The sequence below is a fragment of the Pseudomonas sp. Gutcm_11s genome, assembly GCF_028649395.1.
Taxonomy (GTDB): Bacteria; Pseudomonadota; Gammaproteobacteria; order Pseudomonadales; family Pseudomonadaceae; genus Aquipseudomonas.
In genome coordinates this window covers 1-54,894 of sequence record NZ_JAQSUW010000006.1, presented here as the reverse complement: position 1 = coordinate 54,894, position 54,894 = coordinate 1, and the positions used below count along the sequence as shown (strand labels likewise).

Here is a 54,894-nt window from a genome sequence, read left to right as displayed (position 1 = left end):
CTCGGGGTAGCCATCCAGCGAGTACTCGATGCTCTGCGCGCAGTGGTTGAACACCTCGGTCGGGGTCCAGCCCTTGATGCTGGCCAGGGCCTTGCCCTTGAAACCGTCCAGCACCATGCGCGCGCCATCCAGGCTCAGCGCTGCCGGCGCCGCGCCGCTGGGCAGCGCCCAGAAGCCGGCGCCCAAGGCCACGGCACCGCCTACGGCGGCACCTTTCAACAGAGTGCGTCTTTGCATGCCTTCGCCTCCCAGCGTTCACGGAATTCCAGATAGTGAGCGAGCACCTCTGCGGGTGCCTCGGTCTGCGGATAGTGGCCTATGGCCGGCAGCAAAACCGTGTCCGGGCTCTCGATCAGCTCACGATAGCGCTCGACCATGTGCGCCCCGGAAATCGGGTCGACGGCGCCGTCGATCACCCGCATGGGCACCGCAGTCTCCTGCATGGCCGCCACCCAGCGCTCGCGGTTGACCCGGCGATCGAGGATGTAGCGGATCAGCAGGTGCATCACCTTGGGTCCGTCGTTGTGCGCAATCAGCTCCCAGAAGGCATCCAGCTCACTCTCGCTGGGCGGCGTCTGCGCGCCGAACACCTTGTTCAGGTTGGCCTTGAGCTTGGCGCGCGAGAACAACCCGCCCAGCAGCGGCCCCAGTGGGCTGAGCAGCAATTTCTGCATCAGCACCGGGCGGTGCGTCTCGGGGAACAGGCCGCCGTTGAGGAACACGCAACTGGCCAGGCGGATACGCCCCTCCTGGTGCCGCGCCACCAACTCTTGGGCCACGCTGTCGCCGTAGTCATGCGCGAGCACATGCACCGGTTCGGCGATGCCCAGATGCGCCAGCAGCGCCTGCTGCAGATCGGCCTGTTCCAGCAGGCTGTAGCGATGGCCACGCGGCTTGGCCGAGTAGCCGAAGCCGAGCATGTCGCAGGCGATGACGCGGTACTTCTGCGCCAACGGCTGCCACAGGTAGTGCCAGTCCCAGCTGGCGGTGGGGAAACCGTGGATCAGCAGCAGCGGCTCGCCCTCGCCCGCCACCCAGTAACGGATGGCCTGGCCGTTGAAGCTGAAGCCGCGCCCCTGCGCCCGCCAGTCGGCCAGGGCAATGCCCGGCAGGGCCGTCACTGGTCGTAGCCCGGCATCTGTGCGTCGAGTTTGCGCAGCAGCGCCGGCCACGGCAGCGCGCCGCCCATGCCCTGCGGGCTCTTCATCACGCCGGCGATCATCGCTCGCGCGCCGTCGAGGATCTGCTGCGGAATGTGGATCAGCTCGCCACCGCCGCTCTGCGCCATCACCTGGATCTCGCAGGCGCGCTGCAGGGTGAACATGCCGAGGAAGGCATCGGCGATGCTGCCGAAGGCGGTGAGCAGGCCGTGGTTGGGCAGGATCATGAAGTTCTTGTCGCCCAGGTCGTGCTGCAGGCGCGACTTCTCGTCGTGGTTCAGCGCCACGCCTTCGTAGCCGTGGTAGGCCAGGCTGGCCAGGACGAACAGCGACTGCTGCGACAGCGGCAGCAGGCCGCCCTTCTGTGCCGATACGGCGATGCCGGCAGCGGTGTGGATGTGCAGCACGCAGCCGACGTCGTGGCGGACTTCATGCACCGCGCTGTGGATGGTGTAGCCGGCCGGGTTGATGTCGAACGGGCCGTCCATCAGCTTCTTGCCGGCCAGGTCGACCTTCACCAGGCTGGAGGCGGTGATCTCGTGGAACATCAACCCGTAGGGGTTGATCAGGAAGTCCTCGGTGCCCGGCACCTTGGCCGAGATGTGGGTGAAGATCAGGTCGTCCCAGCCGTACAGGGCGATCAGCCGGTAGCAGGCGGCAAGATCGACACGCGCCTGCCATTCGGCGGCGGAAACCTGGTCCTTCACATTGGGCAGCTTGAGTGGAGCGTTCATGGCAATCACCTCGGCACTTGTTGTTGTGCCGAGGAGTCTAGCGAGCGACGCCCGCCTCACCAGTCGCCTTGCGGGCCAGCGCAGTGGCCTTAGAGCCTGCTTACGATCTTCTGGATTAGAGCCAGACAAGGCAAAAGTGGCCGAAAAAGCGCAGTTTACGAGGTGTAAATGAGCATTTTGAGGCCACTTTTAACGCCGTATGGCCGACAGCCAGGAGATCGTAAGCAGGTTCTCACGGGTCACAACAGGATCAGCAGCAGCGGCGCGGCGAACAGGTTGAGCAACCCCATCAGCACCATCACCAGGCCAGCCACTGTGCCCTCCTCGCTCCCCACTTCCTGGGCCCGCGCCACTCCGGCGCCGTGGGCGCCGACGCCGAACAGCGCGCCACGCGCCAGTGCCGTGCGCAGGGGCAGCCACTTCAGCAGCAGGCCGCCAACCAGGGCGCCGAAGGTGCCGGTGAGCATGACGAAGATCGCCGCCAGCTCCGGCACGCCGCCCAGGCTCTGCGCCACCGGCATGGCAAACGGCGTGGTGATCGAACGCGGCACCAGCGAGCGGCTGACCTCGCCGTCCAGCGCCAGGGCATTGGTCAGCCACCAGGAACTGGCGATGGCCACCGCGCTGCCGGCCAGCATGCCCAGTAGCAGCGCCGGCCAGTGCCGGGCGAGCAGCGCGCGCTGCTGCCAGATCGGTACGGCGAAGGCCACGGTGGCCGGGCCGAGCAGCGACATCAGCAGGTGGGTGTTGCTGGAGTACTCGGCGTAATCGGTATGCAGCGGCACGGCCACCGCCAGCAACACTGCGGGCACCAGCAGCAGCGGCGACAGCAGGTAGCGCCCGCTGCGCCGGTAGGCCCAGCGGCTGAACAGGTAGGCGGCCAGGGTCAGACCCAGCCAGAACAGCGGCATGGGCTCAAGGTTCACGGCGCATCCTCCAGCGGCACATGGCCTCCACGGTCAGCGCCGTGGTCAGCATCACCAGCAAGGTGCTGCTGCCGATCACCAGCATGATCCGCCCGCCCTCCTCGCGCAGCAGTGCGCCATAGTCGAGCAGGCTCATCAGCGCCGGGATAAAGAACAGCAGCATCTCCGCCAGCAGCAGGCCGGCGCCTAACTGCAGGGCGGCCGGGTCCACTCGCCCGCTGGCGAAGGCGGCCAGCAACAGGCCCAGGCCGATGACCCCGCCGGGAATCGGCCAGCCCAGCCAGGCAGCCAACTGGCAGCCGAGCAGGTACAGGCCGAGCAGCACGGCCAGCTCGGCGCCCAGACGAAACAGATGACCCACACGCGCGCGATTCACGGCGAAAACCCTCTTGCACTGGCAAGCAGGTTAAGCGCGGGCCTATCATCCCAAAAGCGAATTGTTCGAATGAAAGGCATTCCAGAATGGAATTCAAACAGCTACGCGCCTTCGCCGAAGTGGTGCGCCAGGGCGGTTTCACCCAGGCCGCCGGCGTGCTGCATGCCAGCCAGTCGGCGATCAGCAAGCAGGTCGCCCAGCTGGAACAGCGCCTCGGCGTGCAGCTGCTCGAACGCAGCGGCCCGCACCTGCGCCTGACCGACGCCGGCCGCGTGGTGCAGCGCCGCGCCGAAGACTTCCTGCGCCTGCGCCAGGAGCTGCTGCGCGAGCTTGACGACCTCGGCCAGCTGGAACGCGGCGAGCTGCGCCTGGGCCTGCCGCTGCTGGGCAGCGATGCGCTGTTCGCCGGGCTGTTTGCCGAGTACCGGCGGCGCTACCCGAACATCGTCGTGCACCTGCAGGAAGGCGGCAGCAAGCTGGTCGAGCAGTTGGTGCTGAGCGGCGAGCTGGAGCTGGGCGCCGGCCTGCAGCCGGATGACCCGGCCTTCGCCAGCCAGCCGTTCTGCAACGAGCCGCTGGACGTGCTGCTGCCGGCCGCGCACGCACTGGCCGGGGCCAGCGGCGTGAGTCTGCAGGAGCTGGCCGACACGCCCTTCCTGCTCTACCAGCAGAGCTTCACCCTCAACGACCGCTTGCTGCGTGCCTGCCAGGAGGCCGGCTTCACTCCGCTGGAAGGCGGGCGCAGCGGCCAGGCGGACTTCCTCGTCGCGCTGGTGGCGGCCGGTCAGGGCGTGGTGCTGCTGCCGCGCATCGTGGCGCGCGAGCTGGAACGGCCGGGCGTGGTGCGCGTGGCGCTGCGCGAGTCGAACCTGCGCTGGGACATCGCCTTCATCTGGCGCCGCGGCGCTTACCTGTCACGCGCGGCACAGGCCTGGCTCGACCTCCTGGCGGAGCAGGATCAGAGCAGCTCGGAGTAGTCGCCACTCAGCAGCGGCCAGGCGGCCTGCGCGGCCGGATCGTCGGCGAGCAGGCGGAAGTTCTCGAAGCGGAACTCCGGCGCCACCGTGCAGCCGACCAGGGTGAAATCGCCCAGGCTGCGCGCGGCCTGCCAGGCCTGCGCCGGCACCACGCGTTGCGGCAGCTGCTGCGCCGCCACCGGGCCTAGCACCTCACGACGCACGGCATCCGGCGTCTCGCCGATCAGCAGTTCGAGCGGTGCGCCCTCATGGAAATGCCAGAGTTCGTCGGCATCGATGCGATGCCAACGGCTGACCGCGCAGCCCGGCAGCAGGAACAGGATGGCGCTGGACGCGGCGCGGCCATCGCCATCACGCAGCGCCGAGGTGAACAGCCGCCGGTAGTAGCCGCCCTCGGGATGGGCGGCCAGCTGCAGCTCGCGGATCAGCTCGGCGGCGCGCGGGTGCATCAGCCTTTCAGCGCTTGCGCCAGCTCAGCCAGCCAGGGCTTGGCATCGCTGTCCGGGGTGACGGTCTCGCTGGCATCCAGGCGCAGCATCGGCAGCGCCTCGCGTACGCCCAGCTCCAGCAGCAGCTCGCGCATCTGCTCACCGCCGCCACAGAACACGTCGTAGCTGGAGTCGCCCAGGGCGATCACCGCGCCGGGCAGGCCGCTCCAGGCCGGGAAACGGTCGCGCAGCGCGTAGTAGAGGTTCTGCAGATTGCCGGGCAGCTCGCCCATGCCAGTGGTGGAGGTCACCACCAGAATCGCCTCGGGGGCGAAGGCCAGCACCTCCTCGAGCGCCACGCCGGGCTTGTGCCAGGCCTCGTAGCCGGCGCCTTCCAGCGTCTGTACGGCAACTCGGGCAACGTCTTCGGCAGCCCCATAGACGGAACCAGAGAGGATGGCGACTTTCATGTGGCACTCCAGAGATCGGGAAAAAACGCCGCGCATTATGCCGTATGTCGCCCGACGGGGAACTCACCGCCCCGCCGGCCGTCCCACACTGGTGGTCGCCAGTGCTCAGGGACAGGCGCATTTCTTGCTTTCGGCCACAGTGCACAGCCCCTTGGAGGGCATCATGTCCGAGCAGCCGACCCTGTCCAGCGAGGAGCTGGACTTCATCCGTGAAGTATTCAGCAGCCAGCTGATCGGCAAGCCACTGTCGATCCCGGCATTCAAGGTAGATGGCGGCCCGTTGGCCAACGCCCTGCTCGCCCGCCTCGGCGGCCATGCCAAGTTGAGCCTGGAAGCGCAGGTGGACAACTGCAGGATGACCTTCCCCCTTCAGATGGTCGACGACGAGTTGCACGGGCTGCTGCTGGAAATGGGCGCACCGAGCATCTTCGAGGACGGCCAGGTGCGCCGCCCCTGGCGCCTCGAGCTGGACGAACCGCTGGTGCTGCGTGACAAGCACGGCGAAGACAGCGCCCTGCTGGTCTACGAGATCGCCCCGGACAGCCTGGTAGTCGGCTCGCCGATGCTCGAACCGCCGGAGCGCTTCAGCCTCTGGCTACCCCTGCCGGGCTTCGAGAGCCTGCCCATCAAGGGCCAGCGTATCCGCCGTATCGGACGCCACCGCGCGGCCTACGGCCTGCAGATGCAGCACAGCGAACACGCCGAGCGCATCCGCCAGTTCATCTTCGAGCAATACCGTCAGCAGCACCCACAACTACAAATCGCCCGCTGACTGTCATAGATAACTGCCACTTTTAAGATGACGGTACATAGACCGACTCAATCGTTTTGATGCCTTCATTCAATTTAGCGATTACAGCTGATGCGGTTAGTATGCGCAGCATCAAGTTTCCAAACCCCAACAGGAGTTCTCTCATGTCCCTGATCAACACCCAGGTTCAACCCTTTACCGCCAACGCCTTCCACAATGGCGAGTTCATCCAGGTCACCGAGCAGAGCCTGAAAGGCAAGTGGTCCGTGCTGATCTTCATGCCGGCTGCCTTCACCTTCAACTGCCCGACCGAAATCGAAGACGCCGCCAACAACTACGCCGAGTTCCAGAAGGCCGGTGCCGAGGTGTACATCGTCACCACCGACACCCACTTCTCGCACAAGGTATGGCACGAAACCTCCCCGGCCGTTGGCAAGGCTCAGTTCCCGCTGATCGGCGATCCGACCCACCAGCTGACCAACGCTTTCGGCGTGCACATCGCTGAAGAAGGTCTGGCGCTGCGTGGCACCTTCGTGATCAACCCGGAAGGCGTGATCAAGACCCTGGAAATCCACTCCAACGAAATCGCTCGCGACGTCTCCGAGACCCTGCGCAAGCTGAAAGCCGCTCAGTACACCGCCGCTAACCCGGGCCAGGTTTGCCCGGCCAAGTGGAAAGAAGGCGAGAAGACCCTGGCTCCGTCCCTGGACCTGGTCGGCAAGATCTAAGATCTGCCCGGGGCCGCATAGGCCCCACCCCGCCTTGCGCTTCGCCGGCTGAAACCCAGCCGCAAGTGCCCGAACGCCCGGGCGCGATCCGTCCGGGCGTTTGTTTGTCCGAAATTCGCTATTCGCTAGAGGATTCCCGTCATGTTGGACGCCAATCTGCAAACCCAGTTGAAGGCCTACCTCGAGAAGGTCACCCAGCCGTTCGAGATCGTCGCCAGCCTCGATGACGGCGAGAAGTCTCAGGAACTGCTCGGACTGCTCAAAGACATCGTCGGCCTGACCGACAAGATCACCCTCAAGACCGATGGCAACGACGCACGTCGTCCGTCGTTCTCGCTCAACCGCCCGGGTGCGGATATCGGCGTTACCTTCGCCGGCATCCCCATGGGCCACGAATTCACCTCGCTGGTACTGGCCCTGCTGCAGGTCGGCGGCCACCCGTCCAAGCTGGACGCGGAAACCATCGAGCAGATCAAGAGCATCGAAGGCCGTTTCGAGTTCGAAACCTACTTCTCGCTGTCCTGCCAGAACTGCCCGGACGTGGTCCAGGCGCTGAACCTGATGGCCGTGCTCAACCCCAACATCCGCAACGTGTCCATCGACGGCGCGCTGTTCCAGGAAGAAGTCGAGCGTCGCCAGATCATGGCGGTGCCGAGCATCTACCTGAACGGTGAAGTCTTCGCCTCGGGTCGCATGGAGGTGAAGGAAATCCTCGCCAAGATCGACACCCAGGCCGGCAACCGCGACGCCGAGAAGATGAACGCCAAGGACGCCTTCGACGTGCTGGTAGTGGGCGGTGGCCCGGCTGGCGCCGCAGCGGCCATCTACGCCGCGCGTAAAGGCATCCGCACTGGCGTGGCAGCCGAGCGCTTCGGCGGCCAGGTACTGGACACCATGGCCATCGAGAACTTCATCTCGGTGCAGGAGACCGAAGGCCCGAAACTGGCCCGCGCCCTGGAAGAGCACGTGCGCCAGTACGAAGTCGACATCATGAACCTGCAACGCGCCTCCGCCCTGGTTCCGGCCAGTGCCGAAGGTGGCCCGCACGAAGTGAAGTTCGAAAATGGCGCCTCGCTCAAGGCCAAGACCGTGATCCTCTCCACCGGCGCCCGCTGGAGAGAGATGGGCGTACCCGGCGAGCAGGAATACAAGGCCAAGGGCGTGTGCTTCTGCCCGCACTGCGACGGCCCGCTGTTCAAGGGCAAGCGTGTAGCGGTAATCGGCGGCGGTAACTCCGGCGTCGAGGCGGCCATCGACCTGGCCGGCATCGTCGCCCACGTCACCCTGCTCGAATTCGCCGACACCCTGCGTGCCGACGCCGTGCTGCAGAACAAGCTGTACAGCCTGCCGAACGTCACCGTGATCAAGAGCGCGCAGACCACCGCAGTGGTCGGCGACGGCCAGAAGGTCACCGGCCTGACCTACAAGGATCGCAGCAGCGACGCGGTACATACCGTCGAGCTGGAAGGCATCTTCGTGCAGATCGGCCTGCTGCCGAACAGCGACTGGCTCAAGGGCACCTTGGAGCTCAACCGCTTCGGCGAGATCATCGTCGACGCCAAGGGCGCCACCAACATCCCCGGCGTGTTCGCTGCCGGTGACGTGACCACCGTGCCGTACAAGCAGATCGTCATCGCCGTCGGCGAAGGCTCCAAGGCATCGCTGTCCGCCTTCGACCACCTGATCCGCACCAGCTGATCAGTACGTAGCAACGAAAAAGCCGGGCTCCCGCGAGGAAGCCCGGCTTTTTTATGCCGGCGATTACTGGGCGCTGAGCACTGCGAACTCGTCCTCGGCCAGCTGGTCGGTCAGGCCGCTGACGAAGTCCAGGAGCAGGCGCGTGCGGTGGTAGAACTCCCAGGCCGGCGCGTCCTCGCCGTCGTGCTCGGTCAGCGCCTGGCGATAGGCACTGAGCAGGTGGGTGGGCAGACGGCGCAGCAGCATGCGCTGGTCGGCGCGGCCCTTGCCGGACAGCAACGCCTGGAAGTCCGCGCCGCTCTGGCCCAGCAGCACACCGTAACCCTCCAGCAGCCCCTGCAGGATGCGCAGGCCGCGCAGCTGCAGGGTCTCCACTTCGCGATGGCAGAACACCTGTTCGGCGCCCACCGTCTTGAAGGTCTGCACCACAGCGCAGGCCGGGCTGTCGTCTTCCAGCAGCGCGCGGTCGAGGGTGCCGGCATGCACCGCATCGAACTGTTCGATGAACTGCCCGGCGGCGTGCTGCACCAGCGGGTGGATCAGGTTCACGCGCAGGCGGATGAAGAACTGCCCAACCTTGTCCACCGGCTCGGCATCGGCGCGCAGCCAGGCGTCGTCCAGCAATTCGGCGAAGCTGCGCCCGCGCGTGTCGATCGCCGTGTCCAGCGGTTTGAAGCGGGCGAAGGTGTCGCGCAGCAGCGTGCACAGGCGCGGCAGGTCGAGGATGCCCTTGACCACCGCGTCCTCCAGGTCGGCCAGGCAGTAGGAGATGTCGTCCGCCGCCTCCATCACGTAGACCAGCGGATAGCGGGTCTGCGGCGCCATGCCCAGCGTCTGCCACAGCAGGGTGACGAAGCCTTCCTCGCTCAGGTAGAAGCCGGGCTTCTTGCGCAGGTAGGCGCCGGCGCTGCCCTTCTCCGGCTTCGGCTGGTGCGCCGCACGCACGTACTTGAGCATGCACGCGGCCTGGCTGTAGGTCAGGTTCATGTCGTGCAGGCGATGCACCAGGCGAATGGCCTGGGCATTGCCCTCGAAGCTGTTGAGGTCACGCAGCATGCGCTGTCGCAGCTCGGCGTCGGCCTGCGGCACGGCAGTGGTAAACAATGTGTCGAGATGCCGCGCACACCAGTCGCCGATGGCGAATTCGCCGAAGTGGCCGAATGGCGGGTTGCCGATGTCGTGGCTCAGGCAGGCCATTTCCACCAGCGTCTCCAGCACCCGCTCCATGCCGTCCAGGCCATACTCGGCGGCGCGTGGACCGAGCTTGTGGAACAGCGTGCGAACGATGTGGCGACCGACCTGCTGCACTTCCAGCGAGTGGGTCAGGCGGCTGCGCACCGCGGCGTTGCGCTCCAGCGGGAACACCTGGGTCTTCTGCTGCAGGCGGCGCAGCGCCGCCGAGTTGAGGATGCGCCCGCGGTCGCTCTCCAGGCGCTCGGTGAGCTCAAACAGCCAGGCCTCGTCGCCTACCTCGGGCACCGTGCCGCCATCGCGGGCACGGCGCAGGGAAATCTTCGTCTTGAAATCCAACGCACTCGCTCCTTGCCGGTTGGCCCGCAGCCTAGCGCGTCGGCGAGTGCTTCGGCTAGGCGGCCTGTGCGCCCTGCAAGCGCTGCCAGAGCTTGCCGCCAAACACGTTGACCAGCAGGCCGAGCATCACCAGCCCGGCGCCAGCCCACTGCAGCGTGCTGAGGCGTTCGCCCAGTAGCACCGCCGAACTGCTCAGCCCGACCACCGGCACCAGCAGCGAGAACGGCGCCACCTGCCCGGCCGGGTAGCGCGACAGCAGGCGACTCCACAGGCCGTAGCCGAGCAGCGTGGCAACCAGCGCCAGGTACAGCAGGGCCAGCACCGAACTCATACCGATGTTGAGCAGTGCGTGTTCGATGCGCTGCGGTCCTTCCAGCCACAGCGACAGGAGGAAGAACGGAATCGGCGGAATCAGGCTGCCCCAGATCACCAGGCCCATCAGGTTGACCTTGCCGAACTTGCGGGTGAGCACGTTGCCCATTGCCCACATCGACGCGGCGATCAGGGTCAGCACGATGCCCAGCAGCGTGGTGGCGTGACCGGTCTGCAGGCCGATCAGCAGCAGGCCGCCGCCGGCGATCAGCAGGCCGAGCAGACTGGCGCCGCGCATGCGCTCACCGAGGAACAGCGCAGCGAAGGCCAGGGTGAAGAAGGCCTGCGACTGCAGTACCAGCGAGGCAAGGCCGGCCGGCATACCACTGGCCATGGCCTGGAAGAGGAACACGAACTGGCCAAGGGAAATGGTCGCGCCGTAGGCGATCAGCCAGCGCCACGGCAGGTTGGGCCGGCGCACGAAGAACACCGGCAGCGCCGCCAGGACGAAACGCAAGGCGCCGAGCAGCATCGGTGGCAAGCCGTCGAGGCCGACACGGATGACCACGAAGTTGAGGCCCCAGGCGACGATCACCACCAGCGCCAGTAACAGATCCTTGGGGGCCATCGGGGCAACTCCGCTTCACGAGTAAAGAGGACGATTAGAACGCGCCGTGCCCGCGGCACAGGGGTACAGCTGACCACAACAGTAGCCGTACAGTGCCGCCACCGGGTTATCCTGCCCGCCCCGTCGCCATCCCGTACGCCGCGCCATGAATCCCGACGACCTCCTCCTGCTGGTCACCCGCAGCATGCCCTACGGCAAGTATCAGGGCCGCCTGATCGCCGATCTGCCCGGCAACTACCTGGGCTGGTTCGCCCGCCAGGGCTTTCCCAAGGGCGAATTGGGCCGCCTGCTCGCACTGATGCACGAGATCGATCACAACGGTCTGAACGCCCTGTTGGTACCACTACGGCAACAAGCAAAGCGCTGATCGGCAACTCAGTGTTGCGCGAAACGCACCTTGTCCGAGCAGGGATCGAATGATTAGATAGCATGCTAATAGATAGCCTGCATTCTTTATCATGCCCATCGCAACTCTCCAGCAACAGGTCAGCAGCCGTCTGGTCAGCAGCGGTCGAATCTGGCGCCGTACCTGCCAGCAGGCGCTGGCGCATTTCGGCATCAGCGAAGCCTGCTGCATGCCACTGCTGCTCATCGGCCGCCTCGGCGACGGTGTGCGCCAGGTCCAGCTGGCCCAGGCCGTGGGCATCGAGGGGCCGTCGCTGGTGCGCCTGCTCGATCAGCTGTGCCAGGCCGGGCTGATCGAACGCGCCGAGGACCCGGCCGACCGCCGCGCCAAGCTGCTCAGCGTCACCCCCACCGGACGCACGCTCAGCACCCGGCTGGAAGTCGAGTTGCGCAGCCTGCGCAGTCGGGCCCTCGGCCATCTGCCCGAGGCCGACCTGCACGCGGCGCTGCGCGTGTTCAGCGCGCTCGAACAGTTCACCCCGCAGGCCTGACTGATGCTCAGCCTGCCTCCCGCTCGCGACTGGTTCTACTCGCTCAAGGTATTCGCCGCCTCGATGCTGGCGCTGTACATCGCCCTGTACATGCAGCTGCCGCGGCCCTACTGGGCGATGGCCACGGTGTACATCGTCGCCAACCCCTTCGTCGGCCCGACCAGTTCCAAGGCGCTGTACCGCGCACTGGGTACCCTGCTCGGCGCCAGCGCCGCAGTGTTCTTCGTGCCGCTGCTGGCCCAGGCGCCGCTGCTGCTGTGCCTGGTGGTGGCGCTATGGACCGGCAGCATGCTGTTGCTCTCCATGCACGTACGCACCGCCGACAACTACGCGCTGATGCTGGCCGGCTACACCATGCCGATGATCGCCCTGCCGGTAGTGGACAACCCGCAGGCGGTGTTCGACCTGGCCTACTCGCGCTTCCTCGAGATCAGCCTGGGCATCGTCTGCGCCGCCGTGGTCACCAGCCTGTTCTGGCCCAGCCGCCTGGCCCCGGTACTCGCCGACAGCGCCCGCCGCTGGTTCGGCGATGCCCGCGACTACTGCGCCCTGCAGCTGCAGCGCCAGCGCGAGCTGGGCGATCTGGCGCGCCTGCGCGCAGCCATGGTCACCACCTTCAACGGCCTGGAACTGATGATCGGCCAGCTGCCCCACGAGGGCGCCCACCCACGCGTGGTACGCAACGCCCGCGAGCTGCGCGAGCGCATGGCCCTGCTGCTGCCAGCGGTGGACAGCCTGCACGACGCCCTGGACGTGCTGCACCAACGCGCACCCCAGCAGGCCGCCCACCTGGCGCCACTGCTGCGCCGCGCCGAGGCCTGGCTGCGCGAGGGTGCCGACGAGGCCGGTCGCAGCGAACTGCAGCAAGCGCTGCAAACCCTGCAACCGGACCCGGTACTCCTGGTCGAAGCCGAGCAGAGCCTGCTGGCCAATGCCCTCTATCGCCTGCGCCAATGGCTCGACCTGTGGCAGGACTGCCGCAGCCTGCAGCAGCGTCTGAGCAGTGACGACCACAGCCCCTGGACCTCGGTGTACCGCCACTGGCATCTGGGCAACGGCGCGCGCTTCTATGACCGCGGGCTGATGCTGTATTCCACCGCCTACATCGTCCTCGGTATCTTCATCGCCGCGCAGCTGTGGATCTGGCTGGGCTGGACCGATGGCGCCAGCGCCGTGGTGCTCGCCGCCGTGGCCTGCTGCTTCTTCGCCACGCTCGACGAGCCGGCCGCGCAGATCAAGCGCTTCTTCATCTGGACCTGCTTCAGCGTGATGCTGGCCAGCCTCTACCTGTTCCTCGTGCTGCCCAACGTGCACGATTTCCCGCTGCTGGTGCTGGCCTTCGCCGGGCCGTTCATCTGCGTCGGCACCCTCACCGTGCAACCGCGCTTCTACCTGCCGACCCTGCTGATCGCGGTCAACACCGCCACCTTCATCAGCATCCAGGGCGCCTACCAGGCCGACTTCCTGGTGTTCCTCAACAGCAACCTGGCCGGGCCCATCGGCCTGCTCTTCGCTTTCCTCTGGACCCTGGTGTTCCGCCCATTCGGAGCCGAGCTGCTGGCGCGGCGCATGACCCGTTCCAGCTGGCAGGACCTCGGCGCGATGAGCCATGCCGACACCCTGGTCGAACAGCGCCGCCTGGCCGGGCGCCTGCTTGACCGCTTCGCCCAGCACCTGCCGCGCCTCAACCTCAGCGGCCAGGACAGCGGCGAGGCCGAGCGCGACCTGCGCATCGCCTACAACCTGCTCGACATCAAGGCCCACCAGGCGCGCCTGCCGAGCGAAGCGCAGCGCCCACTGCAACTGGTGGTGCGTGGCGTCGGCCGGCACTTCCGCCGCAACCTGCGTGCCGGCAGCGCGCAGCCGGTGGCGCCCTCGCTGCTGCAGCTGATCGAGCGTGCACGCCTGGCCACGACCGCCAGCGCGCCGCAGTGTGAGGAAGCCGCACTGGCCGTGCTGCACGCCCTCGGCGGCCTGGCCACCGCGCTGCAACCGCCGGCCCTCGCTGCGCCGGCCGTGTACCACGAACAACCTCTGCCCCAGGGCCTCGACGGAGCCGCACTGTGATCGGCGATATCAATGTCTTCGGCGTGTTCCTGCCCACCGCCCTGGTGCTGGCACTGCTCGCCTACCTGCTGTACCTGCCGCTGCAGCGGCTGCTCAACACCCTGCATGTCTACCGCCTGGTCTGGCACCGCGCGCTGTTCAACATCGCGCTGTACGCCGCCCTGCTGGGCCTCCTCGATCACCTCAGCCGAATCCTGATGCACTCATGAAAAGACTCGCGCTCTCCTCCGCCCGCCTGCTGGTCACCCTGGTCGCCGTTGCCGTCGCCGCCGTGCTGATCTGGCAGATGGTCAGCTACTACCTGTTCGCCCCCTGGACCCGCGACGGCCATATCCGCGTCGACGTGATCCAGGTGGCACCCGACGTCTCCGGGCTGATCGCCCGCGTCGAGGTCCACGACAACCAGCCGGTCAGCCGTGGCCAGGTGCTGTTCGTCATCGACCAGGCGCGTTTCCAGGTCGCCCTCAAGCAGGCCGAGGCGCTGCGCGACGACCGCCGCGAGACCCTGGCCCAGGCCAGGCGCGAGGCCGCGCGCAACCGTGCGCTAGGCAAGCTGGTGGCGCGCGAGATCGTCGAGGAAAGCGAATCCACCGTGCTGCGCGCCGGCGCGGCGCTGGCCGAGGCCGAGGCGGCGGTGGGCACCGCGCGCCTGAACCTGGAGCGCACGGTGATCAGCAGCCCGGTGGACGGCTACCTCAACGACCGCGCGCCGCGCGTGGGCGAGTTCGTCAGTGCCGGGCGCAACGTGCTCTCGGTGGTGGACAAGGACTCCTTCCACCTCGACGGCTATTTCGAGGAAACCAAGCTCGGCCACATCCATGTCGGCCAGGCCGTGGACATCCGCGTGATGGGCGACGAGCGCCGCCTGACCGGGCACGTGCAGAGCATCGCCGCCGCCATCGAGGACCGCGACCGCACCAGCGGCGCCAACCTGCTGCCCAACGTCAACCCGGCCTTCAGCTGGGTGCGCCTGGCCCAGCGCGTGCCGGTGCGCATCCTATTCGACGAGGTGCCGGAAGACTTCCGCATGGTCGCCGGGCGCACCGCCACCGTGTCCATCATCGAGGACGGACAGAAGCCATGACCCTGCGCCTGCTGCCCCTCGTCGCCGCCCTCGCCCTCGGCGCCTGCACCACGGTCGGCCCCGACTACCACCTGCCGCAGGACGCCGCCGCCAACCGCGCCGACCTGCACGGCGAGTTGAACGGCGGCGCCGAAGTGGTCTCCGCACCGGTCCCCGCCGACTGGTGGCGGCTGTACCACGAGCCAGCCCTGGAACGCCTGGTCGAGCAGGCGCTGGCAGCCAACACCGAGCTGCGCGTGGCCGCCGCCAACCTCGGCCGCGCCGCTGCGCGGGTCAGCGAGATCGAGGACCTCGGCAACGTCCACGAAGCCGTGGACGCCGACCTGCAGCGCGTGCAGGTGGCCGGCCAGCAGTTCCTGCTGATGCAGAAGGTGCCGGTGGTCAACTTCGCCAACCTCAACGTCGGCCTGTCCTACCAGCTCGACCTGTTCGGCAAGCTGCGCCGTGGCGTGGAAACCGCCCGCGCCGAGGCCGACGCCACCCAGGCCGCCGCTGACCTGGCACGGATCAACGTGGTCGCCCGGGTGGTCGGCGCCTATGCCCAGGTGTGCGCTGCCAACGAGGAGCGCGCCGTGGCCCTGCACTCGCTCGACCTGCAGCGCCAGAGCCTGGAGCTGACCGCCCAGCTGCACGCCGCCGGGCGTGGCAACGAGACCGAGGTGACCCGCTCGGAGACCCAGTTCAAGTCCCTGCGCGCCGTGCTGCCGCGCTATGAAGCCGCGCGCCAGGCAGGCGTCTACCAGTTGGCCATGCTCACCGCGCAGCCGGCCGAGGCACTGCCGAGCGACGTCACCGACTGTGCGCACCTGCCGACGCTGCTGCAGCCGCTGCCGGTCGGCGACGGCGCCGCCCTGCTCGCCCGCCGTCCGGACGTGCGCCAGGCCGAACGCCAGCTGGCCGCCGCCACCGCGCGCATCGGCGTGACCACCGCCGCGCTGTACCCGGACATCAGCCTCGGCGCCTCCACCGGGCTGATCGGTGTGCTCGACGACATGGGCGATGCCTCCACCCAGCACTGGGGCTTCGGCCCGCTGATCCACTGGAGCATCCCCAGCAACGGCGCCCGCGCTCGCGTACAGCAGGCTGAGGCCGGCAGCCAGGCGGCGCTGGCGCACTTCGACGGCGTGGTGCTGGGCGCCGTGCGCGAGACCCAGACCGCCCTCGCCCACTACCAGGCCGCACTGCAGCAGCGCGACGCCCTGGAAGACACCGCACGCTCGGCGCGCCGAGCCGCCGAACAGACCCACGTCTTCTACCAGGCTGGCCGCGAGAACTTCCTCGCCGAGCTGCAGGCCCAGCGCACCCTGGCCGGCGTCGACGAACAGCTGGCGGCCAGCGAGAGCCAGGTGACCCAGGCGCAGATCGGCCTGTTCATGGCCCTCGGTGGTGGCTGGCAACAGGCCGAGGCGGCGCCATAGGCCAGGGCTTGGCCGCACCATTTGCGCCCGCAATAACGGGCGCCAGGGGCGCCGTGGCGGATTAGGGTAGGTGCCCTATCCATCGGCCAAGGAGCCAGCCATGCATTCCTACTTCAGTCTCGCCGGACGCACCGCCCTGGTCACCGGCGGCAGCCGCGGCATCGGCCGGATGATCGCCCAAGGCCTGCTCGAGGCCGGCGCACGGGTCTTCATCTGCGGCCGCGACGGCGCCGCCTGCCTGCAGACGGCCGAAGAGCTGTCGGTCTACGGCGAGTGCATCGGCCTGGCTGCCGACCTCTCCGGCGAAGAAGGCGCGCGCGCCCTGGCAACCGAGCTGGGCCAGCGCATCGAGCACCTCGACATCCTGGTCAACAACGCCGGTACCAGCTGGGGCGCGCCGCTGGAGAGCTACCCGGTCAAGGGCTGGGAGAAGGTCATGCAGCTCAACGTCACCGCCGTGTTCAGCTGCATCCAGCAACTGCTGCCGCTGCTGCGCAAGGCCGGTAACGAGGCCAGCCCGGCACGCATCATCAACATCGGCTCGGTGGCCGGCATCAGCTCGATGAGCGAAGAAGCCTACGCCTACGGCCCGAGCAAGGCGGCGCTGCACCAGCTGTCGCGCAACCTGGCTCGCGAGCTGGTCAGCGAGCACATCAACGTCAACGTGATCGCCCCCGGCCGCTTCCCGAGCAAGATGACCCGTTTCATCTCCAACGACGAAGCCGCCCTGGCCGCAGACGTCGCACTGATCCCGATGAAGCGCTGGGGCCGCGAGGAAGAAATGTCGGCACTGGCCATCACCCTGTGCAGCACCGCCGGCGCCTACATGACCGGCGCGATCATCCCCATCGACGGCGGTTTCACCCTGTAACCCTGGGGCAATTTGCCACGCGGCCGCCGGGACGAACTCCGCCTAGATTCAGGGCAGAAGATTCGTCTCGGAGCCCTGCACATGGATAGCGATGGCTTAACCCTGGATCTGCAACATCGACACATTCACCAGGAGGCGACGCTACTGGCCGGCGCCCTCACCGACCTGGCCCAGCGCGCGTCGGTCTACCACCACCTCTACCAGGACTCCGGCGGGCGCAACGTCTTCCCGCTGATCGCCGCCCACGGCGCATTGTGGGGTGCCGGCTACTTCGCCCTGGGGATGAAGGTCGGCACGCTACTGTCCGCCCAGTTCCTCTTCTCGCCCGACCAGCGCCGCGCCAAGCTGCGCCAGCTGCATGCCTTCGCCGACGCCTTCCGCGAGATCAACCGGCAGGTCTGCGTCGAGGCCTATACCGCCTACCACTTCAGCAAACTGCACGGCGACCACCCCGGCGCCGAGCGCTACCTGCAGCCACGCCTGCTGGCCGCGCTGAACCGTTGCCACCACGCACAGGCGCGCGGCGAGCCGCTGGCACAGGCAGAGCGAAGCGAGCTGTTCGAGGCGTTCTTCCTCTGGGAGCAGGAATTCATCGTCGGCCCGGCCGTGGAGCGTGCGCTGGCGGCGCTGGACTGGCCACTGATCCGCCGGGTAGCGCTGCGCCCGCGCATCGACTTCGCCAGCACTGCCGAGCGCATCGAGAAAGGCATGCGCGCCTACGAGCTGGCCGAGCAAGCCGGGCTGGCACAAGTCGAGATTGATCTACGCCGCTATGGCGTGCTGCCGCAGGCGTTCTTCCGCGATTCGGCGGAGCATTTCGCCGCGCTACGCGGCCATCTGCTGCCAGGGCTGACGACCGGCGCCCAGCTACGCTGATCGGTCAGTCCTTGACCAGCTGGCAGATGCCATTGGCGCCGTGCTTGCCGGTGTAGGACAACGCCGGCGAGCCGTCCGGGTTGATGCTCAGGGAAAGGGTCACGCCCTCGCCCTTGGCCTCGTAGTAGTTGTCGTTGAACCTCTTCAGGCTGGCCTCCTTGCCGTTCAGGTAGATCGGGCCACCCTCGTCGGCATGCACCTCGATATTGCCCGGGCAGGTGGCATTGAGCTGCGGAATACCGGCCTGCGCAGCGCCGGACATGAGCAGAACGGCAGTGGCGATCAGTGAACGTTTCATCACGATGACTCCCTGTGGATAAATCTTGCTGCACACCCTGACAGGATGCTGCCGAGCAGTTACGGGCAGGTTCGACAAGTACGGCTAAACGCACCATGCTCGGAGCTGGTCATAGCTGTAGGTGACGCATCTCCAAGGACCCAGCATGTCGCATTTCGTATCGCTACGCTGCCTGCCCCTCGTGCTTGCACTCCTCGCCCCACCTTGCGCACAAGCCTCGCCAGAACCGGTTCAGGCCTTCAATACCTATGAGACCGCCCCCTTTCTGATCGACGCCAGGCGCGGCCTGGTACCGGAGATGGTCGGGCAGCTCAACCAGCTGCTGGCCGATCAATACCATATCGAGCTACGCAACCTGCCGCGCGCGCGTCTGCTGCAACAGTATCTGCACCAGCCGGCGCGCTTCGAAGGCCTGGTCATGTTGCTCAGCCCCAGCTTCGTCGACGATGCCGAGCAGCAGACCTACCTGTGGAGCAAGCCGCTGTTAGACGACTACAACGTGCTGGTGCTGCGGGCCGCCCAGGCTCCCGCGCAGCTGGATAACGACTGGCTGCAAGGCAGGCGCCTGCTCGCCGTACGCGGCCAGCGCCTGCCGCTGCTCGATGAGCTGGTGGCGAGCGGCCAAGTAAGCCGCGAAGACTTCAACAGCGAGCTGCAGACCCTGCAGATGGTGGCCGCGGGACGTGGCGACTTCACCCACATGAACCATCTGATGTACCGCCACCTGGTCCGCAAGACCGGGCTGGGCGAACGCCTCATTGGCATCCCGGTGCCCGGCGTCGCCCACTTTCAGCGACGTATCCTGGTCGGCAGGGGCGCCGCCGAGCTGCTGGCGCCGCTGAATGCCGCCATCGACGCCCTGCACTGCCAGCCCGAATGGCACAGGACCGCCACCAGGTATGGCTTCACCGCCCTACCCTGCGCGCAGCCCGACGCACTCACTCCTGCTCGGAACTAGCCTTTAGCGCCTCATAGGCCGGCGCGGCGTAGATGCCGACTTCCACCGCCAGTTCCAGCACTCGCGGCAGGTCGTTGGTGTAGACCAGCACGCACTGCAGTTCGTCATCCAGCGGCTCGCTGAGGTCCACCAGCACGTAGCCGCCCTTCTCCTTGTACAGCGCCGAGAGCTGCACCTGGATGCGGTTGAGCGCCTTGAGCGGCTCGACCTTCTGCAGCTGCTTGGGCTTGATGTTGAAGCTCACCTGCGGGCCGAAGGAATCGATGATCTGCTGCAGCAGATCTTCGTAACTGTCGGCCTGGAACAGCACGGTCTCCGGCAGGCTGCCAACCACCACCCACTCGCCCAGCGGGATGGGGAAATCGTCGTCGTAGTTGATGTCCGGATTGGCAGCGAGGAAGGCCGCCGGATCGGCATAGGCCTGGTCGGCCTCGTCGGCGATACGCGCGATCTCCTCGTCGGTCATGCAGCCGGAGCTGATCAGGGTGATGAGTTCGAGGAGCTGGGCTTTCATGGGGCGATCCTGGACGGTCGAAACGGGCGCATAGGATAGCCGCCGGGGTCCGCCACGGCTAATCGTGGCGTAAGCTGAGCTGCGCCTCGCCTGTTCGCACGTTCAACTGGGTGAATTGCACCTCGCCCTTCAGTCGTGGCGCACATTCAACTGAGTGAACTGCACCTCGCCGACATCCTCGTCCCCGTCTTCCTCGTCGTCCTGCACGTAGGCGCCGGCCTTGAAGTAGTAGGTCACGTCGCGCCAGGCCGGGTCCGCCTGGTAGAAGTCGTGCTCGATGCGCTCGCCGTTAACCTCCACCGCCAGCACGCCATCGCGCACCTCGATGCTGTAGGAGAACAGGTCGTTGCCCACCGGCGTGGCGAAGATGTGGCTGATGTCCTCGTTGCTGCCCTTGGGGTGGCGCTTGATCAGCGCCCGAAGCTTGCCTTTCTGCCACTGCAGCTTGATCAGCGGGCGCGCGTCGAAGCCGTGGATCTGCCCGACGATGATCTTCTGCGTGCTCGGTGCGCGCAGCACGCGGGCGCTGGCCTTGAGCTGGTGGAAGCCGGCGCCGCTCCAGTTGCGGTTGTCGTCACTGGGGTCGAGCAGCTCGCGCAGCTCCGCACGTGGATAGTCGGAGTTCTTGGTACTGCCGGCGCCGGCCGGCGCGACGAAGACCATGGCGCCGTTGTCGGCCAGGTGGAAGTAGCGCGAGGCGTAGCCGGCGCGCAGCTCGGCATTGTCCACCTCGCTGGCGTCGTCATCCGGCAGGGTCAGCTTCCAGTGCGACAGGTCGTAGTTGGCCCCCGGCGCCCGATAGGGGCCATCCTGATCGGTGCTGCAGCCGGCCAGCAGCAACAGGCCGCCCAGGCAAAGTAGTGATCGATGCATCGCGTCGCTCCCGGATCGCTGGCGCCCTCCACGCGGGCTCTCTGCAGACAGCACGACCGGGGCCAGGGTTTCACCCGACGGACGGTTTCCGGACCAACGTGAGGCAGGCACACCTAGCCTGGGCCAGATGCGCTCAGCACCTCGGCGATGCGCCTGCGCAACTCGCCATGCAGCTCCTCGACATAGGGCGGCGCAGCTTTCCAGTCGTAGAACCAGGCGGGCATCCTGCGCTTGTCGTCCGGCTCGCTGGCGTAGCGGGGGAAGATGTGACAGTGCAGCTCGGGCTCGGAGTTGCCGAGAATCTCGTAGTTCATGCGCAGGGCGCCGGTCACCTGCAGAACCGCGTCGCCGATGCGCGCCATATCGAGCAGATAGGTCGTCCTGGCCTCCGCACTCAGGTCGTTCAGGCTGGGTACGACCGGGTCCGGCAACAGCAGGCAGTACCCTTCCAGGAACTGCACGTCACCCATGACGGCCCACCCCGACGGCATCCGACAAATCACCTTGTCGTTGGCGCCGTTGCGCGCAAGCTCCACGCGTTGTGTGATCAGCGACATCAGTATCAATCCACGATAAGTAATCGCGCGCCGACAGCGGTCGGGAATGGCCGCCACGGGCAATCGAAGGAAGCCGGACCGTAGCAGTGCACATGCACTGACGGAAGACACAGACCGCTCTAGTTTGCGCCATACAGCGTACTGAAGGGCTACACCCCGAGTTCCCTTGTCTGGCAGCAGGCACAACAGCCAACGCCCCCAGCCAAGACTGAATACAATGTGCACACAATGATCTCGCGCCATGCACATGGCTGCACCGAACAAGGAACACGCCCCATGGCCTCCCCGGATAAACAGCACAAACGCGCCCAGCGGGCTAAAGCCAAGGCCAAACAGAATCGCTCGGGCAAGTCCAAGCCCAATGTCGTGCACCCGCTGCTGGCCAATCCGCTGGTCAACGAGCCGTTCGATGATGTGGAAATCGACCTGAGCACCTTCGACTTCAAGGACATCGAAGAGAACGGCTTCGACCCGGCGCACTTCGATGATCTGTTCCAGGCGATGAAGGTCGGCGAAGGCATCAGCCTGCTGGCGATGTGCCTGGTATTCCTGCAATACCCGGTGCTGGAACTGGTGGTCGCGGAGGAATCGCAAGAGTCGGCGATCGACTTCATGATGGGCCTGCTGATCGTCTATCGCGGCATCTTCCACGACGAAGACGAAGACGCGGCGGTGAACTGGGTCGGCAGCGACGCCTTCCAGCAGGCCTACAACGAAGCCTCGCTGATCCTGGAGAAGAAGAACGCGCGCGGTGCCCCACGGCAGCAAGGCTGAAACTCAGAGCTTCCGCTGCGCTAACCAAACAATTGCGAGCATTGTCTTGGCCACACCGATACTTGGTCACGCCGTTGCACAAGAGTCATGGGATAATCGCCCGCAACGAACCAACCACGAGTCTGCGAACTGAACGATGGGTTTTGAACAATTAGCTGATCTACGCGACCGCCTGCGAGCTGAAAAAGAGCAGGTAAAGGGAACAGAGCAGGTAAAGACTGACAAGCGCAAGCCGAAGTCTTCCCGCCCAGCGGCTCCTCGCGAGCAGGACCCGGCAGTGGAAGCGATCTGGCGTTTGCAGAAGCACTTCCCCCTGGCCTTCCCGGTCAATCCGGCACCCAAGGTTCCGCTCAAAGAAGGCATTCTCAAGGATGCCGAGCAGCACCTGGAGCTACTCGGCATCACCGCCGAGCAGCTCAAGCAGGGCCTCGCCACCTGGTGCCGAGGCAGCCGGTACTGGTCGAGCATGACGGAAAATGCCCCGCGTCTGGACTTGAACGGCCAGGCAGTTGGCACCGTGACGGCGGCCCAGGCGCTGCATGCCAAGCAGCAGGTCAAGCGCCAGCGCAGCCAGGCACGACGCGCTCAGGCAAAGCCGAAAGAGCAGACCCAGGCCCCCGCCGACGCTACCGCTGCCGAGCAGGCCTCGGACTAAAAAGCGCGGCCCTGGCATTGAATCGCCGAGGCAAGGCAGTCACTGGCAAGAAATGCGAGTGACTGCTGGCCAATAGCGATGAAGAGGCAATCGGCAGGATCGCTTTGGCCGCAGGTGAACGCCCGCGAAAGGCTCTCCCGCCGACCTACCTCAGCGCTTTGCACCAAGCAGTGCTAGCGCAATCCCTCCCAGCACAATCAGGGAAGCGGCCACCATTCGAGCAGAAAGGGGCTCGCTGAGCAGTACCACTCCCGCAATCGAGGCAAGCACCGGAACGCTCAGCTGCAGGGTTGCGGCTGTCTGCGCACGCAGCCGTTTCACGACCGCGTACCACACGACGTAACCTGCTCCGGAGGCAAGAACTCCTGACGCGATAGCGTAAATCGCCCCTGTCGGAGTGATGTGCAGACTTGCCTGGGAAAGCCCTATCACCGCAACGATTACCATCGGTGGCAGGCTGCGCAGGAAGTTTCCTGCGGTATCGCGAGCCGGGCTTTCCGAGCGCTTGCCCAGCACCGAGTAGCATCCCCAGGCAATGCCGGCGACCGCCATGAATAGCGCGCTGACGAGGGGCGGCGCACTGCCACCTGGAGCGAGCAGGACGATCAGGCCAGAGAACGCCATCAGCATTCCCAGCACTACCCACATCTGAAGCTTCTCCCCTCCTCTCATGCCCAGGGCGAACATCGTGATCTGCACGGCGCCAAACAAGATCAGTGCGCCAACGCCTGCGTCCAGCTGCACATAGGCTAGCGAGAAGAGGTAGGCATACACGAAGAGATAGAAACCACCACGCCAAGTGCCTCTGGATGCGCCAGACTTCAGCGGCTTCAGGCAGAGCGGCAGCAGAACAAGCGCACCTCCCAGCAAACGAATGGCTGTGAAGGAATCAGGGTCGATATCACCGCTTCTCAGCGCCAGACGACAAAAGACAGAGTTCGCTGCAAAAGCGATCAAGCTGAAGATCGTCGCCGCACACCACAGCCACGTCTGTTCGCCGGTCTGTTGCGCGCTATCTGCACTTCTCATTGAGGCGCCGCCCTTCGGTTTTGATCATGGCTATGTAACAGAGGTGGCTCAGAAAGCTCTATGCGCAATTAGCAGTACACCGGAGACCAGCCGCACGTTGCCGGTCGGAGGCAAGAGCAGGTTGTGAAAGTGTGTAGATCGTATCGATCAGCAGCGCGACGAGTACCTGGTTGGAACTCAGAGCTGACGACTGCTACCGGCCAGAAACGGCCGCTCGATTGAAGTTTGATTCGCCGCCTTAGGCTCTGTACGAAAAGTGCCTGCGCTCGGTGATGCTTCGTTAAAAACGGGTTCGGAATGCTCATTTACAGCTCGTAAACTCCGCTTCCTCGCCGGGGCTGTCACGGCCCTGGGCCAATGGATAGACTCCTCCACCATCGCGGCCCCATCACAAGGATGCTTGATGCGCTCCCCCTTCAGCTTCGCCTCTACCCTTCTCGCCTGCGCCCTGCTCCTCGCACCGCTGGCCCCGGCCTCCGCCGCCATCTTCAAATGCAAGGCCGCCAATGGCGCCACGCAGTTCTCCGACCGCCCCTGCGATACCCCGGAGAACCAGGAAGAGATCGCCCACGAGCCGCCCACCACGGCGCCCGCCCCTGCCAGCGAGCCACAAACAGGCAAGGCCTCGACCCCGGCTGACGACATCGAGGCGAGCTACGCAGACGCCGAGAAGGCCAACCCGCCCCTGCTAACCCTGGCCGACCTGCAAGGCACCTGGTCAGATTTGGACTTCGCCTCGCCCCTGCGTGGCTATTGGGTGTTCGGCGCCACCACCGTGCGCATGGACCGCAAGGGCATGGAGGTGCGCAACCGCGTCCAGGCCACCCTAAGCTTCAAGCTCAAGGGCAACCTGCTGACCATGACCCATGAGCCGGACGCGTTCAGCAAGAAGCGCTGGGATGAGAAGGTGGTGATCGAACGCTACGAGCCCGGCCGCCTGATCGACCTCGGCTCCCTGGTGCTCTACCGCGTCAAGTAACGTGCGCCCCGGCTACGCTAAAGCGGAGAGACCTACGTAAATCTGTCCCCTTTTGGCCGGTAGCGTGGCTCACGACAGGCTGCAATAGGCCTCATCTGAAAGGCAAGTCAGAGATCTAGAATCGCTGTCTGAGTGGAATTGGAATCGCCCCGCAGCGGAGCTTAGGGGCCACTCACGATTACGGCCTTAGCTGGGCAAGCTCAGGTGTAGCAGGGGGAAGGGGCGACCCTCGCCATCAAGCGGAGAGCGACCTGTTTGAACAAACCCGTAATGTAAATAGAACCCTACCGCTTCGGGGTTCTGCTCATTCACGTCAACACTCATCTGATTGCGCGAACCCCGAGCATGATCCAACAGTGCGCGGCCAATGCCGTTCCCTCGCAGGTCAGGCTCGATGAAGAGCATCTCTACGTGGTTTTCATTGAGCCCGATAAATCCTAGTGGCGAGTCCTCTGCATCTACCGCAACCCATAGCTCAACAGCGGGTAGGTAGTTATCGCGAAGCTGAGGAAGCAATGCCTCAATATCGGACTCTTGCAGGAAGTGGTGGGTGGCGCGAACGGAGCGCAGCCAAATGTTGAGCAGCAGCGGATGGTCGGCGTTAGTAGCCTGACGAATGATCATAGAATCATCCTTTACACTTGATATCGGAAAGGAGGCGCGCTGGTAGATAGCGACCGTATAAGTGTCGGCAACTTGTATGACCGCTTCGCGAGTTAACGCCAGGGCGGTTCACGGCAAAGGTGGCCGGAAAGGAAGGAGGGCGGACACTACTGAGAGGTTTTCGGGGTGTCAATCAGAAAGCGGATGGAGCGCTACCTAGAGCGTTGAATTGACCTTCCCGTCCTCTCAGGTTTGGGTACCGACGTCTGATCGGCAGCTTCCGGCCAGAAGCCGCCATTTGGTCTGGACGCCTGGTGATCAAGATTTAGCTGTTGCTGTTTGCTTAGCTCTGGCGGTGAGCAAAGCCGCCCCAGCAGACGCAATCAGAAGAATCGCTGCCGCCGTGAACGTGGTCTGGTAGCCGTGGCCACGTCTCCACACAAGCTTTGTTGACAGCTCTATCAAGCGCTGCGCACTATCGGCCTTAGGACTCACGCAACGGACACCCAATGTTCCCGACCTTCGACCACTCGCTGCCATTCCCGGGCTCTCTCGCCCTGGTTTGCGTGTGTGTCACCGTTGCCAATAAATCCAAGAAACAGTCGCTCATTTGACCGGGGCGCGCTGTCCCGTCAGATGGGCTGACAGGACACAATGCGCTAGGTCATACCTCCCTCACGCTTGATCCCACACCCTCCCTGACGGCGACTTTACGGTCAGCCACAAGGAGTTTTCGCATGTCTGATTTTCGTGGGATTTGGGTGGCCTTGATCACTCCCTTTCGGGCCGGAGAGATCGATCTTGCTTCCCTACAAGGCCTGGTGAGCAAGCTTTTGGAGGACGGGGTTTCGGGCTTCGTTGTCTGCGGCTCTACCGGTGAAGCGGCAGCGCTGAGCCAGGAAGAACAGCTCGTGGTGCTGGATGCTGTACTGCGGTGGGTACCGCCGCAGCAGGTCATCATGGGGTTGTCCGGCAACAACCTCCGCGAGCTGCTCGAATTTCAGCATGAGATCCAGCAGCGCCCGCTGGCTGGCCTGCTGGTACCAGCGCCTTACTACATTCGTCCATCTCAGCAAGGCCTGGAGGCTTTCTTCCAGACTGTGGCGGACGCCGCGACCGTGCCGTTAGTGCTTTACGACATCCCTTACCGTACCGGCGTGAGGATTGAGCGCGAGACCTTACGACGTATCGTTCGCCACCCTCGTATCAGGGCTATTAAGGACTGCGGTGGAGACCCGGAGGCCACCATGGCGCTGATCGCCGATGGCAATGTCGCAGTGCTGTCCGGTGAGGATCTACAGATGTTTGGTAGCCAATGCCTGGGGGCCGTCGGAGCGATATCCGCTTCCTCTCACATCCGCACCGACCTTCATGTGTTGATGCAACGCCAGGTGGCGCAGGGAGAACTTGGAGCTGCACGTCGCACCTTTTACCGCTTGCTGCCCTGGATGCAGGTGGCTTTCGCTGAGCCAAATCCAGCTGTCATCAAGAGCGCACTGGCCTTGCAGGGCTTGATTGCCGATGAGCTTCGCGAACCGATGCAATCATGCACAGTGGCAACACGGGAAAAGCTGAGCGCAGTGCTGGCTGCCATGGGGGAATAGGGCCGAAGCGAGGGCGTTCGTGACCGTGAGCTATCTGCTATCGGTTACGAGCGGCCGGCTTTTGGCCGACAGCAGGCTGTCACCGCCTGCTTCGACTCCTACAGATACTTCAACCACCGAATATCGCGTCGACGCGCCTTGAGCTGTGCGAACCAGCGTACTGGCGGGTACAGAGCAACGATCAGCAGCAGGGAACAGAGCCACAACGCCGGCACCGAGTCGAAACCGAAGTACTGCCCTTGGTTTTCTCCCCAGATCGCGACGCAGCCCAGGTAGAGCAGCTTCAGCACATACAGATGCAGCAGGTAGAAGAACATTGGGGCGGCCCCAAACACTGCCAGCGGGCGAGTCAGCAGCCCCTGCCCTCGGCGTTCGAAGAAGACCAGCAGCAATAGGCCGATGCCCAGGGTCAGCGCCAGAAAGAGGAGTGACGGCGGATACTTGGTGATATTCAGGAAGCTCATCGCTGTCTGCATTGCGCTATCGCCAGCAGCCCAGGGCTTCTCGCCGTAGCTATTGAGCAGACGCAGAAGCACGAAGCCACCTAACGCCGCGCCGGCAGCGATCAGCAGATTGCGCTGGCGGCGAGGCGCGTCTCCAGTCCGGCCGAACCAGGTTCCGGCGACATAGCCCAGCACGATCACGCCAATCCAGGGCAGCAGCGGGTATGAAGTGCGCAGGCGCATGCTGTCCGTGACCTCGATCCAGCCCCGGTCATGCAGGATCGACCAGGGGATGTAGGCCCAGTCTCCCGGCATGAAGTGCAGGTCATCGAGCAGGTTGTGCCCGGCCACCAGAACCACGCCAAGGACAATCAGCAATCCTCGCGGCAGCCATACCAGCAGCGACAAGGCCAGCATGCTCAGGCCAATAGCCCAGATGACCTGAAGGTAGATGACGCTGGGCATCAGCTGGAAGGTCCACGCGAAGTTCACCAGGGTGATCTCCAGCACGACCAGGAACAGTCCTCGCTTGAACAGGAAGCTGGAGACGCCTGCTCGGCCATCGTGCTTTTCTCCGTAGAGATATGCCGAGAGGCCAGTCAGGAAGACGAAGACCGGTGCACAGAGGTGGGCCAGCGTACGACTGAAGAACAGTGCTGGCTCGGTTTGGCCCACATCCATCGGGTCGCTCACCTGCATGTGCAGGTAGAAGGTTTCGCGGACGTGGTCGAGGAGCATGAAGAGGATGACCAGCCCTCGAAGGGTATCGATGGACTGCAGTCGGGAGGCGGTTTGCGAGGTCACGAGAATCTACTGCGAGGAATTCGGGGCAACCATATCACTCCCCCGCCCATCAGTGCCGACCGCTCTATAACAAGGCTTTGCGAGGAAGCAGCGCTTGAGCCAGCCGGCCCGTTTCACCAAGACAGGCTGCAGGCTGCCCTGCAATCACCTGGCGGCTGATGCCTGGAGAGCTGATAACCGCGCCAGCCACGCCAACGTGGCCGGCGCCTGCCTTCAAGAGCGCTGCAGCCAGCTGAGAAACTTGCCCTTCTTGATCGCCACTGGTTTCTGTTCCAGCAGCGAGGCGCTGGCCTGCTGGCGGAAGCTTTGCAGCTTGGCCAGCGAGCTGCCAACTTCGCTGCGTTGCTCCAGGCAGGCCTGCAGCGATTCCTTGTCGAGGCAGTAGAGCACCCCCGAGCTGAGCGCGGTGAAACGCGCCTCGGACGGCGTGCCGAAGGTTACGCCCTGCTCGCCCAGGACTTCGCCAGGGCCCATGCGCCCGGCCTCGATTATCTCGCTGCCATTGGGCACGGCTGCCGATATGACACCAGTACCGATTAGCAGCAACTGCTCGCTGACCTCGCCGACTTCCAGCACCACCTGACCGTTGCCAAAGGTCTGCGCTACCAGCAGTTCGGCCAGTCGGTCCTTTTCCTCGGCACTCAGCGCACGGAAGATCTTCACGTCGTCGAGCAGGGCGCGCTGGCGGCTGCGCGAGACATCGGGGAGCGCGGCGCCCCGCAGAATGCCGGCGGCCTGCAGGTGCCGGTGAGCCAGGTCGAAAAGCAGATTGCGCACCTCGTTCGAGCTGCTGCCGGCGGCCACGAAGGCACTCATCTCGTATTCCACCGTGCCGAGGTCGGAGCTCTTGATCGACACCTTCGGCTTGGGCGTGCGCAACAGCTCGCTGACACCTTGCAGGGTGCGGTTGAGGGCATCCAGCACCAGGCGTGGCCGTACCTGCGCCGGCACGCTGATGCTCAGTTTGAGGTTATCGATATCGGTGGAGCGATTGAGGTTGAGGACCTTGGTCTTGGCGGCCACCGAGTTGGGGATCACCACGGTACTGCCCTGGCTGGTGCGCAGGTGCGTGGCACGCCAGTCGATCTCGATCACCTTGCCTTCGACCCCGTCGATCGATACCCAGTCATCCAGGCGATAGGGTTTGGTGGTGTTCAGCACGATGCCGGAGAACACGTCGCCCAGGGTGTTCTGCAGGGCCAGGCCGATGACGATGGCGACCACCCCGGAGGTGGCCAGCAGGCCTTTGACCGGCAACTGCATGATGTAGGCCGCCGCCGCGACTATGGCGGCGAGGAAGATCACCGCCCCCAGCACGTCCTGCAGCAGGCGCCCGGTGTGGCCGCTGCGCGGCATCAGCAACACGCCGAGCACCACGGTCAGGGTGCGCGCGCAGAGCAGCCACCAGGCGATACCCAATACGGAGCCGAGCATGTTCTGCGCCGGCTCGCTCCACGGTGGTGGCTGCAGCGGGCTCATCCCGGCACTGATAATCGCCACGCTGTAGGCGATGAAGATCCCCAGGCGCAGCAGCACCCGCAAGACCTTGGCCTCGGCCGGCAACAGGCGCCAGCACGCGAGGTCGGCGAGCAGCAAAGCGACGCCGATGGTGAGTGGATGTTGGGCAATCAGAGCGAGCATGGAGGGCTCCGCGACAGGAGAATGCGGCAAGCATGACTGGATTGCCGGCAAAGATGAATGCACTGCCTTGCATCCCGCGCATGCCCCCGCGAAATCCGCCATTTCCCGTGCCGGCCATCCCCTGTAGTCCGCCGCCAGATACCCCGGAAGAGCGATAGCCCGGCGCCCCTCGCATCCCGGATATTGCCGCGTACCGCCTCGCTAACCGCGCATGCGTCAGGGCGGCCACCTCAACGACGCTGAGCCATAGGGACTTGCCATGAAGAAACTGACTTCGATCATCGCCGTGCTGGGCGCGGCCGCTGCGGCCGTCCTGTACTTTTCCCCCACCGCTCTGCTCGCCACCACGCAGTTGCTCGAACGCCGCCTGGCCGGGCTCTCGACCAAGGACATCCGGGTCGGCGAATTCGACATCCGCTACTACGAAGGGGGCCCGGCGGACGGCGAAACCCTGCTGATGCTGCACGGCTTCGGTGGCAATCGCGACACCTGGCTGCGCTTCTCCCGCCCGCTCACCGAGCGCTATCACGTCATCGCCCTGGACCTGCCGGGCTTCGGCGAAAGCAGCAAGCCGGAGGTCGGCTATGACGTTGCCAGCCAGGTCGAACGCCTGCATGCGCTGACCCAGGCGCTGGGCATCCGCAAGCTGCACCTGATCGGCAACTCCATGGGCGGCCATATCGCCGCGCTCTACAGCGCGCGTTATGGCGACGAGGTGCTCAGCCTGGCGCTGCTGAACAACGCCGGCGTGACGGCGCCGACCAAGAGCGAGATGTTCCAGCGCATCCAGCGCGGCGAGCCCAACCCGCTGGTGGTACGCAAGCCGGAGGATTTCGACACAGTGATGCAGTTCGTCTTCGCCAACCCGCCCAGCATGCCGGAATCGCTCAAGCGCCACTTCGCCGCACAGTCGATGGCCAATCGCGTGCACTACGACCAGATCTTCAGCCAGCTGCGTGAGAACTACGTGCCGCTGGAGCCGGAGCTGCCGAAGATCCAAGCGCCGACACTGCTGCTGTGGGGCGACCGGGATCGGGTGCTGGATATCTCCAGCATCGAGGTGATGAAGCCGCTGCTGCAGAAGCCCAGCGTGGTGATCATGAAGGACTGCGGCCACGTGCCGATGCTCGAGCGCCCGGAAGAAACCGCCCAGCACTACCAGGACTTCCTCGACGCCAATCGCGGCTGAGCCGGCCATCCACGCGCAGGGCTGCAGAGCGAATACGCAAGCTGACAGCCATCTGCCCTGGCCATTAGGCTACTGTCAGGCGCTGCACTGATAGCGGCCCAATCCCCTCGGCAAACTGGCGGTGATCGTGGACAGGTTTCAGGAAATGAAAGTGCTGCTGGCCGTCACGGAAGCGCAGAGCTTTGCCGGTGGCGCCAAGCTGCTGGGCATGTCGCCACCGAGCGTGACCCGGGCGATTGCCGCACTGGAGAACCGCCTCGGCACCCTGCTGCTGGCACGCAGCACGCGCAGCCTGCGCCTGACCGAAGCCGGCCGGCGCTATGTGGAAGACTGCCGGCGCATCCTGCTCGAACTGGAAGAGGCCGAAGACCTCGCCGCGGGTGCCAGCGTGCGGGTGCGCGGCACCCTGACGGTCACCGCACCGGTGATGTTCGGCGAGCTGCATGTCATCCCGCTGATCAGCAGCTTCCTCGCCGAGCACGCGGAGCTGAACATCAATGCGCTGCTGGTGGATCGCCCGGTCAACATGGCCGAGGAAGGCGTGGATGTGGCCATCCGCATCGGTCGTCTGCCGGAGGGTGACTACCACGCGCTGAAGGTGGGCGAGGTGCGCTCGGTAATCTGCGCATCGCCCCGTTACCTGGACCAGGTATCCAGGCCGCAAACCCCGGACGACCTGTTGACGGCGCAGATCATCATGACCTCCGCCAGTGCCGCGATGACCCAGTGGCAACTGATGGGCCCCAACGGCCCGATGACCCTGCCCCTGAAACCACGCCTGACCGTCAGTTCCAACCAGGCGGCGATCCGTGCCGCACGCCTGGGAGGCGGCTTCACCCGCGTGCTCTCGTACCAGGCGGCCGAAGCCCTGGGCAAGGGTGAACTGGAACTGGTGCTGGAAGACTTCGGCACGCCACCGCTGCCGATTCACGTGGTCTATCTCGGCTCGCGGCCATCGGCCAAGGTGCGCAGCTTCGTCGATTACTGTGTGGCGCGTTTCCAACAGAACCCTGCGCTGAACGCCGCCAGCGCCTCATGAATCGCTTTCGCGAAATGGAGGTGTTTCTCGCCGTGGCCCAGGCTGGCAGCCTGGCCGCGGCTGCGCGAGCCGTGGGCTTGTCTACCGCCACCGTCATGCGCACCCTCGCCACGCTGGAGGCACGCCTGAATGCCACCCTGCTGCTGCGCGGCGCACGGGGCACGGACCTGAGCCCGGCCGGAATGCTGTTCGCCGCCAGTTGCCGGCAGATCCTGGAAGGTGTGGAGCAGGCCGAACGTTCCGCGACTGGCCAGCACGCGCGCCCTGCCGGGCAACTGACGCTCTCGGCGCCACTGCTGATGAGCCATCAGGTGTTCACCCCTGTCGTGCTGGACTATCTGGCGGCGTATCCCGAGGTCAGCATCGCCACCGAAACCCGCGAAGACCTGCCGCGTCTGGTGGAGGACGGCATCGATGTGGCGCTGGTGGTCGGCCACCTGCCGGACTCCAGCGGCTTTGCCGTTGCCGTCGGCGCCGTGGCGCCTATCGTGTGCGCGGCACCGGCCTATCTGCAGCAGTGGGGCCGGCCACTGAGCCCGGACGATCTCGCCGCCCACCAGACCATCGCGACCAGCAGCACCGGCCATGTGGTCGAGTGGCGTTTTCGCGGTGAACACGGTGTGCGCCTGATCCGCCCGGCCCCGCGCCTGAACTGCACCACGCAGCAGGCGGCGATCCGCGCGGCCATCGCCGGCCTGGGCCTGGTGCGCTGCATGAGCCATGAGGTCCACCACGAGCTGCAGACCGGCCTGCTGGTACCGGTACTGAGCGACTTCGCCCTGCCCAGTCTTCCCGCTCACCTGATCTACCGTGAAGGCCGTCGCGCTGCTGCGCGCACGCGCACCTTCATCGACTTCAGCGCTCCGCTGCTGCGTGCCCACCCTGCCCTGCAGCAGGCCTGACGCCCTTCAGCAGCGCACTTGCTGCGCCCGAACAATTTCATAAATCGCAATTATCGATTGTATTTTTTGGCGATTCCGCCGCCGAGTGCATTGGCTCAATCTACAGCCATCGACGCGAACCCAACCACGCTTCGGTCTCGACCACTCTCACTCAAGGAATCACCGCCATGTCCCGCACCCCGATCAAGCTCTACCACTTCCCGCTGTCCGGCCACGCTCACCGCGTCCAGCTGATGCTGTCGCTGCTGCAACTGCCCACCGAGATCATCTTCGTCGACCTGGCCAAGGGCGAGCACAAGCAGGAGCGTTTCCTGGCCATCAACGCCTTCGGCCAGGTGCCGGTGATCGACGACAGCGGCGTGATCCTCAGCGACTCCAACGCCATCTTGGTGTACCTGGCCAAGCAATACGGCGCAGGCCGCTGGCTGTCCGAAGAGCCGGCTGCCGCAGCCCAGGTGCAGCGCTGGTTGTCGGTAGCTGCCGGGCAGCTCGCCTTCGGCCCGGCAGCAGCCCGCCTGATCACCGTGTTCGGCGCCAAGTTCAATGCCGAAGAAGTGATCAACCGCGCCCATGCCCTGCTCACCCTGATGGAAGGTGAACTCGATGCCGTGCCCTTCCTGACCGGCTCGACGCCAACCATCGCCGATGTCGCCAACTACAGTTACATCGCCCATGCCCCGGAAGGAAACGTGTCGCTGGAGGCCTACCCGAACGTACGGGCCTGGCTGCAGCGCATCGAGGCACTGCCCGGCTTCGTGGCCATGCCGCGCACCGCCGCGGGTCTGCAAGCCAACTGAGTGTCGACCAGGCTGCCGGGTTTCCCGGCAGTCCTCTCAAGGAGCACGTCATGGACCATCTGCCCAAGCACCGTAAATCGCCCTGGCACGCCGGCGAGCGCCAGCTGCAGGAAAGCGTGCACGCCATCGAGCGCATGGAAGTGATCGGGCAGAAGGTCATCCGCGACTACATGCCCGACCAGCACCGCGAGTTCTACCAGCAGCTGCCGTTCATGGTGGTCGGCGCGGTAGATGCAGACGGCCGCCCCTGGGCCACCCTGCTCGAAGGGCCGGAAGGCTTCGTCACCTCCGCCGACCCGCAGCACCTGTTCCTCGCCAGCCAGCTCGACACGCAGGACCCGGCCGCCGCCGGCCTGCAGGCGGGTAGCGCCATCGGCATGCTCGGCATCGAACTGCATACGCGCCGCCGCAACCGCATCAACGGCGTGATCCAACAGGCCTCGGCCGCAGGCTTCGCGGTGGAGGTCGAGCACTCCTACGGCAACTGCCCCAAGTACATCCAGGAACGCTCCTACACCCGCGTCACCGCACCGGCAGGCGGCAAGCCGCCGCGCCAGGACTTCGCCGGCCTGGACGACTACAGCAGCGCGCTGATCCGCGCCGCCGACACCTTCTTCATCGCCAGCTACGTCGAGCATGACGACCACAGCCGCTCGGTGGACGTCTCCCACCGTGGCGGCCGCGCCGGCTTCGTCAGGGTCGAGGGCAACCGCCTGACCATCCCCGACTACGCCGGCAACCTGTTCTTCAACACCCTGGGCAACCTGCAGGCCAACCCGATCGCCGGCCTGCTGTTCGTCGACTTCGCCAGCGGCGACATGCTGCAAGTCAGCGGGCGCACCGAGCTGCTACTCGACAGCCCGCTGACCAAGTCTTTCGAAGGCGCGGAGCGGCTGTGGACGGTCGAGGTCGAGCACGTGGTGCTGCGCCCGGCCGCCGTGGGCATTCGCTGGCAGTTCCACGACTACGCGCCGACCAGCCTGGCCACCGGCACCTGGGCGGAGACCGAGGAGCGCGTGCGGCAGTACGAGCAGCGCCGGCAATGGCAGCAATGGCGCGTAGCGCGGGTGCAGCAGGAGAGCAGCGACATCCGCTCGCTGTTCCTCGCCCCGCAGGACAACGCCAGCGTGACCTTCGCCGCCGGCCAGCACCTGCCGATGCGCCTGCAGGCCAGCGACGAGGCACTAGTGAGGACCTACAGCGTCTCCAGCGCGCCATCGGACGGGCATATCCGCATCAGCGTGAAGCTGCAGGGCAAGGCCTCGCGCCACCTGCATGAAAACGTCCAGGTGGGCGACCTGCTGGAGGTGCGCAGCCCACTGGGCAGCTTCACCCTGGTCGACGAAACCGACCGGCCGGTGGTGCTGATCGGTGCCGGCGTCGGCATCACCCCGATGGTCTCCATGGCCCGCGAACTGGTGGCGCAGAACCGCCAGCACCAGCGCGAGCGGCATATCCATCTGTTCCACAGTGCCCGCAGCCTCGCCGAGTTGCCCTTCCGCGAAGAACTGAGCGCGCTGCAACAGCAGTCGGCCGGACTGCTGCATATCCACCGCGCCCTGAGCAGCCCCGGCGCCGAGGCGCAGCTCGAGCGCGATTACCAACTGGCCGGCCGCCTGAGCTTCGCCCAGGTCAAGGCGCGCCTGCCGCTGGACGACTACGACTTCTACCTCTGCGGCCCCAGCGGTTTTCTGCAGGACATGTACGACGGCCTGCGCGGCCTCAACATCCCCGACCAGCGCATCCACGCCGAGGCCTTCGGCCCCTCCGCCCTGCGCCGTTCGCAGAGCGAGCAGCCACCGAGTCTGGAACAGCCACCGGCGGCCACTGTGCCGGTGCCGGTGTACTTCTCCGCCTCGGCTACCGAGGCGCGCTGGAAGCCCGACAGCGGCAGCCTGCTGGAGCTGGCCGAAAGCCGTGGCCTGAGCCCCGAATTCAGCTGCCGTGGCGGCTCGTGCGGCACCTGCGCCGCCAGGCTGGTCAGCGGCACCGTGCACTACCCCAATCCGCCGGCGCAGCTGCCGGACGGCGACAAGGTACTGATCTGCTGCGCCGTACCGGCGCAGACCGACGACAGCCCGCAACCCCTGGTGCTGGATATCTGACGAGGAGGCCGTGACATGAACAGAAGCGATTCGCGTAGCTGGGAAATGCAGCCGTCCGTGCAATGGCACGACACGCCCGCGGCTTCCTCATCGAACAGTGACGCCATGGAGTGGGAAGCCAATCTGCTGCTGCCGCAGATGGCCGCCGCACTGGAACACCCCTGCTCCGCCGCATCGGCCAACCGCCTGGTCAGCCTGTGGCGCGCGCTGCGCACCAGCATTCGTCAGCCACCGGCCGGCGCCGCTCGACACTGAGCAGCCTGGCCGCACCAACCCCATTCACCCTCGCCAACAGGAGCAAGCCCATGTCCACGCCCGAAATCCGCCAACCGGTTCCACCCTTCACCCACGAGACCGCGATCCTCAAGGTGCGCCTGGCCGAAGACGGCTGGAACAGCCGTGATGCCGGCAAGGTGGCCCTCGCCTATACCCCGGATACCAAGTGGCGCAACCGTGCGGAGTTCGCCAGCAGCCGCGCCGAGGCCGAAGCATTCCTCGCCCGCAAGTGGAACAAGGAGCTCGAATACCGCCTGATCAAGGAGCTGTGGGCCTTCACCGAGAACCGCATCGCCGTGCGCTATGCCTACGAATGGCACGATGACTCCGGCAACTGGTTCCGCTCCTACGGCAACGAGAACTGGGAGTTCGCCGACAACGGCCTGATGGCCCATCGTTTCGCCTGCATCAACGACCTGCCCATCAGCGAGGCCGAGCGCAAATTCCGTTGGCCGCTGGGGCGCCGCCCGGACGACCATCCAGGGCTGTCGGCGCTGGGTCTGTAACGACGTAAGGCACCCCGCTTCCGGGCGGAAGCGGGTCTGTCCAGATCGAGTGACCGCGCTATCAGCGCAGCTTTTCCATCATCTGGTAGTACCACATGCCGGCGGCCAGCATCGGGTTGCCGAACACGTCGCCCATCGGCACCTTGATGTGCTTGCAGGCGGCGAAGGTGTCGTAGTGACCCATGGTGCCGGTCAGGGCGTTGGCCATGATCTCGCCCATGATGTGGGTGGTGGCGATGCCGTGGCCGGAGTAGCCCTGGCAGTACCAGACGTTCTGCGACAACTTGCCCAGCTGCGGGATGCGGTTCATCACGATGCCCATGGCGCAGCTCCACTGGAACTCGATCTCCACGCCCTTGAGCTGCGGGAAGGTGCGTTCGATGCACGGGCGCAGCTCGCCGGCGATATCGCGCGAGTCACGGCCCGAGTAGTTGGCGCCACCTCCGAACAGCAGGCGGCCGTCGTTGGTCATGCGGTAGTAGTCGAGCACGAAGCGGCAGTCGTACACGGCCAGGGTCTGCGGGTTGAGTTCCTTGGCCAGCTCGCCCAGCGGCGCGGTGGTGACGATGCCGCCCATGGCCGGGAAGATCATGCCCTTGAGCTGCTTGCGCGCCAGCTTGTGGTAGACGTCGCCGGCCAGCAGCACCTGCTTGGCGTCGATGCGGCCCTGGGCGGTGATCACCGCTGGGTTGGCGCCCTGGACGATGTCCAGCACTTCGGAATGCTCGAAGATCAGCGCGCCCAGGCTCTCGGCGGCCTTGGCCTCGCCGATGCACAGGTTGAGCGGGTGCAGGTGCATGTTGCGGGTGTTCTTGATCGCGCCCATGTAGATATCGGTTGCCAGGTGCTCTCGCACGCCGGCGGCGTCGAGCAGGCTGACGTCGTCACCCATGCCGCGCTCGATGGCTTCGGCGTAGGAAGAACGCAGTTCGTCCATGTGCGAGGGTTTCATCGCCGCGTGCAGGTGGCCGTGGCGCAGGTCGCACTGGATGCCGTACTTGGCCACGCGATTCTTGATGATCTCGTGGCCGCGCCAGCGCAGGTGCCAGATGAAGTCGTCGACTTCCTCGCCGAGGCTGTCGCGCATCTGCTTGCGCATCGCCGCATCGCCGGACAGGCTACCGGTGACCTGGCCGCCGTTACGCCCGGTGGCGCCCCAGCCGATCTTGTTGGTCTCGACGATGGCCACCTTGAGGCCGCGCTCGGCCAACTCGACTGCAGTGGCGACGCCGGTGAAGCCGCCGCCGATGATGGCGACGTCGACACTGACCTGGCCCTGCAGGGTCGGGTAGTTGGTCTCCTCGTTCAGCGTGGCGCTGTAGTAGGACTTGGCCCGCTCGGCGGCGGCGATCACGGGTTGGGTTGCTGCGTTCATTGCTGCTTTCCTCTGTGGCCGCCGCACTGGGCGGCGACGGTTCTTGTTCTGTGTCAGGCGTTACTCAGGTACCAGCGCCAGTCCTGCTCGCCCACCTCGCCCATGAACTGGCGGTACTCGGCGCGTTTCACCGCCAGGTACACGCGCAGGAACTCCGGCCCGAAGGCATCGCGGGCCCAGGCGGAGTGCTCCAGGGCGTGCAAAGACGCCGACCATTCGGTGGGCAGGAACTGTTTGGCCTGGGCATAGCCGTTGCCCTGCACCGGCTCGCCCGGGTCCAGCTGCTCGCGGATACCGCGGTGGATGCCGGAGAGAATCGCCGCGGCGGCCAGGTAGGGGTTGGCGTCGGCGCCGCAGATACGGTGCTCGACATGCCGGGTATGCGCCGGGCCACCCGGCACGCGCAGACTGACGGTACGGTTATCCACACCCCAGGTGGGTGCCAATGGCGCGTAGCTGTTGGCCTGGAAGCGCCGGTAGGAGTTGGCGTTGGGGCAGAACAGCAGCAGCGAGTCCAGCAGGCTGGCAAGCATGCCGCCGACCGCCTGGCGCAGCAGCGGGCTGCCCTCCTTGTCTTCACTGGCGAACAGGTTGTCGCCGCGTGCGTCCGCCAGGCTGACATGCATATGCATGCCCGTTCCCGCCAGATGGTCGAACGGCTTGGCCATGAAGCAGGCCTGCATGCCGTGCCTGTGTGCCACGCCCTTGACCAGGCGCTTGTAGCGCACGGCCTGGTCCATGGCTTCGAGTGCATCGCCGTGCTCGAGGGTGATCTCCACCTGGCCTGGCGCGTATTCGGAAATCGCCGTGCGCGCCGGAATGCCCTGGGCCTTGCAGGCGGCGTAGAGGTCGGCGAGGAACGGCTCGATCTGCTCCAGCTCGCGCAGGCCATAGACCTGGGTGCTGCGCGGGCGGCCACCGTCGGCATCCAGCGCCGGTTGGGGGCGGCCCTGGGCATCGCGTTTCTGGTCGAGCAGGTAGAACTCCAGCTCGCAGGCCATCACCGGGTGGTAGCCGTCGGCCTTGAGTGCATCGATCACCTGCACCAGCAAGTGGCGCGGGTCGGCCACGGCAGCCGGCAGACCCTCGCTGGGATGCATGGAAACCTGCACGGCGGCGGTGGGAATCTGCCGCCAGCTCAGGCGCTGCAGGCTGCCGGGCAGCGGGTAGGCGCGGCAGTCGATATCGCCCACCTCCCAGACCAGGCCGGTGTTCTCGACATCCTCACCGTGCAGGGTCAGTCCGAGCATGGTGCTGGGCAGCGGCCGGCCGCTCTGGTACAGCGCCAGCAGCTCCTCGCGGTGCAGCAGCTTGCCGCGCGGCACGCCGTTGGCGTCCAGCACGAACAGCTCGATCAGCTCGATGTCGGGGTTGGCGGCGAGGAAGGCAGTAGCTTCCTCGACGGGGGCAAATCGCATGGGGCCTCGCTTTGCGCCAGGTGGCGCGCTGTCTGAAGGGCGGCAGACAAGAAGTCGACAGGCGAGCCGCGTGCTTGGCGCGGTCGCGTTATCAGGCGGCGAGGCGAGCGTCCGGTGGGCGGGCGTGACGGCAGTGCCACAGGGCCCAGAAGGCCAGCACCGGATTGAGCGAGGGCAGCGCACCGATGCCGAACCGCGCCCGGAAGGGGCGGCGTGCGGAGGCGGTCATGGGCGTGCAGGGATTCATGGCTTGGCAGACTCGCACGCAGGCTAAGCGCGGTTAAATCGGATTCTTTGCACGCTCAGTTCAGGCACAGCTAAACAATCACCGATCATGGCTGGTAGCGGAATGGCCGCCCCAGACCCTCCTCGACCTGCCCGGACAGGCACCAGACACCCGCCAGAACGCCACGATCCGGGCTGCTCAGCAGCGCCTTGAACTCCTGATCGAGCGCCACATCCAGGCTGCTGCGCAGCTGCGCCTCGCGCTCCGGCCGGTCGTTCTCGCGGGTGATCAGGGTGAACAGCGTGACACCCAGCGACAGGCCGGCACCGGCCACCCGCCCGAGCATGGCCGACACCGCACTAGCGGCGCCGCTGGTGGTCATCTCGTCGACCAGGCGTTCGCTGGTGCGCTGGGCTACCAGCGAGATGCCGGGGTCGGTCGACCAGTCGCCGCCGGGCGCGGCGCCGACCCGATCGAGCAGCGCGGCGTAGGCCGGCAGGCGCTCCAGCGGGTCGGTGTGGATCAGTTGGTAGAGGTTGGCGCGCGGTTCGCCGGCGAGCACCGGCAACGCGGCCAGGCGCTGGTCGAACTGTTCCTGCGGCACGCCGTGGCGCGCCGGGATGGGCTGCAGGCGCATGTCGAGCTGACGCACGTAGATGCGCGTGGCTGCGCGCAGGATGCGCTCGGGCGAGATCTCCTCGGCCACCGGTTCGAGCACCTGGTCCTGGTACTCCTCCTGCAGGTAGGCGGCCAGGCGGCGCACGGTGGGGTCGTCCTCATCGGCGCCGAGCTTGTACCAGGACACCTTGAGGCTCAGCCACTGCTGGGTCCAGTAGCCGGAGAACCAGGGGATGAACTCCTCGTCGGTCTGCCGCTGCACCAGCGCCAGCCAGCGCTGCATCGACTGCAACGCGTGCTCGCGAGCCTGGTCCTCGGCGCTGCGCGAGGCGCTAGCGATGTCCTGGTCGACCTGGCGCCAGGTGCTCTCGGAAACCTGCACGGGCGGGCCGCCGGCACAGCCAAGCAGCAGCGCCGCGACGAACGATAGGCACAGCTGCCGGCCAGCCATGAGTTCCGCCTGCCCGCCATAGCGGCGAGCCACAGCTCCCTCCCGCAGGACCACGAAGCAGCCTTCGCAACCCACACGGCCCCCGCTCCAACGAAGCGTCCAGCACGCCCGACCCTGGTCGGTTTCAGTATAGGAGCCGGGCTTCTTGCCAGGCGCAGAAACGACAACCGCCCGGAACGGGCGGTTGTTGATAGCTATGAAGGGAGACGTCGATCAGTCGCGCTCCAGCTCCTCCTGCTTGGCCAAGAACTCCTCTTCCAGCAGGGCATCGGTGAGCACCGCATCGCCGTCTGCAACGTAGCGGCCGGTGGAGGAGATGGTTTTACTTTCCAGACGCCCGGTCATGTGCTCCAGGGCGTGACGCATCTTCTCGGCGGCGCCGTCGATGGCTTGCTCCATGGCCTCGGCCTTGTGTGTCACGGAGATGGGCTGATGGCCCTTGGGCCGAGCCTCGATGAGGCAGCGTTTGTCGTCGCTGCCGGACTTGTGCGCGTTCTCGTCGCTGATATGAACCACCACCCGGGTCAGCAGCTCGTCGAAGTGTTCGAGTCTGTCCGTCACTTCCGCGCTAACCCATTCCTGAAGCCGAGCACTACCTTCGATTTGATTGGTGCGAACTTGAACTTGCATGGGGCTTCCTCGTATTGCTGGGGTGTCTCCGAGGTGCTGCGGCTGCGGGGCTCAGGCGGGTGAAGCGTCTCCTCTGGTGTGCCTGCGAAGCGTGGCGTACCGACTTCGGCGCGCCATTCCCCCTGCTGGACCACACAACTACGGATGGGTCGGCGGTCTCTGCCGCGACCCGATGAATCTCTGACTCCAGTCTTACTACAGCCATCGCCGGCGGGCAAATCCAAGATGTCGCACCTCGCGGTGCGAATGTTTCCCCAGATTACCCAGCGCCGTACGACACCCCTTCGCGGGGTGTACAGAAAATATCCACAAGGCTATTGACCTTAAAGTTGACTTCAAGCTTAGGATTCCTCCATCGCCCATCGGAGAACCGCTTCATGTCGCCCTTCCAGCCCCTGCAACTGCCCAACGGCGCCAGCATTCCCAACCGCATCGCCAAGGCCGCCATGGAAGAGAACATGGCCGACTGCCAACAGGCGCCCTCGGCCGACCTGCTGCGCCTGTACCGCGCCTGGGCCGAAGGTGGCTCCGGCCTGCTGCTGACCGGCAACGTGATGATCGACGGCCGCGCCATGACCGGCCCCGGCGGCGTGGTGCTGGAAGATGACAGCCAGCTGGACAAGTTCCGCGAGTGGGCCCGCGTCGGCCGTGCCCAGGGTGCGCAGTTCTGGATGCAGCTCAACCACCCCGGCCGGCAGATGCAGGCCAACCTCGGCCAGCAGACCGTGGCGCCCTCTGCCGTCGCCATCGAGCTGGGCAGCTTCTCCAAGCTGTTCCCACTGCCAAAGGCGCTGGACGAGGGCGAGATCGCCGAGCTGATCCAGCGCTTCGTGCGCTCCGCCGAGCTGGCCGAGCTGGCCGGCTTCACCGGCGTGCAGATTCACGCGGCCCACGGTTACCTGCTCAGCCAGTTCCTCTCGCCCATCACCAACCGCCGCACCGACAGCTGGGGCGGCTCGCTGGAGAACCGCGCACGCTTGCTGCTGGAGGTGGTCAAGGCGGTACGTGCCAAGGTCTCGCCGAGCTTCTGCGTGTCGGTCAAGCTCAACTCGGCAGACTTCCAGCGCGGCGGTTTCGACGCCGCCGACGCCAAGCGCGTGGTGGAGATGCTCGGCGAGCTGGATGTCGACCTGGTCGAGCTGTCCGGCGGCAGCTACGAGGCGCCGGCCATGCAGGGCGATGCCCGTGACGGCCGCACCCTGGCCCGCGAGGCCTACTTCCTCGAGTTCGCCGACGAGATCGCCGCGGTGGCACGCATGCCGCTGATGGTCACCGGTGGTATTCGCCGCCTGCCGGTAGTGGAAAAGGTACTGGACAGCCGCGTGGCCATGGCCGGTATTGCCACCGCCCTGGCCATCGACCCGGCCCTGCCCGCGCACTGGCGCCAGGATCGCGAGCGCAGCGCCGAGCTGCCGCCGATCCGCTGGAAGCGCAAGGCCCTGGCCTCGCTGGCCTACATGGCCACGGTGAAGTTCCAGCTCAAGCGCCTCGCCCAAGGTGCCCAGCCCAAGCCGCTGGTTTCGCCGCTGCGCGCGCTGATCGGCGAGCAGCTGCGCATCGCCCGGCGCACCCGCCAGTACAAGCGCTGGATGGCCGCGCGCAGCGCCTGAAGTGATCCGCGTGGTTGCCTGAACGGACGGAGGGTGGCACGGTGGGACATGTTTCAGAAAGGACGCAAGCCATGACCCGAATCCTGCCTCTCTCCACCCTGTTCGCCGCTGCCCTGCTGGCCGGCTGCGCCTCCAGCCCGGACGGCGAAGCCCCGGCCGCCAAGAGCGACGGCCGCTGCGACGCCGCTGCGGTGCAGAACCTGGTGGAGCAACGCATCACCACCGAACTGGCCGAAGAGGCCCGCGTGAAGTCCGGCGCCGAGCTGCTGCGCGTGACTCATCCGAATCAGCCGGTGACCATGGACTACAACCCGCGCCGACTGAACATCGACATCGATGACGCCGACAGCATCATCCGCCTGAGCTGCGGCTGACGCTTAGTTCTCTAGATGCGCGGCTCTACGCGCATCTGCATGCGGCGAATCAGGCCGCTCTCCACCAGGCGCGCGAGCAACTGCATGTGCGGTAGCTCGAGGTGCGCCTGCAGCTCCTGATCCGAGTCCCAATGGCCGCGCAGCTGCCATTCGTCGGCCGCGACACGTTGCAGCTCGCAGCGCCGGCAGGCCGGATCACGCCGCGCACAGCGCAACAGTTCTTCGAGCTGCACGCCGAGCACCTCGCCCGCGCCGACGCGGGCGTGGAAGCTGGCCAGGCTGACAATCGCTTGATTCATCTGCAGTACCCCGCGCAAAGGATCGATGAAACGCGCCGGGGCCGATGGGCCGACGGCGGCGATGGCATGGGAGTTCATGGCAAAGGCCTCATGTGACGGCGCTCGCCAATGGCGCCTGGACGCTGCAGAGATTGCGCGCACGAGGGGAAGCGCCGTTAGCCGGAAACTGTCGAGAACTTGCACGATCCTGCATGACGCATGAATGGCCTGGCCCAGGCCAAACCCGCGACGCAGATCGCCTTGCCCGATCCTCTGGCGTTCTTGCCTGATCCTGCCGACCGGCAGCCAACCCCCGGCGAATGGGGAGTATTCTGGCGGCTCACCGAGGAGAGCCCCGCCATGTCGAACGCCGCAAGCCCCCTAGAGAACCAGGAAGGACAACGTCGCGAGCTGGCCCAGCTGATTGCCCATTTCTGCCCGGAAGAAGGCATCGCGGAAACCTCGGTGCCGGGCCTTGCGCTGTTCCGCTCCTCCGCGCCGCTGCCCATCACCCACGGCCTGTGCCGCCCGGCGCTGTGCATCATGGCCCAGGGGCAGAAGGTGGTGCGCCTGGAGGGCGAGGTGTATGCCTACGATCCGCTGCATTACCTGGTAGCCATGGTGACCCTGCCGATCACCGGCGAGGTGACCCTGGCCTCGCCGGACGAGCCTTACCTGAGCCTGCGCCTGGACATCGACCCCAACGAGATCGGCAACCTGCTGGCCGCCGCTGGCCCGGTCGGCGTGCCCAGTGGCGGCAGTGGTCGCGGCCTGCATGTCGACCGTCTGGACGCGCCGCTGCTGGACGCCGTGCTACGCCTGGTGCGCTTGCTGGAAAGCCCGCGCGACATCGCCATGCTCGCCCCGCTGGTGCGCCGCGAGATCCTCTATCGCTTGCTGCACAGCCCCCAGGGCCAGCTGCTGCGCGACATCGCCACCGCCGACAGCCAGGCGCACCGGATCAACCTGGCCATCGAGTGGCTGAACAGCCATTACCACGAGCCCCTGCGCATCGACGAACTGGCGCGCCTGAGCAACCTCAGCACCTCGACCCTGCACCACCGCTTCAAGGCGGTGACCGCCATGAGCCCGCTGCAGTACCAGAAGCAGCTGCGCCTGCAGGAGGCGCGGCGGCTGATGCTGTGCGAGAACCTGGATGTGTCGAGCGCCGGCTACAAGGTCGGCTACGAGAGCCCCTCGCAATTCAGCCGCGAGTACAGCCGCCTGTTCGGTGAGCCGCCGGTACGCGACCTGGCGCGGCTGCGCAGCGCGGTCTGACTACCAGTCCAGCTCGAGCCGGCTGGCGAAGCTGCGCTCCTCGCCGCTCAACGGGTCGATGAACTGCAGGCTGTGGGCCAGCAGCTTGAGCGGGCGGCTGAAGTCGTCCACGCCCTTCTCGTCGGTGAGCTCGGGGTAGAAGGTGTCGTTGACGATCGGTGCGCCGAGGGCCGCCATGTGCACGCGCAGCTGGTGCTGCTTGCCGCTCACCGGGAACAGCCGATAGCGCCACAGCTCTTCGCGCCGCTCCAGCACTTCCAGCAGCGTCTCGCTGTTCGGTTCACCGTCCACCTCGCGCATGCGGAAGAACGGCTCGCCCTTCTCCAGCCGGCTGTGCCGACGCAGCGGGAAGTCGTACTGCGGCAAGGCCGGGGCAATGGCCTGGTAGCGCTTGTCGATGCGTTTCTCGCGGAACAGTGCCTGGTAGGCGCCACGGCTGGCAGGCTCGGCGGAGAACAGCACCAGCCCGGCGGTATGCCGGTCGATGCGGTGCAGCGGCGCCAGGTGCGGGTTGCCGGTCTCGCGCACCAGGCGGGTGAGCAGGGTCTCCTCGGCGTAGTCGCCAGCCGGCATCACCGGCAGGAAGTGCGGCTTGTCCACCACCAGCAGATGGTGGTCCAGGTGCAACACCTGGGCCTGGAAGGGGATCTTGCGCTCGTTCTCGATCTCGCGGAAATACTGCACGCGCAGCGCCTCGCGATACGGCGCGTCGGGCCCTAGCGGGCGATCCTGCTCGTCCAGCACCAGGCCGCGGGCCATGCGCGCCAGCCAGGTGTCGCGGGAAATCTGCGGGAAGCGCGCGCACAGGCAGTCGAGCACCGTCGCCCAGGAGCCCGGCGGCAGGTGCAGGTAGCTAGGGCGAACGTGCAAGGATGGCGAAGTCATAGGACGGACATGGCGGCAAGGCCGTGCATTATTCCTGAGACCAGCGAAAAACGCCGCCCCACTCGTCCAGCGCGTGCCATCTGTAAGGGCCGATTCGCCGCGCACTGTAGCTGCAGAAGCGCCGCGAGCCGGCGCACCATGGCACGAAGAGCAAGCAGGAGCATACGCATGAAGACCATTGGCCTGATCGGGGGCATGAGCTGGGAGTCCACCCTGCCCTACTACCGCCACATCAACGAGGCGATCAGGGCGCGCCTGGGCGGCCTGCACTCGGCACGCCTGGTGCTGTACAGCGTGGACTTCCACGAGATCGAGCAGCTGCAGCGCAGCGGTGACTGGCAGCGCGCCGGCGAGCTGCTCGGCGAGGCGGCCGTGGCCCTGCAACGCGCGGGCGCGGAGTTCCTGGTGCTGTGTACCAACACCATGCACAAGGTGGCTGCGGCCATCGAGGCCGCCACCGATCTGCCGCTGCTGCACATCGCCGACCCGACCGCCGCGGCCATCCGCAGCGCCGGGCTGCAGCGGGTGGGCCTGCTCGGCACAAGGTTCACCATGGAGCAGCCGTTCTATCGCGAGCGCCTGGAGCAGCGGCATGGCATCGAGGTACTGGTGCCGGACGACGCCGACCGTGATCTGGTGCACCGGGTGATCTACGAGGAGCTGTGCCTGGGTGTGATTCGCGAGGAATCGCGCCTGGCCTATCGCGCGCTGATCGAGCGACTGATCGCCCGCGGCGCGGAAGCGGTGATCCTCGGCTGCACCGAGATCGGCCTGCTGGTAGGGGCGGAGGACGCCAGCGTACCGCTGTTCGACACCACCCTGCTGCACGCCAGGGCGGCGGCAGACCAGGCGCTGGCGGGCTAGCCGATCAGCTCGTCGACCTTGCCGTCGTACAGCACCACCCGATCGCGGCCCGAGGCCTTGGCGGCATACAGCGCCTTGTCCGCCCCCTGCACCAGGCTCTCGATGCCGCTGGCCAGGGTCGGTTGCGGCAGGCAGACATTGACCCCGGCACTCAGGCTCAGGCGGCGCCCTGGCGAGCCGGCATGCGGCAACGCCAGGTCCTCCAGGGCCATGCGGATCTGCTCGGCCACCAGCAGGGCGCCCTGGGCATCGGTCTCCGGCAGCAGCAGGCAGAACTCCTCACCGCCGTAGCGTGCGGCCAGATCGGCCGGGCGCTTCTGCCCGCCGCGAATCAGATCGGCCACGGTGCGCAGGCATTCGTCCCCCGCGGAGTGGCCGTAGATGTCGTTGTACTGCTTGAAGTAGTCGACATCGAACATCACCAGCGCCAGCGGCTTCCGGCTGCGCGCGGCGCGGCTGTGTTCGTCCTGCAGCGCGTGCATGAAGCGGCGGCGGTTGGCCAGGCGCGTCAGCTCGTCTTCCAGGGCCTGTTGCTCCAGGCGCTTGTTGAACGAACGCAGGGCGTCGCGGGTAGCGACCAGCTCCACCTCGATGCGCTGGCCCTCCTTGATCAGGCGCAGCAGGTAGAAACCGAACAGCGCCAGCAGCAGCGCCAGCAGGCTGACCACGAACAGCTGGCGGTGGGTGTCGGCGCGCCAGTCGGCAAGAATGTCTTCCTCGGCCAGGGCGGTGATCACCACCAGCGGGTAACCCTGGATCTGCCGGTAGCTGAACAGCCGCTCGACCCCGTCGATCACCGACGGCAGCAGCGCCGTGCCGGTCGGGCTGTGTGGCAGCAAGTGGGTGAATATCTTGCCGCGCGCGATGCTCGAGCCGATCAGGTCCTCGCGGAACGGACTGCGCACCAGCAGGGTCCCATCGTTGAGTGCCAGGTTTATGGCGCCGTGCTCGCGCACATCGAAGGTCGCGTAGAACTGGCGGAAGTAGTCGATGGACACGGTCGCCAGTGCCACGCCGGCGAAGTTGCCCTGGGCATCCTCCAGGCGCCGCGACAGCGGAATGATCCATTCGCCGGTGGTACGGCTGCGCACCGGTAGGCCGACGTGGGCGTCATGGTCGTCCGGGTGCTGGCGGTGGAAGACGAAGTACTCGCGGTCGGAGTTGTTGGCCCCGGGCGGGACCTCGCCGAACGAGTTGACCACCCAGTTGCCGTTGCGGTCGTAGGCGAACAGGCCGTGCAGCTCGGCCTGCTCGTAGACATGCTGGCGCATCAGCCCCTGCAGGCGCTGCAACTGCTGCGGGCTCATGCCGTCCACCTGCAGCCGCTCGACCAGGTCGAGCAACACGGTATCGGCCTTCTTCAGGGAGTCGGAAGCCTGGCGGGCCAGGGCGGAAGCGAGGTTGGAGGTCTCGATCTCGGCCTCGCGCAGCTGTACCTCGCGGGCCTTCAAGATCAGCCAGCCATCGGTCGCCACCAGCGATACACACACCAGCACGACGAAAATTCGCGCCAGCGGCACTATCGCCGGGCGTCGTAGCCAGCGTCGAAAGCTGCTCCCTGCCTCAGTACTCGTACTCATCTAGTGACGCTGCTCACCCCCGGCTGATCTGCTTCAAATATAGAAAAGCCTGGCGCCGGTCAATAAAACGCGCGTACCAGATGCACCACCAGGCCAACTGTGGCACACAACAGCAGCACCTGAACCACGCCCCGACGCAGCACGAACAGCCCTATCGCCGCGGCCACTGCGATCAGCGCCGAGGGCCAGTCGAAGGCGCCGGCAAAACCCTGCGGCCAGAGCACGTGATAGGCGAAGAACAGCGCCAGGTTGAGGATCACGCCCACCACCGCGGCGGTGATGGAGGTCAGCGGCGCGGTGAACTTCAGCTCGCCCCGCGTCGCCTCCACCAGCGGCCCGCCGACGAGAATGAACAGGAACGACGGCAGGAAGGTGAACCAGGTGACCAGGCAGGCAGCCAGCGCACCACTCGCGAAGGCCGAGTCGGCACCGAACACCGGCTGGGCATAGGCACCGACGAAGGCAACGAAGGCCACCACCATGATCAGCGGGCCCGGAGTGGTCTCGCCCAGGGCCAGGCCATCGATCATCTGGCTCGGCGTCAGCCAGCCATAGTGCGCCACCGCGCCCTGGTAGACATAAGGCAGCACCGCGTAGGCACCGCCGAAGGTGAGCAGCGCGGCCTTGGTGAAGAACCAGCTCATCTGGGTCAGGCTGCCCTGCCAACCGAAGGCCAGGGTCAGCAGGCCCATCGGCAACAGCCAGAGGCCGGCACCGGCCAGCAGCAGGAGCAGCAGGCGCGGCAGCCGGAAACGCGCGTGGGCCGGCGGGGGCGTGTCATCGTCGATCAGCGCCGGGCCGTAGGAAACCTGCGCAGGGCCGTGCCCGCCACCGGGAGCGAAGTGCTGCGGCGCCAGGCGCCCGCCCAGGTAACCGACGCTGGCGGCCGCCAGGACGATCAACGGGAACGGCACGTTGAGGGCGAAGATCGCCACGAAAGCCGCCGCCGCGATGCCCCACAACCAGCGGTTCTTCAGCGCCCGCGAGCCGATGCGATGGGCCGCCTGCACGACTATCGCGGTCACCGCCGGCTTGATCCCGTAGAAGATGCCGGCCACCAGCGGCACGTCGCCGAAGGCGATGTACAGCCAGGACAACAGGATCAGCAGCAGCAACGACGGCAGCACGAACAGGGCCCCGGCCACCACCCCACCCCAGGTGCGATGCAGCAGCCAGCCGATATAGGTCGCCAGCTGCTGGGCCTCGGGGCCGGGCAGCAACATGCAGTAGTTGAGGGCATGCAGGAAGCGCCGTTCGGAAATCCAGCGGCGCCGCTCCACCAGCTCCTGGTGCATCAGGGCGATCTGCCCGGCCGGCCCGCCGAAACTGATGAAGCCCAGCTTGAGCCAGAATGGCAGCGCCTGGCGCCAGCCCAGTGGTTGCGGTCTCTCGGCCTGCATCGATGCTCTCCCCCATCACGGCCGACCATGCTGCCACAGGCATTGCGACAACGGCATGGCGATTGGCATCTTCGGTCGGGACTTACACGGCGGGGATGCATACACTAGCGGCCCGCCCCACTTGAGCCCGAGGTCCCCATGACAGACGCCGCTTCCTCCATCGCCATCATCATCGGTGCCGGCCATGCCGGTGGCGAACTGGCTGTCGCCCTGCGCAACGAGGGTTGGGAGGGGCGCATTTTGCTGCTCGGCGAGGAGGCTCACCTGCCCTACCACCGCCCACCGCTGTCCAAGGCCTACCTGGCCGGCAGCGTGGAGAAGAGCAGCCTGTCGATCCGCCCACAGGCCGCCTACGACAAGGCCAACGTGGAGTTCTTCGGTGGTGTCCAGGTGGTGCGCATCGACCGCGCCAACAAGCGCCTGGAATTGGCCGACGGCAAGCAGCTGGCCTACGACAAGCTGGCCATCGCCACCGGCGGCCGCCCGCGTCCGCTGGCCGTACCCAACGCGAGCGCGGCCGAGCGCTGCGCCAACTTCCACTACCTGCGCACCCTCGACGATGTGGAGCTGATCCGCGCGCAGATGGCCGCCGGCAAGCGCCTGGCCATAGTCGGCGGTGGCTACATCGGCCTGGAGGTGGCTGCTGCGGCCGTCGCCCAGGGCCTGCAGGTCACCGTGCTCGAGGCGCTGCCGCGCGTGCTGCAACGCGTCACCGCCGCCGAGCTGTCGGCCTACTACGAGCGCAAGCACCGCGAGGCCGGGGTGGATATCCGCACCGGTGTGCAGGTGGCCGACCTGGAGGTCAGCGGCGAGACCGTGAGCGCCGTACTTTACGCCGACGGCAGCCGCCTGGAGACCGACCTGGTGGTGGTCGGCATCGGCCTGATCGCCAACACAGAGCTGGCCGCCGAGGCTGGCCTGCAGGTGGACAACGGCATCCTGGTCGACGAAAACGCCCGCACCAGTGACCCGGACATCTTTGCCGCCGGCGACTGCACCAACCACCCCAACACCCTGCTCGGCCGCCGCCTGCGCCTGGAGTCGGTGCCCAACGCCCTGGAACAGTCGCGCGTGGCTGCCGCCGGCATGGCCGGCAAGACCAAAGCCTACGCCTCGGTGCCCTGGTTCTGGTCCGACCAGTACGAGCTGAAACTGAAGATGGTCGGCCTCTCCGAAGGCTTCGAACGCCTGGTACTGCGCGGCGACCCGCTGAGCGACAGCTTCAGCGCCTTCTACCTCAAGGACGGCAAGGTCCTGGCCGCCGACACGGTGAACCGCCCGCAGGACTTCATCGCCGCCAAGCGTCTGGTCGCCGAGGGCATCGCCATCACCGCGGAGCAGTTGGCCGACGACAGCAAGCCGCTCAAGGAGCTGCTGCCGGCAGCCGGAGCCTGAGTTCGACCGGGCCACGATCGAATCTCTGAGCGCTACACATTTTCCTCTGTTTAGCGCTCCCAGTTCCTCCACCGCAGTCGCAGGCGAATCAGATCTCGATCATCTCGAAATCGGCCTTGGCAGCCCCGCAGTCGGGGCACAGCCAGTCCGCCGGTACATCCTCCCAGCACGTACCCGGCGCAATGCCCTCCTCAGGCCAGCCCAATGTCTCGTCATAGATGAAGCCGCAGATGACGCATTGCCACTTCTTCATGTCTACCTCCTGCCGCGAGCAGCACAGAAAGTTGTAGCGGCGCATCCTGCCAAGTTACTCCCAGGACAACTTGGCAACTCGGTCAATCTTTCTGAACTCGGCGAGCTACGGGGCTTCCAATAATCGCAGCCAGTACTTTCGAGCGATGAAAATGAAAGAACCGAACGCTATAATCGCGTCACTGCTACGAGACAAACTCAGCAGTGGATCCGAGACCGGAGGCCGCCTTCCGCGGTCACTCACTCATCTGGTGAACATGTGACGAAAGACGAACTGCGCGCCGAACTGGAGCGTCAGGCGCAACGTTACAAGGATGTATATGGCGGCGAGGTAGTCACCTACGCGGCCCAGCCCGACCCCGAGCGCAAACCCTGGCGCAAGAAACAAAGCCTGCTGGATCAGGCGTTCCAGCAGGAACTGCAGAAGATCGAACAGGCCCGCGAGGCGGAGTGATACGGCGCCTCAGCGCCGCTTGCCACCGCCCAGCAACGACCCCATCAGCCCTCGCACCAGTTGCCGACCTATCTGGTTGGCGGCCTGGCGCACGGCCGTCTTCATCACCTGGCTGGCCAGGCTGCCGAGCAGCTCGCCGGCCATGCCACCCAACCCGCCCTGCTCCGGTGCGGGCGCCGCCGTTCCCTTGCCGGCAGGGGCCTCCTCCGGCGCCCGGGCATTGCGCGCCATGAGCATTTCATAGGCGGACTCGCGATCCACCGGCTTGTCATAACGCCCGGCCTGGGGAGAACCACTCAGCAGCTGCGCACGTTCGGCCGCGGTGAGCGGCCCGATGCGCGACTGCGGCGGAGCAATGGCCACTCGCTGCACCATGGCAGGCGTGCCCTTTTCTTCCAGGGTGCCGACCAGCGCCTCGCCGATGCCCAGTTCGGTTAGCACGCTCAGGCTGTCGAACTCCGGATTGGGACGGAAGCCATCGGCCACCGCGCGCAGCGACTTCTGCTCTTTGGCGGTAAAGGCGCGCAGGCCATGCTGGATGCGTAGGCCGAGTTGGGCCAGCACATCGTCCGGCAGGTCACTGGGCGACTGGGTCACGAAGTACACGCCGACGCCTTTCGAGCGGATCAGCCGCACAACCTGCTCCAAACGCTCCTGCAGCGCCCTTGGTGTGTCGGCGAAGAGCAGGTGCGCCTCGTCGAAGAACAGCGCCAGCACCGGCTTGTCGGCATCGCCCCGCTCGGGCAGCTGTTCGAACAGCTCGGCCAGCAGCCAGAGCAGGAAAGTGGCGTAGACCTTGGGCGCCTCGTGGACCAGCCGGCTGGCATCGAGCAGGTGGATGCGGCCACGACCGTCACGTTCGAGCCGGAGAATGTCTTCCAGCTGCAGCGCTGGTTCGCCGAAGAGCGCCTCGGCGCCCTGCTGCTCAAGGGTCGCCAGACGCCGCAACAGGGCCTGGGCCGAGGCGCCGGCAAACAGCGCGCGATCCTCGCCGAGTAGCTCGGGGTGATCCTTGAGGTGGTTGAGCAAAGCCTTGAGGTCTTTCAGATCGAGCAGCAACAGGCCCTCGCGATCGGCCACCTGGAAGGCGGCGTAGAGCGCGGCCTGCTGGCTGTCGGTCAGCTCCAGCAGGTTGCCCAGCAGCAGCGGCCCCATTTCGCTGAGCGTGGTGCGCAGCGGATGACCAGTCTTGCCCGCGACATCCCAGAGGGTTACCGGGTAGGCCTGTGGCGTGTGATTCAGCCAGGGCATGCCGGCGATACGCTCGGCGATCTTGCCCTGGGGGTTGCCGGCAGCCCCCAGACCACAGAGATCGCCTTTGATGTCGGCGGCGAACACGGCCACGCCGGCATCGCTGAACAGCTCGGCCAGACGCTGCAGAGTCACCGTCTTGCCGGTGCCGGTTGCACCGGCAACCAGGCCGTGGCGATTGGTCAGGCGCAGGGCCTGGGCGACGGGCTGGCCCTGCGGGTCAGCACCAAGGACAAAAGTATCGGCTACAGGCATCTTGCCATCCCTCGGGCTAAAGCTTTACTGCAGATATGTCGCTATAGGTGATGTTACCGAAAGGCGCGCGAGTCCTCGCACAGCCACCTACAAGACTGCTGCCAGTCATTACCGGACGCAAGTGACCATGACCCAGAATCTCAAGTTCAGCCACAAGATCCTGCTTGCCGCCTCACTGGTGGTGATCGCAGCCTTCAGCCTGTTCAGCCTGTACAACGATTACCTGCAGCGCAACGCGATCAAGGTTGACCTGGAGGACGAGCTGCAGAGTCTCGGCGAGGTCACCGCCAGCAACATCCAGAACTGGTTGTCCGGTCGTATCCTACTGGTCGAGAACGTCGCCCAGAGCGTGCAGGACGACACCCCCGAGACCCTGGCGCGCACCTTGGAACGCAGGGCGCCGGCCTCTACCTTCGCCTTCACCTACCTCGGCGCGGCGGACGGCTCCTTCACCATGCGTCCCGAGGGCGAGATGCCCGAGGGCTACGATCCGCGTACCCGCCCCTGGTACAAGGACGCCATGACCGCCGGCGGCTCGACCCTGACCGAGCCCTACGTGGATGCCGCGACCGGCAAGCTGATCATCACCATCGCCACCCCCGCCGGCAGCAGCGGCGTGGTCGGCGGCGACCTGAGCCTGGATACCCTGGTGCAGATCATCAACTCGCTGGACTTCGGCGGCATGGGTTACGCCTTCCTGGTCAGCTCCGACGGCAAGATCCTGGTCCATCCGAACAAGGACCTGGTGATGAAGTCGCTCAAGGACATCTACCCGCAGAACACCCCGCAGATCAGCAGCCAGGTGTCCGAAGCCAACCTGGATGGCGTCGACCGCATCCTCACCTTCACCCAGGTAAAAGGGCTGCCATCGGTCAACTGGTACATCGGCCTGTCCATCGACAAGGACAAGGCCTATGCCACGCTCAGCGACTTCCGCACCTCGGCCATCATCGCCACGGTGATCGCCGTGGTCATCATCATGTTCCTGCTCGGCATGCTGATCCGCGTGCTGATGCAGCCGCTGCTGCTGATGGGCAAGGCCATGCGTGACATCGCCCAGGGCGAGGGCGACCTGACCAAGCGCCTTAGCGTGCAGAGCAATGACGAGTTCGGCGAGCTGGCCGGCTCCTTCAACCAGTTCGTCGAGCGTATCCACGGCTCGATTCGCGAGGTGTCCTCGGCCACCGGCCAGCTCAACGAAGTGGCCAAGCTGGTGGTCAGCGCCTCCAACTCGTCGATGGCCAACTCGGATGAGCAGGCCACCCGTACCAACAGCGTGGCCGCCGCGATCAACGAACTCGGCGCCGCCGCCCAGGAGATCGCGCGCAACGCCGCCGATGCCTCGCACCAGGCCTCCGATGCCCGCGAGCTGGCGGAAGAAGGCAGCCAGGTTCTGCAGAAGACCATCTCGGCGATGAACGAGCTGTCGGAGAAGATCAGTGCCTCCAGCTCCAACATCGAGGCGCTGAACAGCAAGACGGTCAACATCGGCCAGATCCTCGAGGTGATCAAGAGCATCTCCGAGCAGACCAACCTGCTGGCGCTCAACGCGGCCATCGAGGCGGCCCGCGCCGGCGAGGCCGGACGCGGCTTCGCCGTGGTGGCGGACGAGGTGCGCAACCTGGCCCACCGCACCCAGGAGTCGGCGCAGGAAATCCAGAAGATGATCGAGGAGCTGCAGGTGGATGCCCGCGAATCGGTCACTACCATGACCGAGAGCCAGCGCTACAGCGAACAGAGCGTGGAGATCGCCAACAAGGCCGGCGAGCGCCTGGGCAGCGTGACCCTGCGCATCGGCGAGATCGACGGCATGAACCAGTCGGT

Annotated in this window: 58 protein-coding genes and 1 pseudogene (1 of these 59 only partly in view); 32 read left to right on the top strand and 27 right to left on the bottom strand. The window is 66.0% G+C overall.

The annotated features are described in order from the left end of the window. From PTT45_RS01205 to PTT45_RS01185, 5 genes are all read right to left on the bottom strand, one after another. Positions 1-237: the start of a DUF1569 domain-containing protein gene (locus PTT45_RS01205; protein WP_273811063.1), read on the bottom strand. It extends 294 nt beyond the left edge of the window; only the first 237 of its 531 coding nucleotides appear in the window; its start codon is at positions 235-237; its stop codon lies off the left edge, out of view. Further along, complete coding sequence (locus tag PTT45_RS01200) at positions 216-1,121, bottom strand: alpha/beta fold hydrolase (protein WP_273811062.1); 906 nt, start codon at positions 1,119-1,121, stop codon at positions 216-218. Before PTT45_RS01200 ends, PTT45_RS01205 begins: the two co-directional genes overlap by 22 nt. Beyond that, positions 1,118-1,894: a class II aldolase/adducin family protein gene (locus tag PTT45_RS01195; RefSeq protein WP_273811061.1), complete on the bottom strand. Its 777-nt coding sequence runs from the start codon at positions 1,892-1,894 to the stop codon at positions 1,118-1,120. Before PTT45_RS01195 ends, PTT45_RS01200 begins: the two co-directional genes overlap by 4 nt. Before the next feature lie 239 nt (positions 1,895-2,133). Next, positions 2,134-2,820: an LrgB family protein gene (locus tag PTT45_RS01190; protein WP_273811060.1), complete on the bottom strand. Its 687-nt coding sequence runs from the start codon at positions 2,818-2,820 to the stop codon at positions 2,134-2,136. Then, a complete protein-coding gene (locus PTT45_RS01185; RefSeq protein ID WP_273811059.1) occupies positions 2,810-3,196 on the bottom strand; it encodes a CidA/LrgA family protein in 387 nt (128 codons plus the stop codon). The genes PTT45_RS01190 and PTT45_RS01185 overlap by 11 nt, the downstream gene beginning before the upstream one ends. 86 nt (positions 3,197-3,282) lie before the next feature. On the opposite strand from PTT45_RS01185, the gene PTT45_RS01180 reads away from it, so the two are divergent. Next, a complete protein-coding gene (locus PTT45_RS01180) occupies positions 3,283-4,173 on the top strand; it encodes a LysR family transcriptional regulator (RefSeq protein WP_273811058.1) in 891 nt (296 codons plus the stop codon). Here the strand turns inward: PTT45_RS01180 and PTT45_RS01175 are convergent. After that, positions 4,155-4,622: a cupin domain-containing protein gene (locus PTT45_RS01175; RefSeq protein ID WP_273811057.1), complete on the bottom strand. Its 468-nt coding sequence runs from the start codon at positions 4,620-4,622 to the stop codon at positions 4,155-4,157. The genes PTT45_RS01180 and PTT45_RS01175 overlap by 19 nt on opposite strands. Then, a complete protein-coding gene (locus PTT45_RS01170; RefSeq protein WP_273811056.1) occupies positions 4,622-5,071 on the bottom strand; it encodes a flavodoxin in 450 nt (149 codons plus the stop codon). Before PTT45_RS01170 ends, PTT45_RS01175 begins: the two co-directional genes overlap by 1 nt. A 163-nt stretch (positions 5,072-5,234) precedes the next feature. On the opposite strand from PTT45_RS01170, the gene PTT45_RS01165 reads away from it, so the two are divergent. From PTT45_RS01165 to ahpF, 3 genes are all read left to right on the top strand, one after another. Further along, positions 5,235-5,843: a PilZ domain-containing protein gene (locus PTT45_RS01165; protein ID WP_273811055.1), complete on the top strand. Its 609-nt coding sequence runs from the start codon at positions 5,235-5,237 to the stop codon at positions 5,841-5,843. Positions 5,844-5,986: 143 nt separating this feature from the next. Then, positions 5,987-6,550, top strand: coding sequence for an alkyl hydroperoxide reductase subunit C (ahpC, locus tag PTT45_RS01160; RefSeq protein ID WP_043311396.1), 564 nt, complete (start codon positions 5,987-5,989; stop codon positions 6,548-6,550). 141 nt (positions 6,551-6,691) lie between these two features. After that, positions 6,692-8,248, top strand: coding sequence for an alkyl hydroperoxide reductase subunit F (gene ahpF / locus PTT45_RS01155; protein WP_273811053.1), 1,557 nt, complete (start codon positions 6,692-6,694; stop codon positions 8,246-8,248). Positions 8,249-8,311: 63 nt separating this feature from the next. On the opposite strand, the gene dgt is transcribed toward ahpF, so the two are convergent. Then, complete coding sequence (gene dgt, locus PTT45_RS01150) at positions 8,312-9,778, bottom strand: dGTPase (RefSeq protein WP_273811052.1); 1,467 nt, start codon at positions 9,776-9,778, stop codon at positions 8,312-8,314. A gap of 55 nt (positions 9,779-9,833) precedes the next feature. Next, positions 9,834-10,718, bottom strand: a complete 885-nt coding sequence (locus PTT45_RS01145) for an EamA family transporter (RefSeq protein WP_273811051.1) — start codon at positions 10,716-10,718, stop codon at positions 9,834-9,836. A 145-nt stretch (positions 10,719-10,863) separates the two neighbouring features. Between PTT45_RS01145 and PTT45_RS01140 the strand changes: the two genes are divergently transcribed. The 8 genes from PTT45_RS01140 to PTT45_RS01105 all read left to right on the top strand — a co-directional run bounded on the left by PTT45_RS01140 (position 10,864) and on the right by PTT45_RS01105 (position 17,930). Next, on the top strand, positions 10,864-11,085 hold the full coding sequence (locus PTT45_RS01140; RefSeq protein WP_273811050.1) for a DUF3820 family protein: 222 nt from the start codon (positions 10,864-10,866) through the stop codon (positions 11,083-11,085). 91 nt (positions 11,086-11,176) lie between these two features. After that, complete coding sequence (locus tag PTT45_RS01135) at positions 11,177-11,614, top strand: MarR family winged helix-turn-helix transcriptional regulator (protein WP_273811049.1); 438 nt, start codon at positions 11,177-11,179, stop codon at positions 11,612-11,614. A gap of 3 nt (positions 11,615-11,617) precedes the next feature. Beyond that, complete coding sequence (locus PTT45_RS01130) at positions 11,618-13,681, top strand: FUSC family protein (RefSeq protein ID WP_273811048.1); 2,064 nt, start codon at positions 11,618-11,620, stop codon at positions 13,679-13,681. Beyond that, entirely contained in the window at positions 13,678-13,890 is a 213-nt protein-coding gene (locus PTT45_RS01125) for a DUF1656 domain-containing protein (protein WP_273811047.1), read from the top strand. Before PTT45_RS01130 ends, PTT45_RS01125 begins: the two co-directional genes overlap by 4 nt. After that, complete coding sequence (locus PTT45_RS01120; protein ID WP_273811046.1) at positions 13,887-14,765, top strand: efflux RND transporter periplasmic adaptor subunit; 879 nt, start codon at positions 13,887-13,889, stop codon at positions 14,763-14,765. The genes PTT45_RS01125 and PTT45_RS01120 overlap by 4 nt, the downstream gene beginning before the upstream one ends. After that, entirely contained in the window at positions 14,762-16,183 is a 1,422-nt protein-coding gene (locus PTT45_RS01115) for an efflux transporter outer membrane subunit (RefSeq protein WP_273811045.1), read from the top strand. The genes PTT45_RS01120 and PTT45_RS01115 overlap by 4 nt, the downstream gene beginning before the upstream one ends. A gap of 100 nt (positions 16,184-16,283) precedes the next feature. Then, the gene (locus PTT45_RS01110; protein ID WP_273811044.1) at positions 16,284-17,054 is read left to right on the top strand and encodes an SDR family oxidoreductase; all 771 of its coding nucleotides are present in this window, start codon (positions 16,284-16,286) and stop codon (positions 17,052-17,054) included. An 81-nt stretch (positions 17,055-17,135) separates the two neighbouring features. Next, positions 17,136-17,930 (top strand): hypothetical protein, encoded by a 795-nt coding sequence (locus PTT45_RS01105; protein ID WP_273811043.1) that lies wholly within the window; start codon positions 17,136-17,138, stop codon positions 17,928-17,930. A 4-nt stretch (positions 17,931-17,934) separates the two neighbouring features. Here the strand turns inward: PTT45_RS01105 and PTT45_RS01100 are convergent, their stop codons facing one another. Then, on the bottom strand, positions 17,935-18,228 hold the full coding sequence (locus PTT45_RS01100; RefSeq protein ID WP_273811041.1) for a hypothetical protein: 294 nt from the start codon (positions 18,226-18,228) through the stop codon (positions 17,935-17,937). A 145-nt stretch (positions 18,229-18,373) separates the two neighbouring features. On the opposite strand from PTT45_RS01100, the gene PTT45_RS01095 reads away from it, so the two are divergent. After that, positions 18,374-19,186 carry a substrate-binding periplasmic protein gene (locus tag PTT45_RS01095; RefSeq protein ID WP_273811040.1) on the top strand — a complete coding sequence of 271 codons (813 nt, stop codon included), beginning with the start codon at positions 18,374-18,376 and terminating at the stop codon, positions 19,184-19,186. Here PTT45_RS01095 and PTT45_RS01090 read toward each other — a convergent pair. The 3 genes from PTT45_RS01090 to PTT45_RS01080 form a co-directional block, all read right to left on the bottom strand. After that, on the bottom strand, positions 19,167-19,700 hold the full coding sequence (locus tag PTT45_RS01090; protein ID WP_273811039.1) for a hypothetical protein: 534 nt from the start codon (positions 19,698-19,700) through the stop codon (positions 19,167-19,169). The genes PTT45_RS01095 and PTT45_RS01090 overlap by 20 nt on opposite strands. Positions 19,701-19,829: 129 nt before the next feature. Then, positions 19,830-20,573: a polysaccharide lyase family 7 protein gene (locus tag PTT45_RS01085; protein WP_273811037.1), complete on the bottom strand. Its 744-nt coding sequence runs from the start codon at positions 20,571-20,573 to the stop codon at positions 19,830-19,832. Positions 20,574-20,686: 113 nt separating this feature from the next. Further along, positions 20,687-21,130: an HIT family protein gene (locus PTT45_RS01080; RefSeq protein WP_273811035.1), complete on the bottom strand. Its 444-nt coding sequence runs from the start codon at positions 21,128-21,130 to the stop codon at positions 20,687-20,689. 276 nt (positions 21,131-21,406) lie between these two features. Here PTT45_RS01080 and PTT45_RS01075 point away from each other — a divergent pair, with 276 nt between their 5' ends. Next, positions 21,407-21,904 carry a hypothetical protein gene (locus tag PTT45_RS01075; RefSeq protein WP_273811034.1) on the top strand — a complete coding sequence of 166 codons (498 nt, stop codon included), beginning with the start codon at positions 21,407-21,409 and terminating at the stop codon, positions 21,902-21,904. Between the two features lie 136 nt (positions 21,905-22,040). Then, complete coding sequence (locus PTT45_RS01070; RefSeq protein ID WP_273811033.1) at positions 22,041-22,559, top strand: ProQ/FinO family protein; 519 nt, start codon at positions 22,041-22,043, stop codon at positions 22,557-22,559. A gap of 150 nt (positions 22,560-22,709) precedes the next feature. Here PTT45_RS01070 and PTT45_RS01065 read toward each other — a convergent pair whose 3' ends face one another. Continuing rightward, positions 22,710-23,588: a DMT family transporter gene (locus PTT45_RS01065; RefSeq protein WP_273811032.1), complete on the bottom strand. Its 879-nt coding sequence runs from the start codon at positions 23,586-23,588 to the stop codon at positions 22,710-22,712. A 403-nt stretch (positions 23,589-23,991) separates the two neighbouring features. On the opposite strand from PTT45_RS01065, the gene PTT45_RS01060 reads away from it, so the two are divergent. Then, positions 23,992-24,567, top strand: coding sequence for a DUF4124 domain-containing protein (locus PTT45_RS01060; RefSeq protein ID WP_273811031.1), 576 nt, complete (start codon positions 23,992-23,994; stop codon positions 24,565-24,567). 186 nt (positions 24,568-24,753) lie between these two features. Here PTT45_RS01060 and PTT45_RS01055 read toward each other — a convergent pair whose 3' ends face one another. Beyond that, positions 24,754-25,191 carry an acetyltransferase gene (locus PTT45_RS01055; protein ID WP_273811030.1) on the bottom strand — a complete coding sequence of 146 codons (438 nt, stop codon included), beginning with the start codon at positions 25,189-25,191 and terminating at the stop codon, positions 24,754-24,756. Positions 25,192-25,907: 716 nt separating this feature from the next. Here PTT45_RS01055 and dapA point away from each other — a divergent pair. Next, a complete protein-coding gene (dapA, locus tag PTT45_RS01050; RefSeq protein WP_273811029.1) occupies positions 25,908-26,774 on the top strand; it encodes a 4-hydroxy-tetrahydrodipicolinate synthase in 867 nt (288 codons plus the stop codon). A gap of 98 nt (positions 26,775-26,872) precedes the next feature. On the opposite strand, the gene PTT45_RS01045 is transcribed toward dapA, so the two are convergent. Then, positions 26,873-28,021: a DUF1624 domain-containing protein gene (locus tag PTT45_RS01045; RefSeq protein WP_273811027.1), complete on the bottom strand. Its 1,149-nt coding sequence runs from the start codon at positions 28,019-28,021 to the stop codon at positions 26,873-26,875. Between the two features lie 213 nt (positions 28,022-28,234). After that, entirely contained in the window at positions 28,235-29,662 is a 1,428-nt protein-coding gene (locus PTT45_RS01040; RefSeq protein ID WP_273811026.1) for a mechanosensitive ion channel family protein, read from the bottom strand. Positions 29,663-29,921: 259 nt separating this feature from the next. On the opposite strand from PTT45_RS01040, the gene PTT45_RS01035 reads away from it, so the two are divergent. The 7 genes from PTT45_RS01035 to PTT45_RS01005 all read left to right on the top strand — a co-directional run bounded on the left by PTT45_RS01035 (position 29,922) and on the right by PTT45_RS01005 (position 36,476). Beyond that, positions 29,922-30,851, top strand: a complete 930-nt coding sequence (locus tag PTT45_RS01035; protein ID WP_273811025.1) for an alpha/beta fold hydrolase — start codon at positions 29,922-29,924, stop codon at positions 30,849-30,851. A gap of 145 nt (positions 30,852-30,996) precedes the next feature. Further along, positions 30,997-31,890: a LysR family transcriptional regulator gene (locus PTT45_RS01030; protein WP_273811024.1), complete on the top strand. Its 894-nt coding sequence runs from the start codon at positions 30,997-30,999 to the stop codon at positions 31,888-31,890. After that, positions 31,887-32,792, top strand: a complete 906-nt coding sequence (locus PTT45_RS01025) for a LysR family transcriptional regulator (protein WP_273811023.1) — start codon at positions 31,887-31,889, stop codon at positions 32,790-32,792. The genes PTT45_RS01030 and PTT45_RS01025 overlap by 4 nt, the downstream gene beginning before the upstream one ends. A 167-nt stretch (positions 32,793-32,959) precedes the next feature. Further along, a complete protein-coding gene (locus PTT45_RS01020) occupies positions 32,960-33,589 on the top strand; it encodes a glutathione S-transferase family protein (RefSeq protein WP_273811022.1) in 630 nt (209 codons plus the stop codon). Positions 33,590-33,639: 50 nt separating this feature from the next. Then, complete coding sequence (locus PTT45_RS01015; RefSeq protein WP_273811021.1) at positions 33,640-35,694, top strand: pyridoxamine 5'-phosphate oxidase family protein; 2,055 nt, start codon at positions 33,640-33,642, stop codon at positions 35,692-35,694. 15 nt (positions 35,695-35,709) lie between these two features. Next, the gene (locus PTT45_RS01010; RefSeq protein ID WP_273811020.1) at positions 35,710-35,949 is read left to right on the top strand and encodes a hypothetical protein; all 240 of its coding nucleotides are present in this window, start codon (positions 35,710-35,712) and stop codon (positions 35,947-35,949) included. Between the two features lie 50 nt (positions 35,950-35,999). Next, positions 36,000-36,476, top strand: a complete 477-nt coding sequence (locus PTT45_RS01005; protein WP_273811019.1) for a nuclear transport factor 2 family protein — start codon at positions 36,000-36,002, stop codon at positions 36,474-36,476. A 61-nt stretch (positions 36,477-36,537) separates the two neighbouring features. On the opposite strand, the gene PTT45_RS01000 is transcribed toward PTT45_RS01005, so the two are convergent. From PTT45_RS01000 to PTT45_RS00985, 4 genes are all read right to left on the bottom strand, one after another. Then, positions 36,538-37,851 (bottom strand): NAD(P)/FAD-dependent oxidoreductase, encoded by a 1,314-nt coding sequence (locus PTT45_RS01000; RefSeq protein WP_273811017.1) that lies wholly within the window; start codon positions 37,849-37,851, stop codon positions 36,538-36,540. A 53-nt stretch (positions 37,852-37,904) separates the two neighbouring features. Further along, a complete protein-coding gene (locus PTT45_RS00995) occupies positions 37,905-39,269 on the bottom strand; it encodes a glutamine synthetase family protein (protein ID WP_273811016.1) in 1,365 nt (454 codons plus the stop codon). A gap of 332 nt (positions 39,270-39,601) precedes the next feature. Continuing rightward, positions 39,602-40,564 carry a hypothetical protein gene (locus PTT45_RS00990; protein ID WP_273811015.1) on the bottom strand — a complete coding sequence of 321 codons (963 nt, stop codon included), beginning with the start codon at positions 40,562-40,564 and terminating at the stop codon, positions 39,602-39,604. Between the two features lie 213 nt (positions 40,565-40,777). Next, positions 40,778-41,194 (bottom strand): HPF/RaiA family ribosome-associated protein, encoded by a 417-nt coding sequence (locus tag PTT45_RS00985; RefSeq protein WP_273811013.1) that lies wholly within the window; start codon positions 41,192-41,194, stop codon positions 40,778-40,780. Positions 41,195-41,571: 377 nt separating this feature from the next. On the opposite strand from PTT45_RS00985, the gene PTT45_RS00980 reads away from it, so the two are divergent. Together PTT45_RS00980 and PTT45_RS00975 are read left to right on the top strand one after the other, a co-directional pair. Then, a complete protein-coding gene (locus tag PTT45_RS00980; protein ID WP_273811012.1) occupies positions 41,572-42,804 on the top strand; it encodes an NADH:flavin oxidoreductase/NADH oxidase family protein in 1,233 nt (410 codons plus the stop codon). A 71-nt stretch (positions 42,805-42,875) separates the two neighbouring features. Beyond that, the gene (locus tag PTT45_RS00975) at positions 42,876-43,178 is read left to right on the top strand and encodes an I78 family peptidase inhibitor (RefSeq protein WP_273811011.1); all 303 of its coding nucleotides are present in this window, start codon (positions 42,876-42,878) and stop codon (positions 43,176-43,178) included. 11 nt (positions 43,179-43,189) lie between these two features. Here the strand turns inward: PTT45_RS00975 and PTT45_RS00970 are convergent, their stop codons facing one another. Then, entirely contained in the window at positions 43,190-43,555 is a 366-nt protein-coding gene (locus tag PTT45_RS00970) for a putative quinol monooxygenase (protein ID WP_273811010.1), read from the bottom strand. A 261-nt stretch (positions 43,556-43,816) separates the two neighbouring features. Between PTT45_RS00970 and PTT45_RS00965 the strand changes: the two genes are divergently transcribed. Next, entirely contained in the window at positions 43,817-44,734 is a 918-nt protein-coding gene (locus PTT45_RS00965; protein ID WP_273811008.1) for an AraC family transcriptional regulator, read from the top strand. Here the strand turns inward: PTT45_RS00965 and PTT45_RS00960 are convergent, their stop codons facing one another. Beyond that, on the bottom strand, positions 44,735-45,619 hold the full coding sequence (locus PTT45_RS00960; RefSeq protein ID WP_273811006.1) for a pseudouridine synthase: 885 nt from the start codon (positions 45,617-45,619) through the stop codon (positions 44,735-44,737). Between the two features lie 168 nt (positions 45,620-45,787). Here PTT45_RS00960 and PTT45_RS00955 point away from each other — a divergent pair, with 168 nt between their 5' ends. After that, on the top strand, positions 45,788-46,483 hold the full coding sequence (locus tag PTT45_RS00955; RefSeq protein ID WP_273811005.1) for an aspartate/glutamate racemase family protein: 696 nt from the start codon (positions 45,788-45,790) through the stop codon (positions 46,481-46,483). On the opposite strand, the gene PTT45_RS00950 is transcribed toward PTT45_RS00955, so the two are convergent. Next, a complete protein-coding gene (locus PTT45_RS00950; protein ID WP_273811003.1) occupies positions 46,480-48,063 on the bottom strand; it encodes a sensor domain-containing diguanylate cyclase in 1,584 nt (527 codons plus the stop codon). The two genes, PTT45_RS00955 and PTT45_RS00950, sit on opposite strands and share 4 nt — an antisense overlap. A gap of 59 nt (positions 48,064-48,122) precedes the next feature. After that, positions 48,123-49,463, bottom strand: coding sequence for a chromate efflux transporter (gene chrA, locus PTT45_RS00945; RefSeq protein ID WP_273811002.1), 1,341 nt, complete (start codon positions 49,461-49,463; stop codon positions 48,123-48,125). A gap of 138 nt (positions 49,464-49,601) precedes the next feature. Between chrA and PTT45_RS00940 the strand changes: the two genes are divergently transcribed. After that, positions 49,602-50,858 (top strand): NAD(P)/FAD-dependent oxidoreductase, encoded by a 1,257-nt coding sequence (locus PTT45_RS00940; RefSeq protein WP_273811001.1) that lies wholly within the window; start codon positions 49,602-49,604, stop codon positions 50,856-50,858. An 88-nt stretch (positions 50,859-50,946) separates the two neighbouring features. On the opposite strand, the gene PTT45_RS00935 is transcribed toward PTT45_RS00940, so the two are convergent. Further along, positions 50,947-51,111 carry a rubredoxin gene (locus PTT45_RS00935; protein ID WP_273811000.1) on the bottom strand — a complete coding sequence of 55 codons (165 nt, stop codon included), beginning with the start codon at positions 51,109-51,111 and terminating at the stop codon, positions 50,947-50,949. Between the two features lie 258 nt (positions 51,112-51,369). On the opposite strand from PTT45_RS00935, the gene PTT45_RS00930 reads away from it, so the two are divergent. Beyond that, the gene (locus PTT45_RS00930; RefSeq protein WP_273810999.1) at positions 51,370-51,564 is read left to right on the top strand and encodes a hypothetical protein; all 195 of its coding nucleotides are present in this window, start codon (positions 51,370-51,372) and stop codon (positions 51,562-51,564) included. A 9-nt stretch (positions 51,565-51,573) separates the two neighbouring features. On the opposite strand, the gene PTT45_RS00925 is transcribed toward PTT45_RS00930, so the two are convergent. Then, a complete protein-coding gene (locus tag PTT45_RS00925) occupies positions 51,574-53,070 on the bottom strand; it encodes a helicase HerA-like domain-containing protein (RefSeq protein WP_273810998.1) in 1,497 nt (498 codons plus the stop codon). Positions 53,071-53,197: 127 nt separating this feature from the next. Here PTT45_RS00925 and PTT45_RS22275 point away from each other — a divergent pair. Both PTT45_RS22275 and PTT45_RS22270 read left to right on the top strand, forming a co-directional pair. Continuing rightward, positions 53,198-54,166, top strand: a pseudogene (locus tag PTT45_RS22275) (cache domain-containing protein); the annotation flags it as partial. A 141-nt stretch (positions 54,167-54,307) separates the two neighbouring features. Beyond that, on the top strand, positions 54,308-54,894 hold a 587-nt coding region (locus tag PTT45_RS22270), incomplete at its 3' end, for a methyl-accepting chemotaxis protein (protein WP_443218137.1).

Coding starts and splice junctions, on each gene's coding strand:
- PTT45_RS01195 (WP_273811061.1), bottom strand. CDS start 1,894: ATGAACGCTCCACTCAAGCTGCCCAATGTGAAGGACCAGGTTTCCGCC.
- PTT45_RS01180 (WP_273811058.1), top strand. CDS start 3,283: ATGGAATTCAAACAGCTACGCGCCTTCGCCGAAGTGGTGCGCCAGGGC.
- PTT45_RS01175 (WP_273811057.1), bottom strand. CDS start 4,622: ATGCACCCGCGCGCCGCCGAGCTGATCCGCGAGCTGCAGCTGGCCGCC.
- PTT45_RS01170 (WP_273811056.1), bottom strand. CDS start 5,071: ATGAAAGTCGCCATCCTCTCTGGTTCCGTCTATGGGGCTGCCGAAGAC.
- PTT45_RS01165 (WP_273811055.1), top strand. CDS start 5,235: ATGTCCGAGCAGCCGACCCTGTCCAGCGAGGAGCTGGACTTCATCCGT.
- ahpC (WP_043311396.1), top strand. CDS start 5,987: ATGTCCCTGATCAACACCCAGGTTCAACCCTTTACCGCCAACGCCTTC.
- ahpF (WP_273811053.1), top strand. CDS start 6,692: ATGTTGGACGCCAATCTGCAAACCCAGTTGAAGGCCTACCTCGAGAAG.
- PTT45_RS01145 (WP_273811051.1), bottom strand. CDS start 10,718: ATGGCCCCCAAGGATCTGTTACTGGCGCTGGTGGTGATCGTCGCCTGG.
- PTT45_RS01140 (WP_273811050.1), top strand. CDS start 10,864: ATGAATCCCGACGACCTCCTCCTGCTGGTCACCCGCAGCATGCCCTAC.
- PTT45_RS01135 (WP_273811049.1), top strand. CDS start 11,177: ATGCCCATCGCAACTCTCCAGCAACAGGTCAGCAGCCGTCTGGTCAGC.
- PTT45_RS01130 (WP_273811048.1), top strand. CDS start 11,618: ATGCTCAGCCTGCCTCCCGCTCGCGACTGGTTCTACTCGCTCAAGGTA.
- PTT45_RS01120 (WP_273811046.1), top strand. CDS start 13,887: ATGAAAAGACTCGCGCTCTCCTCCGCCCGCCTGCTGGTCACCCTGGTC.
- PTT45_RS01115 (WP_273811045.1), top strand. CDS start 14,762: ATGACCCTGCGCCTGCTGCCCCTCGTCGCCGCCCTCGCCCTCGGCGCC.
- PTT45_RS01110 (WP_273811044.1), top strand. CDS start 16,284: ATGCATTCCTACTTCAGTCTCGCCGGACGCACCGCCCTGGTCACCGGC.
- PTT45_RS01105 (WP_273811043.1), top strand. CDS start 17,136: ATGGATAGCGATGGCTTAACCCTGGATCTGCAACATCGACACATTCAC.
- PTT45_RS01100 (WP_273811041.1), bottom strand. CDS start 18,228: ATGAAACGTTCACTGATCGCCACTGCCGTTCTGCTCATGTCCGGCGCT.
- PTT45_RS01095 (WP_273811040.1), top strand. CDS start 18,374: ATGTCGCATTTCGTATCGCTACGCTGCCTGCCCCTCGTGCTTGCACTC.
- PTT45_RS01090 (WP_273811039.1), bottom strand. CDS start 19,700: ATGAAAGCCCAGCTCCTCGAACTCATCACCCTGATCAGCTCCGGCTGC.
- PTT45_RS01085 (WP_273811037.1), bottom strand. CDS start 20,573: ATGCATCGATCACTACTTTGCCTGGGCGGCCTGTTGCTGCTGGCCGGC.
- PTT45_RS01080 (WP_273811035.1), bottom strand. CDS start 21,130: ATGTCGCTGATCACACAACGCGTGGAGCTTGCGCGCAACGGCGCCAAC.
- PTT45_RS01075 (WP_273811034.1), top strand. CDS start 21,407: ATGGCCTCCCCGGATAAACAGCACAAACGCGCCCAGCGGGCTAAAGCC.
- PTT45_RS01070 (WP_273811033.1), top strand. CDS start 22,041: ATGGGTTTTGAACAATTAGCTGATCTACGCGACCGCCTGCGAGCTGAA.
- PTT45_RS01065 (WP_273811032.1), bottom strand. CDS start 23,588: ATGAGAAGTGCAGATAGCGCGCAACAGACCGGCGAACAGACGTGGCTG.
- PTT45_RS01060 (WP_273811031.1), top strand. CDS start 23,992: ATGCGCTCCCCCTTCAGCTTCGCCTCTACCCTTCTCGCCTGCGCCCTG.
- PTT45_RS01055 (WP_273811030.1), bottom strand. CDS start 25,191: ATGATCATTCGTCAGGCTACTAACGCCGACCATCCGCTGCTGCTCAAC.
- dapA (WP_273811029.1), top strand. CDS start 25,908: ATGTCTGATTTTCGTGGGATTTGGGTGGCCTTGATCACTCCCTTTCGG.
- PTT45_RS01040 (WP_273811026.1), bottom strand. CDS start 29,662: ATGCTCGCTCTGATTGCCCAACATCCACTCACCATCGGCGTCGCTTTG.
- PTT45_RS01035 (WP_273811025.1), top strand. CDS start 29,922: ATGAAGAAACTGACTTCGATCATCGCCGTGCTGGGCGCGGCCGCTGCG.
- PTT45_RS01030 (WP_273811024.1), top strand. CDS start 30,997: ATGAAAGTGCTGCTGGCCGTCACGGAAGCGCAGAGCTTTGCCGGTGGC.
- PTT45_RS01025 (WP_273811023.1), top strand. CDS start 31,887: ATGAATCGCTTTCGCGAAATGGAGGTGTTTCTCGCCGTGGCCCAGGCT.
- PTT45_RS01020 (WP_273811022.1), top strand. CDS start 32,960: ATGTCCCGCACCCCGATCAAGCTCTACCACTTCCCGCTGTCCGGCCAC.
- PTT45_RS01015 (WP_273811021.1), top strand. CDS start 33,640: ATGGACCATCTGCCCAAGCACCGTAAATCGCCCTGGCACGCCGGCGAG.
- PTT45_RS01010 (WP_273811020.1), top strand. CDS start 35,710: ATGAACAGAAGCGATTCGCGTAGCTGGGAAATGCAGCCGTCCGTGCAA.
- PTT45_RS01005 (WP_273811019.1), top strand. CDS start 36,000: ATGTCCACGCCCGAAATCCGCCAACCGGTTCCACCCTTCACCCACGAG.
- PTT45_RS01000 (WP_273811017.1), bottom strand. CDS start 37,851: ATGAACGCAGCAACCCAACCCGTGATCGCCGCCGCCGAGCGGGCCAAG.
- PTT45_RS00995 (WP_273811016.1), bottom strand. CDS start 39,269: ATGCGATTTGCCCCCGTCGAGGAAGCTACTGCCTTCCTCGCCGCCAAC.
- PTT45_RS00990 (WP_273811015.1), bottom strand. CDS start 40,564: ATGGCTGGCCGGCAGCTGTGCCTATCGTTCGTCGCGGCGCTGCTGCTT.
- PTT45_RS00985 (WP_273811013.1), bottom strand. CDS start 41,194: ATGCAAGTTCAAGTTCGCACCAATCAAATCGAAGGTAGTGCTCGGCTT.
- PTT45_RS00980 (WP_273811012.1), top strand. CDS start 41,572: ATGTCGCCCTTCCAGCCCCTGCAACTGCCCAACGGCGCCAGCATTCCC.
- PTT45_RS00975 (WP_273811011.1), top strand. CDS start 42,876: ATGACCCGAATCCTGCCTCTCTCCACCCTGTTCGCCGCTGCCCTGCTG.
- PTT45_RS00970 (WP_273811010.1), bottom strand. CDS start 43,555: ATGAACTCCCATGCCATCGCCGCCGTCGGCCCATCGGCCCCGGCGCGT.
- PTT45_RS00965 (WP_273811008.1), top strand. CDS start 43,817: ATGTCGAACGCCGCAAGCCCCCTAGAGAACCAGGAAGGACAACGTCGC.
- PTT45_RS00960 (WP_273811006.1), bottom strand. CDS start 45,619: ATGACTTCGCCATCCTTGCACGTTCGCCCTAGCTACCTGCACCTGCCG.
- PTT45_RS00955 (WP_273811005.1), top strand. CDS start 45,788: ATGAAGACCATTGGCCTGATCGGGGGCATGAGCTGGGAGTCCACCCTG.
- PTT45_RS00950 (WP_273811003.1), bottom strand. CDS start 48,063: ATGAGTACGAGTACTGAGGCAGGGAGCAGCTTTCGACGCTGGCTACGA.
- chrA (WP_273811002.1), bottom strand. CDS start 49,463: ATGCAGGCCGAGAGACCGCAACCACTGGGCTGGCGCCAGGCGCTGCCA.
- PTT45_RS00940 (WP_273811001.1), top strand. CDS start 49,602: ATGACAGACGCCGCTTCCTCCATCGCCATCATCATCGGTGCCGGCCAT.
- PTT45_RS00935 (WP_273811000.1), bottom strand. CDS start 51,111: ATGAAGAAGTGGCAATGCGTCATCTGCGGCTTCATCTATGACGAGACA.
- PTT45_RS00925 (WP_273810998.1), bottom strand. CDS start 53,070: ATGCCTGTAGCCGATACTTTTGTCCTTGGTGCTGACCCGCAGGGCCAG.